The sequence below is a fragment of the Desulforhabdus amnigena genome, assembly GCF_027925305.1.
Lineage (GTDB): Bacteria > Desulfobacterota > Syntrophobacteria > Syntrophobacterales > Syntrophobacteraceae > Desulforhabdus > Desulforhabdus amnigena.
The window spans coordinates 3,725,514-3,783,184 of record NZ_BSDR01000001.1 but is presented as its reverse complement, the minus strand read 5'-3'; the positions used below and the strand labels follow the sequence as shown (position 1 = coordinate 3,783,184).

Annotated in this window: 53 protein-coding genes (1 of these 53 only partly in view); 26 read left to right on the top strand and 27 right to left on the bottom strand. The window is 53.1% G+C overall.

Translation table 11 applies throughout. The annotated features are described in order from the left end of the window. The 6 genes from rimM to QMG16_RS16040 form a co-directional block, all read right to left on the bottom strand. Positions 1 to 216 carry the 5' portion of a ribosome maturation factor RimM gene (gene rimM / locus QMG16_RS16065; protein WP_281795876.1) on the bottom strand. Its footprint begins 321 nt before the window's first position, so the window shows 216 of its 537 coding nt (coding positions 1-216); the start codon lies at positions 214 to 216; its stop codon lies off the left edge, out of view. Continuing rightward, positions 209 to 442 (bottom strand): KH domain-containing protein, encoded by a 234-nt coding sequence (locus QMG16_RS16060; protein ID WP_281795875.1) that lies wholly within the window; start codon positions 440 to 442, stop codon positions 209 to 211. Before QMG16_RS16060 ends, rimM begins: the two co-directional genes overlap by 8 nt. Positions 443 to 481: 39 nt before the next feature. After that, positions 482 to 742 carry a 30S ribosomal protein S16 gene (gene rpsP / locus QMG16_RS16055; RefSeq protein ID WP_281795872.1) on the bottom strand — a complete coding sequence of 87 codons (261 nt, stop codon included), beginning with the start codon at positions 740 to 742 and terminating at the stop codon, positions 482 to 484. A 240-nt stretch (positions 743 to 982) separates the two neighbouring features. Beyond that, entirely contained in the window at positions 983 to 2,338 is a 1,356-nt protein-coding gene (ffh, locus tag QMG16_RS16050) for a signal recognition particle protein (protein ID WP_281795871.1), read from the bottom strand. A gap of 552 nt (positions 2,339 to 2,890) precedes the next feature. Continuing rightward, positions 2,891 to 4,936 (bottom strand): sodium-translocating pyrophosphatase, encoded by a 2,046-nt coding sequence (locus tag QMG16_RS16045; RefSeq protein WP_281795869.1) that lies wholly within the window; start codon positions 4,934 to 4,936, stop codon positions 2,891 to 2,893. Between the two features lie 507 nt (positions 4,937 to 5,443). Next, entirely contained in the window at positions 5,444 to 7,288 is a 1,845-nt protein-coding gene (locus tag QMG16_RS16040; RefSeq protein WP_281795867.1) for a dynamin family protein, read from the bottom strand. Positions 7,289 to 7,330: 42 nt separating this feature from the next. Here QMG16_RS16040 and QMG16_RS16035 point away from each other — a divergent pair, with 42 nt between their 5' ends. Both QMG16_RS16035 and QMG16_RS16030 read left to right on the top strand, forming a co-directional pair. Continuing rightward, positions 7,331 to 7,528: a hypothetical protein gene (locus QMG16_RS16035; RefSeq protein ID WP_281795864.1), complete on the top strand. Its 198-nt coding sequence runs from the start codon at positions 7,331 to 7,333 to the stop codon at positions 7,526 to 7,528. A gap of 168 nt (positions 7,529 to 7,696) precedes the next feature. Continuing rightward, positions 7,697 to 8,587, top strand: a complete 891-nt coding sequence (locus tag QMG16_RS16030; protein ID WP_281795861.1) for a lytic murein transglycosylase — start codon at positions 7,697 to 7,699, stop codon at positions 8,585 to 8,587. A 166-nt stretch (positions 8,588 to 8,753) separates the two neighbouring features. Here the strand turns inward: QMG16_RS16030 and coaD are convergent, their stop codons facing one another. The 11 genes from coaD to ilvB (QMG16_RS15975) all read right to left on the bottom strand — a co-directional run bounded on the left by coaD (position 8,754) and on the right by ilvB (QMG16_RS15975) (position 19,308). After that, the gene (gene coaD, locus QMG16_RS16025; RefSeq protein WP_281795859.1) at positions 8,754 to 9,278 is read right to left on the bottom strand and encodes a pantetheine-phosphate adenylyltransferase; all 525 of its coding nucleotides are present in this window, start codon (positions 9,276 to 9,278) and stop codon (positions 8,754 to 8,756) included. A 42-nt stretch (positions 9,279 to 9,320) separates the two neighbouring features. Beyond that, on the bottom strand, positions 9,321 to 9,875 hold the full coding sequence (rsmD, locus tag QMG16_RS16020) for a 16S rRNA (guanine(966)-N(2))-methyltransferase RsmD (RefSeq protein WP_281795857.1): 555 nt from the start codon (positions 9,873 to 9,875) through the stop codon (positions 9,321 to 9,323). Positions 9,876 to 9,881: 6 nt separating this feature from the next. Continuing rightward, positions 9,882 to 10,901: an aspartate-semialdehyde dehydrogenase gene (locus tag QMG16_RS16015; RefSeq protein WP_281795855.1), complete on the bottom strand. Its 1,020-nt coding sequence runs from the start codon at positions 10,899 to 10,901 to the stop codon at positions 9,882 to 9,884. Positions 10,902 to 10,994: 93 nt separating this feature from the next. Next, positions 10,995 to 12,071 (bottom strand): 3-isopropylmalate dehydrogenase, encoded by a 1,077-nt coding sequence (locus tag QMG16_RS16010; protein WP_281795853.1) that lies wholly within the window; start codon positions 12,069 to 12,071, stop codon positions 10,995 to 10,997. A gap of 152 nt (positions 12,072 to 12,223) precedes the next feature. After that, positions 12,224 to 12,727: a 3-isopropylmalate dehydratase small subunit gene (locus QMG16_RS16005; RefSeq protein WP_281795851.1), complete on the bottom strand. Its 504-nt coding sequence runs from the start codon at positions 12,725 to 12,727 to the stop codon at positions 12,224 to 12,226. A gap of 95 nt (positions 12,728 to 12,822) precedes the next feature. Next, positions 12,823 to 14,082, bottom strand: coding sequence for a 3-isopropylmalate dehydratase large subunit (gene leuC, locus QMG16_RS16000; RefSeq protein ID WP_281795849.1), 1,260 nt, complete (start codon positions 14,080 to 14,082; stop codon positions 12,823 to 12,825). A gap of 206 nt (positions 14,083 to 14,288) precedes the next feature. Further along, positions 14,289 to 15,149, bottom strand: a complete 861-nt coding sequence (gene pssA, locus QMG16_RS15995; protein ID WP_281795847.1) for a CDP-diacylglycerol--serine O-phosphatidyltransferase — start codon at positions 15,147 to 15,149, stop codon at positions 14,289 to 14,291. Further along, positions 15,134 to 15,769, bottom strand: coding sequence for a phosphatidylserine decarboxylase family protein (locus QMG16_RS15990; RefSeq protein ID WP_281795845.1), 636 nt, complete (start codon positions 15,767 to 15,769; stop codon positions 15,134 to 15,136). The genes pssA and QMG16_RS15990 overlap by 16 nt, the downstream gene beginning before the upstream one ends. A 96-nt stretch (positions 15,770 to 15,865) precedes the next feature. After that, positions 15,866 to 16,867 (bottom strand): ketol-acid reductoisomerase, encoded by a 1,002-nt coding sequence (gene ilvC, locus QMG16_RS15985; protein ID WP_281795843.1) that lies wholly within the window; start codon positions 16,865 to 16,867, stop codon positions 15,866 to 15,868. 210 nt (positions 16,868 to 17,077) lie between these two features. Continuing rightward, the gene (gene ilvN / locus QMG16_RS15980) at positions 17,078 to 17,575 is read right to left on the bottom strand and encodes an acetolactate synthase small subunit (RefSeq protein ID WP_281795841.1); all 498 of its coding nucleotides are present in this window, start codon (positions 17,573 to 17,575) and stop codon (positions 17,078 to 17,080) included. Between the two features lie 14 nt (positions 17,576 to 17,589). Beyond that, positions 17,590 to 19,308, bottom strand: coding sequence for a biosynthetic-type acetolactate synthase large subunit (gene ilvB, locus QMG16_RS15975; protein WP_281795838.1), 1,719 nt, complete (start codon positions 19,306 to 19,308; stop codon positions 17,590 to 17,592). A 393-nt stretch (positions 19,309 to 19,701) separates the two neighbouring features. Between ilvB (QMG16_RS15975) and ilvN (QMG16_RS15970) the strand changes: the two genes are divergently transcribed. The 3 genes from ilvN (QMG16_RS15970) (at position 19,702) to QMG16_RS15960 (ending at position 22,995) form a co-directional block, all read left to right on the top strand. Then, the gene (gene ilvN, locus QMG16_RS15970) at positions 19,702 to 20,223 is read left to right on the top strand and encodes an acetolactate synthase small subunit (protein ID WP_281797098.1); all 522 of its coding nucleotides are present in this window, start codon (positions 19,702 to 19,704) and stop codon (positions 20,221 to 20,223) included. Positions 20,224 to 20,419: 196 nt separating this feature from the next. After that, positions 20,420 to 22,087: a biosynthetic-type acetolactate synthase large subunit gene (gene ilvB, locus QMG16_RS15965; protein ID WP_373878685.1), complete on the top strand. Its 1,668-nt coding sequence runs from the start codon at positions 20,420 to 20,422 to the stop codon at positions 22,085 to 22,087. Positions 22,088 to 22,404: 317 nt separating this feature from the next. After that, entirely contained in the window at positions 22,405 to 22,995 is a 591-nt protein-coding gene (locus tag QMG16_RS15960) for an HD domain-containing protein (protein WP_281795836.1), read from the top strand. Here QMG16_RS15960 and QMG16_RS15955 read toward each other — a convergent pair. The 3 genes from QMG16_RS15955 to hrpA are packed head-to-tail and all read right to left on the bottom strand — an operon-like array spanning position 22,983 to position 28,058. Beyond that, entirely contained in the window at positions 22,983 to 23,378 is a 396-nt protein-coding gene (locus tag QMG16_RS15955) for a PWWP domain-containing protein (RefSeq protein WP_281795834.1), read from the bottom strand. The two genes, QMG16_RS15960 and QMG16_RS15955, sit on opposite strands and share 13 nt — an antisense overlap. Continuing rightward, entirely contained in the window at positions 23,362 to 24,285 is a 924-nt protein-coding gene (locus QMG16_RS15950) for an NUDIX hydrolase (RefSeq protein ID WP_281795832.1), read from the bottom strand. Before QMG16_RS15950 ends, QMG16_RS15955 begins: the two co-directional genes overlap by 17 nt. After that, positions 24,246 to 28,058: an ATP-dependent RNA helicase HrpA gene (hrpA, locus tag QMG16_RS15945; RefSeq protein ID WP_281795831.1), complete on the bottom strand. Its 3,813-nt coding sequence runs from the start codon at positions 28,056 to 28,058 to the stop codon at positions 24,246 to 24,248. The genes QMG16_RS15950 and hrpA overlap by 40 nt, the downstream gene beginning before the upstream one ends. A gap of 335 nt (positions 28,059 to 28,393) precedes the next feature. Between hrpA and QMG16_RS15940 the strand changes: the two genes are divergently transcribed. The 12 genes from QMG16_RS15940 (at position 28,394) to QMG16_RS15885 (ending at position 41,520) form a co-directional block, all read left to right on the top strand. Continuing rightward, entirely contained in the window at positions 28,394 to 29,215 is an 822-nt protein-coding gene (locus QMG16_RS15940; protein ID WP_281795829.1) for a purine-nucleoside phosphorylase, read from the top strand. A 236-nt stretch (positions 29,216 to 29,451) separates the two neighbouring features. Then, entirely contained in the window at positions 29,452 to 30,777 is a 1,326-nt protein-coding gene (locus QMG16_RS15935) for an amidohydrolase (RefSeq protein ID WP_281795826.1), read from the top strand. An 85-nt stretch (positions 30,778 to 30,862) separates the two neighbouring features. Then, positions 30,863 to 32,146 carry an amidohydrolase family protein gene (locus tag QMG16_RS15930; protein ID WP_281795824.1) on the top strand — a complete coding sequence of 428 codons (1,284 nt, stop codon included), beginning with the start codon at positions 30,863 to 30,865 and terminating at the stop codon, positions 32,144 to 32,146. A 258-nt stretch (positions 32,147 to 32,404) separates the two neighbouring features. Further along, positions 32,405 to 33,787, top strand: a complete 1,383-nt coding sequence (locus QMG16_RS15925) for a sigma-54-dependent transcriptional regulator (protein ID WP_281795823.1) — start codon at positions 32,405 to 32,407, stop codon at positions 33,785 to 33,787. 251 nt (positions 33,788 to 34,038) lie between these two features. Further along, on the top strand, positions 34,039 to 34,479 hold the full coding sequence (locus tag QMG16_RS15920; RefSeq protein WP_281795822.1) for a response regulator: 441 nt from the start codon (positions 34,039 to 34,041) through the stop codon (positions 34,477 to 34,479). Positions 34,480 to 34,962: 483 nt separating this feature from the next. Continuing rightward, complete coding sequence (locus QMG16_RS15915) at positions 34,963 to 35,139, top strand: hypothetical protein (RefSeq protein ID WP_281795821.1); 177 nt, start codon at positions 34,963 to 34,965, stop codon at positions 35,137 to 35,139. A 502-nt stretch (positions 35,140 to 35,641) separates the two neighbouring features. Continuing rightward, positions 35,642 to 36,580 (top strand): hydrogenase small subunit, encoded by a 939-nt coding sequence (locus tag QMG16_RS15910; RefSeq protein WP_281795820.1) that lies wholly within the window; start codon positions 35,642 to 35,644, stop codon positions 36,578 to 36,580. A gap of 79 nt (positions 36,581 to 36,659) precedes the next feature. Next, on the top strand, positions 36,660 to 38,300 hold the full coding sequence (locus QMG16_RS15905; protein WP_281795818.1) for a nickel-dependent hydrogenase large subunit: 1,641 nt from the start codon (positions 36,660 to 36,662) through the stop codon (positions 38,298 to 38,300). A gap of 172 nt (positions 38,301 to 38,472) precedes the next feature. Then, the gene (locus QMG16_RS15900) at positions 38,473 to 39,018 is read left to right on the top strand and encodes a HyaD/HybD family hydrogenase maturation endopeptidase (RefSeq protein ID WP_281795817.1); all 546 of its coding nucleotides are present in this window, start codon (positions 38,473 to 38,475) and stop codon (positions 39,016 to 39,018) included. A gap of 16 nt (positions 39,019 to 39,034) precedes the next feature. After that, positions 39,035 to 39,262, top strand: coding sequence for a HypC/HybG/HupF family hydrogenase formation chaperone (locus tag QMG16_RS15895; protein ID WP_281795816.1), 228 nt, complete (start codon positions 39,035 to 39,037; stop codon positions 39,260 to 39,262). A gap of 199 nt (positions 39,263 to 39,461) precedes the next feature. Beyond that, positions 39,462 to 40,739: a double-cubane-cluster-containing anaerobic reductase gene (locus QMG16_RS15890; RefSeq protein ID WP_281795815.1), complete on the top strand. Its 1,278-nt coding sequence runs from the start codon at positions 39,462 to 39,464 to the stop codon at positions 40,737 to 40,739. Positions 40,740 to 40,749: 10 nt separating this feature from the next. Beyond that, complete coding sequence (locus QMG16_RS15885; protein ID WP_281795814.1) at positions 40,750 to 41,520, top strand: acyl-CoA dehydratase activase; 771 nt, start codon at positions 40,750 to 40,752, stop codon at positions 41,518 to 41,520. A gap of 65 nt (positions 41,521 to 41,585) precedes the next feature. Here the strand turns inward: QMG16_RS15885 and QMG16_RS15880 are convergent, their stop codons facing one another. From QMG16_RS15880 to asnS, 3 genes are all read right to left on the bottom strand, one after another. Continuing rightward, entirely contained in the window at positions 41,586 to 42,089 is a 504-nt protein-coding gene (locus tag QMG16_RS15880; RefSeq protein ID WP_281795813.1) for a hypothetical protein, read from the bottom strand. 24 nt (positions 42,090 to 42,113) lie between these two features. Then, positions 42,114 to 42,314 (bottom strand): hypothetical protein, encoded by a 201-nt coding sequence (locus tag QMG16_RS15875; RefSeq protein ID WP_281795810.1) that lies wholly within the window; start codon positions 42,312 to 42,314, stop codon positions 42,114 to 42,116. Positions 42,315 to 42,668: 354 nt separating this feature from the next. Then, a complete protein-coding gene (gene asnS / locus QMG16_RS15870) occupies positions 42,669 to 44,069 on the bottom strand; it encodes an asparagine--tRNA ligase (RefSeq protein WP_281795808.1) in 1,401 nt (466 codons plus the stop codon). Positions 44,070 to 44,398: 329 nt separating this feature from the next. Between asnS and QMG16_RS15865 the strand changes: the two genes are divergently transcribed. The 3 genes from QMG16_RS15865 to QMG16_RS15855 are packed head-to-tail and all read left to right on the top strand — an operon-like array spanning position 44,399 to position 46,981. Further along, positions 44,399 to 45,715: a 3-deoxy-D-manno-octulosonic acid transferase gene (locus QMG16_RS15865; RefSeq protein ID WP_281795806.1), complete on the top strand. Its 1,317-nt coding sequence runs from the start codon at positions 44,399 to 44,401 to the stop codon at positions 45,713 to 45,715. Continuing rightward, positions 45,712 to 46,503 (top strand): nickel pincer cofactor biosynthesis protein LarB, encoded by a 792-nt coding sequence (gene larB, locus QMG16_RS15860; RefSeq protein WP_281795805.1) that lies wholly within the window; start codon positions 45,712 to 45,714, stop codon positions 46,501 to 46,503. Before QMG16_RS15865 ends, larB begins: the two co-directional genes overlap by 4 nt. A gap of 55 nt (positions 46,504 to 46,558) precedes the next feature. Beyond that, the gene (locus QMG16_RS15855) at positions 46,559 to 46,981 is read left to right on the top strand and encodes a hypothetical protein (protein ID WP_281795803.1); all 423 of its coding nucleotides are present in this window, start codon (positions 46,559 to 46,561) and stop codon (positions 46,979 to 46,981) included. 153 nt (positions 46,982 to 47,134) lie between these two features. Here the strand turns inward: QMG16_RS15855 and QMG16_RS15850 are convergent, their stop codons facing one another. Both QMG16_RS15850 and QMG16_RS15845 read right to left on the bottom strand, forming a co-directional pair. Further along, entirely contained in the window at positions 47,135 to 47,437 is a 303-nt protein-coding gene (locus tag QMG16_RS15850) for a hypothetical protein (RefSeq protein WP_281795801.1), read from the bottom strand. 202 nt (positions 47,438 to 47,639) lie between these two features. Continuing rightward, positions 47,640 to 49,004: a B12-binding domain-containing radical SAM protein gene (locus QMG16_RS15845; RefSeq protein ID WP_281795798.1), complete on the bottom strand. Its 1,365-nt coding sequence runs from the start codon at positions 49,002 to 49,004 to the stop codon at positions 47,640 to 47,642. Positions 49,005 to 49,333: 329 nt separating this feature from the next. Between QMG16_RS15845 and dtd the strand changes: the two genes are divergently transcribed. Both dtd and QMG16_RS15835 read left to right on the top strand, forming a co-directional pair. Then, positions 49,334 to 49,783, top strand: coding sequence for a D-aminoacyl-tRNA deacylase (gene dtd, locus QMG16_RS15840; RefSeq protein ID WP_281795797.1), 450 nt, complete (start codon positions 49,334 to 49,336; stop codon positions 49,781 to 49,783). A 48-nt stretch (positions 49,784 to 49,831) separates the two neighbouring features. Next, entirely contained in the window at positions 49,832 to 50,347 is a 516-nt protein-coding gene (locus QMG16_RS15835) for a DUF1285 domain-containing protein (protein WP_281795796.1), read from the top strand. 308 nt (positions 50,348 to 50,655) lie between these two features. On the opposite strand, the gene QMG16_RS15830 is transcribed toward QMG16_RS15835, so the two are convergent. After that, on the bottom strand, positions 50,656 to 51,150 hold the full coding sequence (locus tag QMG16_RS15830; RefSeq protein WP_281795794.1) for a rubrerythrin family protein: 495 nt from the start codon (positions 51,148 to 51,150) through the stop codon (positions 50,656 to 50,658). Between the two features lie 371 nt (positions 51,151 to 51,521). Between QMG16_RS15830 and QMG16_RS15825 the strand changes: the two genes are divergently transcribed. Further along, positions 51,522 to 51,926, top strand: a complete 405-nt coding sequence (locus QMG16_RS15825; RefSeq protein ID WP_281795792.1) for a thioesterase family protein — start codon at positions 51,522 to 51,524, stop codon at positions 51,924 to 51,926. A gap of 157 nt (positions 51,927 to 52,083) precedes the next feature. Next, positions 52,084 to 54,093, top strand: a complete 2,010-nt coding sequence (locus QMG16_RS15820; protein ID WP_281795790.1) for an acetate--CoA ligase family protein — start codon at positions 52,084 to 52,086, stop codon at positions 54,091 to 54,093. 184 nt (positions 54,094 to 54,277) lie between these two features. On the opposite strand, the gene QMG16_RS15815 is transcribed toward QMG16_RS15820, so the two are convergent. Then, entirely contained in the window at positions 54,278 to 54,919 is a 642-nt protein-coding gene (locus tag QMG16_RS15815) for a class II aldolase/adducin family protein (RefSeq protein WP_281795789.1), read from the bottom strand. A 201-nt stretch (positions 54,920 to 55,120) separates the two neighbouring features. Between QMG16_RS15815 and ftsY the strand changes: the two genes are divergently transcribed. Both ftsY and QMG16_RS15805 read left to right on the top strand, forming a co-directional pair. Beyond that, positions 55,121 to 56,338, top strand: coding sequence for a signal recognition particle-docking protein FtsY (gene ftsY / locus QMG16_RS15810; RefSeq protein WP_281795788.1), 1,218 nt, complete (start codon positions 55,121 to 55,123; stop codon positions 56,336 to 56,338). Positions 56,339 to 56,488: 150 nt separating this feature from the next. After that, positions 56,489 to 57,670, top strand: coding sequence for a CaiB/BaiF CoA transferase family protein (locus QMG16_RS15805; RefSeq protein ID WP_281795787.1), 1,182 nt, complete (start codon positions 56,489 to 56,491; stop codon positions 57,668 to 57,670). Position 57,671 lies beyond the last annotated feature (1 nt).

Below are 57,671 nucleotides of genomic sequence, written 5' to 3'. Positions count from 1 at the left end.
CTGCACCACCCAGAATTTGCCCTGGGGTCTCAGAGCCGCCAGAGTCAGCTCCGGTCGCACTCCCTTCGCGTCAGGGTTCAAAAAAAGCTTCTCGCCGGCCGATTGTTCTCCCAAAGTCTCCCCATATGGAACAACCTTCAGGGCTCCCCGAACACCATGAGTGCGCGAGATCCTGCCAATGGAGACGAAGTCGAGGTCTCTTTCTATCTTATTCAATGATTTCCAGTACAGCCCGTTTACGTATCTTCGTTGATGCGGCGCTCAATATGGTACGCATGGCTCGCGCTGTGCGCCCTTGTTTGCCTATCACTTTGCCGAGGTCTTCCTTGGCTACCCGCAGTTCAATCACGGAAGTCTGCTCACCTTCTATTTCCGTGACCCTTACCTTTTCAGGATTATCCACCAAAGCACGCGCCATAAAATCGACCAATTCCTTCAACATGGTGACCTCCGGATCTTCCGCGCCGCTGAGCTCCCCTTCCTAGGAAGCCGTATTCACTGCCTGAACATCCATCTTCCGAATCAAACTTGCCACTGTATCTGTGGGCTTAGCACCCCGTTGGATCCAATGTTGCAGTCTCTCGACATTAATATTGACCTCGGCAGCATCAGGCAAAGGATTGTATGTGCCGATCTTCTCAATGAAGCGTCCATCACGTGGCGAATCGGAACAGCTCACCACAATGCGGTAAAAAGGTCTCTTTTTTCTTCCACCACGGGCCAATCGAATACGTACTGCCATGATTTGTGTCTTACCTCCCCATAGAAACAGGCTTCTATATGAAACCTCTTCTCAATTGCTTTCCAATACTGTGTCACATCACTCACCGAGAATTCCTCTACAGCCAAGGGCAGAATTCTCTCACGCGCATCCAGCATTCATCACCATTTTAGCACCAACGCGCTACATCTCCCTCTTCCGGCAGGCACTCAAAAAGAAGCCATGAGCGCGAATTGCCTTATATAGCGTATTCTCAGGAAATTAAAAAGGGAAAAATGCTCTCTTGCGCCGCACTTTACCTTTCTTCTTTTTGCCTGCGCTCCCTCCCCCCATCATCTGACGCATCATTTTTCGCGACTCATTGTAGCTTTTCAGAAGCCGATTGACCTCCTGCACGGATGTCCCACTGCCATCGGCAATCCGCCGCCTGCGGCTGGCGTTGATGATGTCGGCATTTTTGCGTTCGCCCTTGGTCATGGAATTGATGATGGCCTCCATGCGCACGAATTCTTTTTCGTCCACCTGCATCTTTTTCAGCTCCTTGAGCATCCCCATGCCCGGGAGCATGCCGAGAATCTGTTCCAAGGAGCCCAGCTTCTTGATTTGTTTGAGCTGGTTCCTAAAATCTTCCAGAGAGAACGTATCTTCTCGAAATTTCTGAGCCAACTCCTGAGCCTGTTTTTCATCGAAGGCCTCCTGCGCCTTCTCTATCATGGACAAAACATCTCCCATGCCCAGGATGCGAGAACTCATCCGATCCGGGTGAAACACTTCCAGCGCATCGAGCTTCTCGCCGGTGCCTATGAATTTGATGGGACAGTTTGTAACGGATCGAATAGAAAGCGCAGCACCCCCTCGTGCGTCGCCATCCAGTTTCGTAAGAATGACACCGGTCACTCCCAGCATATCGTGGAATTTGCCCGCCACCTGTACGGCATCCTGCCCCGTCATGGCGTCCGCGACCAAAAGGATTTCATTCGGTTCCAGAATCTCCTTCAACCGTCCCAGTTCCGCCATCAACTCGGTATCCACGTGAAGACGTCCTGCCGTATCCACGAGCAGCGTGTCACAATTCTGCTGTTTCGCATAGGCCAGCGCTTCCCGAGCGATCTCTTCCGGACGCTGCTGCACCGAGGAAGCGTAAACGGGCAACTTCAGCTGCCCCGCCAGAGTCACCAGCTGGTCGATAGCTGCAGGCCTGTATACGTCTGCAGGAACCAGGCACGGCCGTCGCTTTTCCTGAACCAGCTTGCGAGCCAGCTTCGCCGTCGTAGTGGTCTTACCGGACCCCTGAAGCCCCACCATCATCAGGCAGACAGGGGGTTTCCCTATGAGCCTCAGAGGTTCCGCCCTCCCTCCCATAAGTTCCGTCAAGGCTTCATTGACGATCTTGATGACCTGCTGCCCGGGAGTGAGGCTCTGCATCACTTCCTGCCCGATGGCTCGTTCGGCAATGCTGGCCACGAAGTCTTTGGCAACCTTGTAATGGACATCAGCTTCGAGGAGGGCCATGCGCACTTCCCGAAGGGCACTCTGGATGTTTTCCTCGGTCAACTTGCCCTGCCCGCGAAGATTCTTAAAAATTTTCTGGAGCCGGTCCGAAAGATTGTCGAACATAGTAATCACCACAATGAAGTGTTTTCAAATAATTGCCTTCGCTATCCACAGGCTTTGTATCGTATAGACAACGGCGATTCAAGTCAAGGAGCGGCACGAACCATAATCGGCAAAAATCGATTCAGACGTCGAATTTCGGACTTCCAGCCACGAAAAATCGTTCCGGAGGGAACATCCATACAAAGAGGAAAAACAAAATCTGCATTCCAGAAATCGGGATTTTGTTTCTTTTAACCCCCATGACCGGGGCGGTCTCAACGAAGCATGAAAAAAGGCAATGCGATGCAAGGCGACAGGGAAGGCGGGAAGCGCTCTTAAAATGCGATATTATCATGAGCTATGAGCTATGAACCATGAGCCTTTTTTCATATAAAGGTTAAAGGCGGAGACCTCGAATGAATTCATGCAGTGCTACTGCCAGGGGAACTCCAAATGATTCGCGTGTCGCAGAGGGCATTGGGAAAAAGATGCGCCGAAAGGGAAAGTGGGGAATCGGAGTATTTCTAAAGAACAGCCGGCAGACAAAAGTCCACCGGCTGTCATTGAATCAAATTACTTGATCAAGGGAACGATGAGCAGAGCCACGATATTGATAACCTTGATCATCGGGTTGATTGCGGGGCCGGCCGTATCTTTGTACGGGTCGCCTACGGTATCACCGGTTACTGCCGCCTTGTGAGCTTCAGAACCCTTGCCACCGTACATGCCGTCTTCGATGAACTTCTTGGCGTTGTCCCATGCACCACCACCGCTGGTCATCGCAATGGCCTGGAAAAGACCGGTCACGATACTACCGATGAGCACGCCACCGAGGGCTTCTTTACCAATTAGGAAACCAACGATTACAGGAGCGACAACGGGAATCAGGGCAGGAACCATCATTTGTTTGATAGCGCTCTTGGTAACGATATCAACGCATTTGCCGTATTCAGGCTTGGCGGTGCCTTCCATGATGCCGGGGATTTCTCTGAACTGGCGGCGAACTTCTTCCACAACGCCACCGGCAGCCTTACCTACAGCTTCCATCAGGAGGGAGCCGAAGAAGTAGGGCAGCAGACCACCGATGAAGAGACCTACGATGACCTTGGGATTGGAAAGGTCGAACAGAACGGTCGATTCGAAGGACCGTGAATACTCGGCAAAGAGAACCAGAGCTGCAAGGCCGGCGGAACCGATTGCATAACCCTTGGTTACAGCCTTTGTGGTGTTGCCCACCGCATCCAGGGGATCGGTGATGGCGCGAACGGACTCGGGCAGCTCAGCCATTTCGGCGATACCACCCGCGTTGTCGGTGATGGGACCGTAAGAGTCGATGGCCACAACGATACCGGTCATAGAGAGCATGGCCACTGCAGAAAGAGCGATAGCGAACAGACCGCCACCGGCGTTTCCTTCAAATCCACCACCCAGGGAGAAAGCCCACACGATGGCGCCGCAGATCACCAGGGCAGGAGCGGCCGTTGACTTCATGCTGACGGCGAGGCCGGCGATCACGTTGGTCCCGTGACCGGTCTGGCTGGCTTCAGCAATGTGCATAACAGGAGCAAAGCTCTTGGATGTGAAGTATTCGGTAATGACCACGATGGTACCGGTCAGAAGAAGACCTATCACGGCGGTCATGAAAACACCCATTGCGGTGAATGCGGGCTGAACGCCGGGAAGCGCCAGGAACCACTGGGAGGCGAAATAGAAAGCTACAGCGGCAAGGATACCGGCAACGGCCAACCCCTTGTACAGGGCGCCCATAATGTATTCGCTCTTGCCGAGGCGTACGAAGTAGGTACCGATGATGGAAGCAACGATGGAGATACCGCCGATCAGGAGGGGAAATTCCACCCAAAGGCTGTCTGCACCGAAGACGGTCTTGGCAAGCAGCATGGCTGCAACCAGGGTCACCGTGTAGGTTTCATAAAGGTCGGCAGCCATACCTGCACAGTCACCCACGTTGTCGCCCACATTGTCGGCGATAACAGCGGCATTGCGCGGGTCGTCTTCGGGGATACCCGCTTCGACCTTACCCACGAGGTCGGCACCAACGTCGGCGGCCTTGGTATAGATACCACCGGCGATACGAGCAAACACACTCATGAGGGAACAACCGAATCCCAAACCAACCAGCGCATGGAAAGCTTCTTCGACCGGCGCCGTGGATTTGGCAACCAGATAATATCCCGTGATACCGAGCAGACCGAGGCCCACAACCATGATTCCCGTTACGGAACCACCCTTGAAGGCTACGGTCAGGGCAGCCTGAATACCTTTTTTGGCGGCTTCAGTAGTTCTCACATTTGCCTTGACGGTAACGACCATTCCAATGTAACCGGCAAGAGCGGAACCAAAAGTACCAATAACGAAGCCGATGGCAGTCCACTTGCCAAGATAGGTCAACAAAGCGGCAAGAATAATGGCAACAACGGCAACGGTCTTGTATTCACGTGCCAGGAAAGCCTCTGCGCCTTCCTTGATCGCGTCCGAGATCTGCTGCATCTTCTCAGAGCCTGCACTCTGTTTCGATACCCATGCTGCGGTGATGAGTGCGTAAACCACTCCCAATGCACCACACCCAAGGGCGAAAAGCATGATTGTACTCGCGTTCATTCAATCCTCCTGTTAAAATTTTTCCATTTTACACCCAAAAAGCCAATCCCGGGGTCCGACCCCCCCTACCTCAAAACACAAAACAAATGCATCTCCGAATCTCTTCCCCTCTCCTCCTCCTTGTTCAACTGATTTTCAAAAATCAAAATCATTTTTTCTGGAAGCAAGACCAAGCAAAGACCCATGACAGCTCCCGGCAAACTCCCAAAGAGGCCTTCCCTATAAACAAAAGCGATCCCCTTCAAACCATCAAAGGCTGAACCCACTCCATTCTTCCTTACGATCGAGAGAGGGGAACTGAGATATAAAGCGGACGAAACGTTGCAAACAAAAACACGAGCGGACCGGACCCGGCACTTTTTATTCTGCTCCGCCGCATAGTTATGTCACAAGAAAGACTAACAATAGATATTTTTTTCACATGCGCGACAAAGCTACTTTAGCGCACCTATTTTGTCAAGAAGAAAAGCTTTGGAAAGAGTTCCATCAAAAGCGATCTGCATGACCTCATACACTCTGAACATTTTCTGCAATTTCGATGAGCTTTTTCTTTCCTTCTTCCACGGCCTGCAGTTTCTCCATCAGAACTTTTTTAATCTCTTCCGACTGCTTTTCCCCCCTTGTTTTTGCATCCATTCCCTTTTCGATGGCTCCAGATATTCCGTCCACCATGGCATCTATGCGTTGAAGCACTTCTTTTCGAAAACCATGCTTTCCCCTGTTCAATCTGGTGAGAAAATCGGATCGCATGCGTCCCGCCTGCATTTCAATCGTTTCCAGCATGTGGCGTTTGCGCTTGTTAAAGATCATCCGATTGGCCAATCGGAAGACGTAGGCCCTGAATTTTTCAAAACGCTTGCTGATATAACCGGGCAGAACCTGAGTCAGCGAGTCCGTCAGCAGATCCAGACCCACCGGTTCGTGCTGAAGCTTATAATAAAAATTGGACTCCGAGCTCCAGACGGATTTCACTTTGATCACTTCGAAGGGAATGGAGAAAAGTTCTGATGAAAACATGAGAAGATCATCCAGAATATCGTTTATTCTCTTGAGGAACCCTTCACAGATCTCATCGAAAGCCTTCGCGACCTTCTCCTCCTCCATACCGTGCCACGCATTATAGGCCCGCTGCACCTCCTGAACGACGTAACTTTCCAGAATATCGTTCAACTCTTTGAGGGAAAGGTCGCTATGGGCAGCATAAAAATCGTCCAAGCCCTGCTCCATTTTGGGGAGGATTTCTTTCTTCAGAGCAGTCAGATCCTCATCGAGCACCGTCTTTACAAACCGATTCACCTCTCCGTCCAGCATGATGTCGAAGTTCTTTTTTTCATTCAGGATCTCTCCCTTCTTTTCCTCAAACGCCCGCAGTTTTTCCTCCAGTTCGTGGAGAGGTGTTTCAAGGGATTTCTGTTCCAGCTCCAGCTGCAACCGTGACTGGGAAAGAATCCTCAGCAGATTATGAATCACCGAAGAAAGCAGCACTTTCCCCTTGTCCAGAAGGAGGAACCGGGTCAGCACTTCAGAAAACGCAGGCAGATTGCTCTTCAGGAGCAGTTCATTGGACGACTCCAATTTTCCTTTCAAAGCCAGTTTTGCAGAAACAGGAAATATCCTTACATCCTCTCCCATGACTTCCCGAATGGCCTTCCGGGAAAAATCGATGGACTCGGAGACTTCCTCTTCGGAGAGGTAATCGATTTTATTGAGGAGGAAGAAAATCTTGTTGGAATACTGCCGCACATCGCTCAGAAAATCCATTTCCGCCTTACCCACCGGCTGATCCACCGACAACAAAAAGAGAGCGGCATCGGACTTCGGCAAATATTGGTAGGCGACATCTGTATTGTGCAGATAGATCGAGCCCACTCCCGGAGTATCGATCAGTCGGACCCCGTCTTTCAAGTAAGACGAGGGATAAGTGATAAGGACTTCCCGCACCCCTTTTACATTCTTTGGATTTCCCGTTTCAGTGGCAAAATTTTGGATCTGATCCACCTGGATCTCCGAAGTATTCCCGTCGTTGAACACCACCTGAACATTTACGGATTCGCCATACTTGAGGACAGTCACGATCGAGGTCAGAGGCACCACCGCTACCGGCAAGATTTCTTCCCCCATCAGGGCATTGATGAGGTAGGTCTTCCCCCTTTTGAACTGCCCCACCACCACCAGATTGAAGACGTTTGCATCCAATTTTTCACGCAATTCAGAACAAATAGCCGTATTTTCTGGAATTATGGCTATGAAGTCGTCGATGCAGTCCAGCAAACGCGTTTTCAGCTGAACATAGCTTTTCATGGATGATGCTTTGCTCGCCGCCGCCTCTGCCTGAAAATATTCTTGATCCATGTCTTCTCCTTTATATGAAAAAAGGCTCATGGTTCATAGCTCATGGCTCATGATAACATCACTTTTCAAGAGCGTTTCCCGCTTTCCATATTGGCTTGCATTTCTTTGCCTTTTTCATTTTTCGTTGTGACCGTTCCGGTCAAGGGAGTTAAAAAAAAACTCCCGCCAAAAGAGTCTTTAGCAGGAGTGGACCTTCGCCTGTGTCATCAATCCCAAAAAGGTTTGTCCATCATTTATTGAATTCAATCTGAATTGTTGTATACTTTGCGCGGATAAAATTAAGACTTTTGATCATCATGGGAGCGCAATCATCAACCATTGCGAGCATATAATAAAATCCTTATCGGGACTGCAAGCAAAAACGAACAAACTCGTTGTGGGAAACCTGTGAGATAGAGAGGAGATAGGTTGAATAAGCCATCCTGTAACTTTCGAGCCGGCTTTGATTTCCCAAGCAGATGCCTTCCCCTTTTGATCGTCGGCTTCCTGCTTGTCACCTGCTGCAATGTCTTCGCACAGGCGGACCCTTTTGAATCATTATTCAGCCAACTGCGTCAAGATGGGTTCAGTGAGGACCAAATCGCCATTATCCGCAGATCCGCCGGGGCCCCCCTCTTTCAGACGGTTTCAAACACACTCCACATACGAGAAAGCAAATTGAATTACGAACAATTTCTGGATCCCTCCCGTTTGAACAAAGCGGAGCAGTTTCTTCAAACCCACTGGTCTACACTCGTCAGAGCGGAAAAGGGACTTGGAGTCGACCGAACGGTCATTGTGGCCATTTTGCTGGTCGAGACACAGTTGGGCCAGTACACGGGTAAAACCCCGACCCTCGCGATCCTTTCGACTTTTGCCCTCATGGACCGGGAAAGTTCCCGAGATGCCGTGTGGGCACTGCTCACCGAGCAGGATCGCACACATTGGGGGCGGGATGCATTTGACCGAAAAATGCTTCAAAGATCGAAGTGGGCTTATGCAGAACTTTGCGCTTTGCTTCAATGGTCTGAAGCCCAGGGATTCAGTGCCGAGTCCTGCCGGGGGTCCGTTATGGGCGCCGTAGGCTGGCCTCAGTTCCTGCCCTCCAGCATGGTTCACTATGCCATGGATGGCAATCATGACGGACGTATCGATCTTTACACCCCTCAGGACGCCATCTTCAGCGTTGCCAATTACCTGCGGGGCCACGGCTGGCCCCAGGCCAAAGACCAGGCCGCAAAGGAAGCGGTCATCTACGGCTACAACAAGAGCCAACCCTATGTTCAGACGGTTCTGGAAATCGCATCCCGCATTCAATAGATGAAGGCCCGACAGCTTTATATGAAAAAAGGCTCATGGCTCATGATAACACCGCTTTTCAAGAGCGTTTCCCGCTTTCCCTATTGCCTTGCATATCTTTGCTTTTTTTCATTTTTCGTTGTGGCCGTTCCGGTCACGGGAGTTAATGGATGCGCCGTCATTCGGTTCAGCTGACCACCACCTGGGATTCTTTAGCTGCCGTTCTTCCCAACCGTTCTATAAGAGCTTTTTCCACGGGTTCAGGAACCAGGCCGTTGACACACCCCCCCGACATGACCACCTCTTTGATAAGCCTGGAACTGATATAAATCCACCGCATCCCCGTCATGAGAAAGAGCGTTTCGATTTCGGTGCTGAGCTTCCTGTTCATGAGGGCCATCTGAAATTCATACTCGAAATCACTCACCGCCCTCAATCCCCTCACGATAGCATCCGCCCGGACATCTTTGACATAATCGACAAGAAGGCCTTGAAAAAAATCTACGCGAATACGGTGTTCCAGCGGATGTCCCGACAGGGAATCCTTGATCAACTGCAACCGCTCTTCCAGGCTGAAAAGCGCTTTTTTTCCAGGATGAACCGCAATGGCGATGACGATACGGTCAAAAATTTTGAGGGCACGCTCGAGCAGATCCAAATGACCATTCGTGATGGGATCAAACGACCCTGGATAGACCGCCAACTTGTCCATAACCTTCTCCTTTTCCGCTCTCCGGCGCATTTTTTCACAGTTTCAACAAGGAAGCTCTCTCTCGTAAAAAGAAATCATCGTATCGCCATACCTGCGTTCCCCGGTCCTCACCCATCCTGCCCAGTGCCGGGGCAGATCATCCTTGACCGAATGTTCCGCAATCACCAAAGCTCCACAACGGGCGATTTCTCCCAATCGTCCGAGGGTCTTTTCCACATAACCCTTCCCATAGGGAGGATCCAAAAAAATGACGTCAAACAATTCCCCTTCCCCGGCAAGCCGTCGAATGACCTGATCGATGGACCCATGGAGGACTTTCACCTTTTCTTGAACACCGCACAATGCAACGTTGGCCCGAATGAGCCGAATGGCTTCCGGACTCTGATCCACGAAAACAGCCCGGCAAGCACCGCGGCTGAGGGCCTCCAGACCCAACGCTCCCGTTCCCGCGAAAAGATCCAGCACACCGGCTTCGGGAAGGTAGGCCGCAATGATGCTGAAGACAGCCTCGCGCACCCGATCGGTGGTGGGACGAATCTTATCGCTCCTGGGGGAATGCAAACGCCTTCCGCGGAAGGCGCCAGCTACAATCCTCATGGTCTCCTAAAGTAAGTTGCGAGCCATCATGGTTTCGGCTATCTGCACAGCATTGCTGGCTGCGCCTTTTCGAATATTGTCCGCTACAACCCACATGGCCAGGCCGTTTTCGACAGAGGGATCCAGGCGGATGCGCCCGACCAGGGTCTCATCTTTCCCCGCTGCATCAAGGGGCACAGGATAGCACAAGTTGGCGGGATCATCCACAACACGCACTCCCGGAGCCTGGGAGAGCAACTCGCGCACCCTTTCCACCGAAATGGGAGCCTTTGTTTCAATATTCACCGCTTCAGAATGGCCATAATACACCGGAACCCGCACGGTGGTCGCACAGACTCCGATATTCGGGTCGTTGAAAATCTTGCGGGTTTCGTTGACCATCTTCATCTCTTCTTCGGTATATCCGTTCTCCAGGAACGCTCCAATGTGCGGAAAGCAGTTGAAGGCGATCTGGCGGGGATAGATTTCCATTTTCGGCTCTTTCCCCTGCACCAGGGCTTCCACCTGGTTTCGTAATTCTTCTATGGCCCGCTTCCCGGTTCCGGAAACCGCCTGAAAAGTTGTCACCACGATCCGTTTGATCCCCACCGCATCGTAAATGGGCTTGAGCGCTACGACCATCTGAATGGTCGAGCAGTTTGGATTGGCGATGATTCCAGGCCCCTTCACCAGAGCATCGGGATTCACTTCGGGAACCACCAGGGGGACATTGGGGTCCATGCGGAACGCACTGGAATTATCGATGACCACGCATCCGGCTGCAGCCGCAATGGGAGCAAACTTCTTGCTGACGCTTCCCCCCGCAGAAAAAAGCGCGATCTCGACCCCCTTGAAGGAATCCTCCTTGAGTTCTTCGACGGGAATGCACCCCCCCTTGTAAGAGAGGGTCTTTCCGACCGACCTGAAGGACGCCAGGAGCCTCAGATCCTTGACCGGGAATCCCCGTTCTTCCAAAACCCGGACCATCAGATTCCCAACCGCCCCGGTTGCCCCCACTACTGCAACTTGATAAGATTTTTCTCCCATTTTCTCTTTTGCCTCTTGTTTCCCTATCTTAAACGAGCATCAAGGACCACGTTCCCATTTTGGGCGCGCGGCCCTTTCAACACTCAAAACCCATCAGGCGCTTTTGCTGATATAGTCAGCCACAAGATCTCCGACTTCGCTCGTCGAATAGCCCATGTGCCCCGCAGAAAGACTCTTCAGATCCTCTACCACGACCTTGCGGATCGCGGCCTCCATTCTCCCGGCCGCCGAACCTTCGCCCAGATGCTCCAGCATCATCTGCGCCGCACCAATGGCAGCCATGGGGTTGATGATATTCTTGCCGGTATACTTGGGAGCGGAACCACCAATGGGTTCAAACATGGAGACCCCTTCGGGATTGATATTTCCTCCCGCCGCGATACCCATTCCGCCCTGAATCATGGCGCCCAGATCCGTTATGATATCACCGAACATATTGTCCGTTACAATCACGTCAAACCATTCCGGATTCTTTACCATCCACATGCACGTGGCATCGACGTGAGCGTAGTCCGTCGTGATATCGGTATATTCCTCAGCGATCAGATTGAAAACCCGTTGCCAGAGATCGAACGCATAGGTCAAAACGTTCGTCTTACCGCACAAGGTAAGCTTTTTGCGCTGGTTTCGACGGCGACAGTAATCGAAAGCAAATCTCAGGCAGCGCTCCACTCCCATTCGGGTATTGATGGATTCCTGGACCGCCACTTCGTGAAGGGTCCCCTTCCTCAAAATGCCTCCCGAACCGGCGTAGAGCCCCTCGGTATTCTCGCGGACCACTACGAAGTTGATATCTTCCGGGCCTTTGTCTTTCAAGGGAGTATCCACACCGGGATAGAGGATCACGGGGCGCAGGTTGATGTATTGATCCAGCTGAAAGCGAAGCTCCAGAAGGAGTCCCTTTTCCAGAATCCCGGGCTTTACATCGGGATGCCCAATAGCGCCCAAAAGAATGGCGTCGAAAGTCCTCAGTTCCTCCAGCACGCTTTCGGGAAGGATTTCTCCAGTGCGCAGGTAACGCTCCCCACCCAGATCGTAATGAACCTCTTCCACCTTGAAAGCTTCTTTTTCAGCCACCGCGTTCAGGGCCTTGAGGGCTTCCCGGATCACCTCGGGACCGGTTCCGTCTCCAGGAAGTACAGCAATGCGGTAATTCTTATTCTGGGCCATATTCGTCTCTCTCGTCTTTCCATCTCGATTCCCCCAGCACCGGGGGGCATAATAAAAAATGAAATTCTTATCTTGCAGGATCGTGCCTCAGCCCGATTGTTGCAGCCCAAGGTGCGTTCCTGCAGATGCCTTCACATAAAAAGCCGCCGAAGTTAATCTTCTTCCTGGAGCATCTGTTCACGAACGTATGCCATGAGTCCTCCGGCCTGCAGAAGTTTCTGCATGAAGGGGGGCACAGCCTGAGCCCGGTACGTCTGCTTTCGAGTATGGTTGACAATACGTCCATCCTCCAGATTCACTTCCACTTCATCGCCCGTGGCAATGGCTGAGGCAGCCTCGGGGCATTCCAGGATGGGGAGCCCCATATTGAATGCGTTCCGGTAGAATATGCGTGCGAAGCTGTGGGCAATCACACAGCTCACCCCGGCACCCTTGATGGCGATAGGGGCGTGTTCACGGGACGACCCGCAGCCAAAATTCTTTCCTGCCACAATGATATCCCCCGCTCGGACTTTGCCGGAGAATTCGGGATCGGCATCTTCCATACAATGGGCAGCCAGAACTTTTGTATCCGAAGTATTGAGATAACGCGCAGGAATGATGGCATCCGTGTCGACATCATCCCCAAATTTCCACGCCTTTCCTCTGATTTGCATGTCTCGACCTCATTGTTTCTAGGGTGAAGGCATCAGGCGTGAGAGCCCAACCCTTATCGATTTGAATCCGTTGGACCCGCAAGCCTGAAATCCCGTCAAACATCCTTGGGGTGAATGATTTTCCCGGCGATGGCGGAAGCTGCAGCCACTGCAGGATTGCTCAAATAGACTTCGCTTTCGGGATGCCCCATGCGGCCGACAAAATTTCTGTTGGTCGTTGCCACGGCCCTTTCTCCCGCCGCGAGAATCCCCATGTGTCCCCCCAGACAAGGGCCGCAGGTGGGAGTACTGACGGCCGCTTCGGCATCGAGGAAGATTTCGATGAGCCCTTCCTCCATGGCCTTCCGATAAATATTCTGGGTCGCGGGAATGACCAGGCATCGGACATTGGGAGCGACCTTCTTTCCTTTGAGGACTTTGGCCGCTTCCCTCAGGTCCTCGAGACGCCCGTTCGTGCAGGAACCGATGACGACCTGATCGATTGCAATCTCCGGCAGATCCGTCACGGGGCGCACATTCCCGGGAGAATGAGGCAAAGCTACCATGGGTTCAAATCCGGATACATCCCAATCGTAGACCGTCTCATAAGCTGCGTCCGCATCACTTCGATAAAATTCATAAGAACGCTGAGCCCTGCCCTTTACATATTCTTCGGTCGTTTTATCAGGAGCTATGATGCCCACCTTCGCGCCGGCTTCGATGGCCATATTGGACATGGTCAACCGATCCGCCATGGGAAGATTGTCAATCACCTCACCCGTGAACTCCATCGCCCGGTAGCGCGCGCCATCGACGCCAATCCGCCCGATGGTGTAGAGGATCAGGTCTTTGCCCCCCACCCAGGGTCTTCGTTTGCCTCGATAGATGAACTTTATGGAATGGGGGACTCTGAACCATATTTTGCCCGTCATCATGGCTGCAGCCAGGTCCGTGCTGCCGACACCCGTCGCAAAGGCACCCAAAGCCCCGTAGGTACAGGTGTGGCTGTCGGCCCCGATGACCACATCCCCGGGCAGCACCAATCCCAACTCGGGAAGAAGAGCGTGCTCCACCCCCATACGACCGACTTCAAAAAAGTGCTTGAGGTTCTGTTCTTTTGCAAACTCTCTCAGAATCTGAACCTGCATTGCCGATGCAATGTCTTTGTTCGGCGTGAAATGATCGGGAACCAGAGCTATGCGTTCCCGGTCAAAAACCTTCTTCGCTCCAGCACGGCGAAATGCATCGATCGCCAGAGGAGCGGTAATATCATTGCCCAGAGCGAAATCTACCTTGACCTCCACAAGTTCGTCAGGCTGCACTTGAGATTTGTCAGCGTGTTTCGCCAGGATTTTTTCACTGATGGTCATTGCCATGCTTTCACCTTCCCTTAAAGGCTGTCAACGATGAATCATGAAGTGTCAAAAACACCGTCCTTCTATATGCGGTAAACGGCTATAAACCGGACCTTCTGTCATTTCAGCCGAAAGGAAAAAATCTTAACGGGATGACAAAGCTCCAAATTCAAACCGTGCGCAGTATATATAATGGTCAATATGAGGGTATCCCTCCAGGCCCATTCCTATTGGTGTTGCTCCGGTTGGGATTGATCCGGACTTTCCTGCCCCTGCGGCGCCTTATCTGCCAGATCGGGAGCTTGAGCCGTTCGAGTGATTCTGCGGTGCAAAAAAAGATAACCAACGGGTCCGGAGCAGACATAAATCACGGCGAGCACAAACAGCATGGAAGAGGGATTCACCGCTATGATGGTCAGGAGCATCACAGCTCCAAAGAGGACCGGCAAAGGTTTTGCCTTGATCATTTCTACCTCTTTGAAACTGTTGAAGGGAACATTACTGACCATCAGGAATCCGAGCAGATAGGTCATCAGCAGGAAGGAGAGATTTACCGCATAGAAATCGGAGGATACGGCCCATTCGTGGCAAAAGAGTACCGTAGTGGCCACCATGCTTGCAGCGCCCGGTATGGGAAGGCCGGTAAAGTACTTCTTGCTTGCAGTCTCCGCCTGGACATTGAAACGAGCGAGACGCAAGGCGCCGCACGCCATAAAAAGAAAAGCGGCCAGCCAGCCCAGACGACCGAAGGGCTTCAAAGCCCACAGATACATGAGAAGCCCCGGTCCCACACCGAAGGCCACCAGGTCTGCCAAGGAATCGTATTCCACGCCGAACCGGCTGGTCGCACGCGTCAGGCGCGCCACCTTTCCATCCAGGATGTCAAAAATACACGAAACGATGATTGCCACAGCGGCAACTTCGAATCTTCCGTTGATGGAATTGATGATGCCGAAAAAACCACTGAAGAGATTCGCCGTGGTGAACAGATTGGGAATGATGTACGCCCCAAGATGGATTTCACTCTCTTCGTTGAACTGCCGCCATCTCTTCTTCCTCGGGCGTCGTTTTTTTATTTCAGCCGACATAATGCGGTTTCACCCCCGTAGACATGCTCACCCTTTCGCACTAAAACTTCGCTGTTCTCAGGCACATAGACATCCAATCGGGAACCGAAACGAATCATACCGAAACGCTCTCCGCGGATGACTCGATCTCCCACGGTCGGCCAACAGACAATGCGTCGCGCAATCAGCCCGGCCACCTGGGTCACGATCACATCCGCACCTGTCTCCGTGCGAATCCACAGCCAGTTCTGCTCATTTTCAATGCTCGCACGTTCCAAACTTGCCGACAAAAAACGCCCTTTCTGGTAGAACATTCCCTGAAGGGTCCCGGAACAGGGAATCCGGTTCACGTGCACATCGAAAACGGTCATGAAAATACCGATCTTCAAGCAGGGCTTATCGATGAAACGAGTCGATTCCACTCGTTCGATGCAGACGATCCTGCCTTCGGCAGGGGAAATGACATCCTGAGGCTCTGCAATGAGAATCCTTTCGGGATCGCGGAAAAAATGCCCCATCAACAGAGTCAGGACGAGGAGGGGCCAGGTCAACAGGGCACAGCCCAAAACGGCGGTGACGAGCGTGGTGAACACCGCCGCGAGCAAATAAGGCACCCCTTCCCTGGCAATCGGGATGTGCATTGCCTTTCTTCTAAAATCATCGGACCTTTCAGACTTCGAATCCAACAGAGTACCTCGCTTTTTGCTTCGGTGAATCTTTGAACTGCGCCGCGCCGATTAAATCATTTTTACCGCATCCAGGAAAGGCATCATGGCCCGAAGGCGGCTCCCCACTTCTTCGAGAAGAAGTCTCTTTTCACTTTCCCGTGTAGCCCGGAACATGGGACGACCTGCCTGATTCTCGAGAATCCAATCTCTTGCGAATGCACCCGACTGAATTTCTCCCAATATTTTCTTCATCTCTTTGCGCGTCTCTTCCGTGATGACTCTCTTCCCGCGAGTCAGGTCGCCATATTCAGCGGTATCACTGATGGAGTAGCGCATATAGGCCAGCCCCCCCCGATAGATGAGGTCCACGATCAGTTTCAGTTCGTGCATGCATTCAAAAAATGCGATCTCAGGCTGATAGCCCGCCTCAACCAGAGTGTCGAAGCCCGCTTTGATCAGTTCGGACACTCCACCGCAAAGTACGCTCTGCTCGCCGAAAAGATCCGTTTCGGTTTCCTCTTTGAAGGTCGTTTCCAGCACGCCGGCTCGAGTGGCCCCGATTCCCTTGGCATAGGCCAGAGCCGTCTGAACCGCATGCCCGGTGGCATCCTGATGCACGGCGTAGAGAGCCGGCACACCCGCGCCACGTACATATTCGCTGCGCACGAGATGTCCGGGCCCCTTGGGCGCCACCATGACTACATCCACATTTGCAGGCGGAAGGATCTGGCCGTAATGGATATTGAAGCCGTGGGAAAAAAGAAGCGTCTTACCCGCTTTCATACAGGGGGCCACATCCTGATGATAAAGAGCAGCCTGGGCATGATCGGGAGTGAGGATTTGAATGACATCGCCCTCTTCGGCAGCCTCGCGGGCGGAAACGGGCTCAAAACCGTCCTCCACCGCCTTGTCGTAGTTGGCTGAACCGGGACGCTGCCCCACGATCACTTCCACACCGCTGTCGCGAAGGTTCTGCGCCTGGGCGTGCCCCTGGCTCCCATAGCCGATCACCGCCACTTTCTTCCCACGAAGTACATTCAAATCTGCATCTGCCTCATAAAAAATCTGCATGAAAATTCTCCTTCTCTGTCTCATCCTCTCATGGCTTATAGCTCACATCTCTTGAAGAGTTCGATCCTGAGCGATTGCCATTGGTTCATAAGAGTATAGCTCATAACCGGCAGGCCCGCGTTTTTAACCCTTCAAATCCTTGCAGGATAACACCAAACGCGGACTCCGAGTCATGAGCCATCAGCCATGAGTCACCCCGTTCGAGCGGGATCAGTGTTTTTTGCTTCGAGCCAGCGCGGCCTTCCCGGTCCGCGCTATTTCCACAATGCCAATCTGGCTCAGAAGTTCAATGATCGCGGAAATCTTGCTATCGTTTCCCGTGACTTCAAGCGTATAAAATTGAGGGCTGACATCCACGACCTTGGCTCGAAAGATGTCCACGATGCGCAGGACTTCAGCCCGCGTCTGTTCTTCGGCGCGCACCTTGATGAGGGCCATTTCACGGTCAACGAACTCGGTTTCAGAGAAATCAAAGACCTTGAGAGTATCTACCAGCTTATTGATCTGTTTTACGATTTGCGACAAAACGCGCCGGTCTCCGCTGGTCACCAAAGTGATGCGTGTTATACCGGGTTCATTGGTTTCAGCCGCAGTGATATTTTCTATATTGAACCCTCTGCCGCTCAAGAGTCCGACCACCCGTGCAAGAACTCCGGGGCGGTTTTGCACCAATATACCTATCGTATGCCTTTGCTTGTTGTTTTCCATTTGTTCTCCAGGGCTCATACCAGCAACATTTCCGAGATGCTCTTTCCTGCAGGCACCATGGGATAAACCCCTTCTTCGGGCGCCACGATGAAATCCATGAGAACCGGCTTGTTGATGGAAAAGGCTTCCCGAAGGACCGGCTCCACCTCTTCGGGCTTCGTGGCCCTGATCCCTACGGCTCCATAGGCTTCGGCGAGTTTTACAAAATCCGGGGAAGCATCCAGGCAGGTACCGCAATACCTCTTGTCGTAAAAAAGTTCCTGCCACTGGCGCACCATACCCAGGAACCGGTTGTTCAAGATGGCGACTTTCACGGGCAACCCGTTGCAGACAGCCGTGATGACTTCTTGGATATTCATCTGAATGCTTCCGTCTCCAGCAATGTCAACGACCAGCCGGTCCGGAAATCCCACCTGCGCCCCGATAGCTGCCGGAAGTCCATAGCCCATGGTGCCCAGGCCACCCGATGTCAAAAAGCAACGGGGATGTTCGAAATGATAATATTGGGCGGTCCACATCTGGTTCTGGCCCACCTCCGTCGTGATGATCGCCTCGCCGTTGGAGACCTTGTAAATGGATTCCACAACGTATTGAGGCTTGATCACATCCCCTTCCTGCTGATAGGTCAGCGGGTAAGTCTTCTGCCATTCCCGTATCTGATTCAACCAGCCGGCGCGCAGTTCCGTCAACCCTTCGATGGGTTCGGCTTCAGCCATCTGGATCAGCTTCTGAAGGGCATTCCTGCAATCCCCCACGATGGGAATGTCCACTTCGACATTCTTGCTGATGCTCGTGGGATCGATATCGATATGGATGATCTTTGCCTTGGGAGCAAACCCGCTGATTTTTCCCGTCACACGGTCATCGAACCGGGCTCCCACGGCAATCAAGACGTCCGAGTGGGAAACGGCCATATTGGCCCTGTAAGTTCCATGCATCCCCAACATGCCCAGCCAGAGAGGGTGAAGCTCCTTGTGACCGGAAGAGTCCGTGATCGTCGCGGGGAAACTGCCAAGGCCCATGAGTGTGCCCGTCACGGGGATCTGCGTCATTTCTGCAAAACGAAGAAGCTCCTCGTAGGCGCCCGAATGCACTACACCTCCACCCATATAAAGCACGGGATGCCTGGCCTTCTTCATGACCTGGTAAGCCCGCTTGATCTGCCCCATGTGAGCTTCCATCGTCGGGTGATAGCCGGGCAGGTCGATGCGTTTGGGATAACGAAAATCCGTCTGCGCCTGCTGAACGTCTTTGGGCAAGTCCACGACCACCGGACCGGGACGCCCCGTTCGAGCCAGATAAAAAGCCTCTTTGATCACCCGCGCAAGATCGTTGACATCCCTTACGAGATAGCTGTGCTTGGTACAGGGTCTCGTGATCCCGATGATATCCACCTCCTGAAAGGCGTCATCACCGATCATGGCAGTAGGCACCTGTCCCGTGATGACCACCATCGGGACGGAGTCCATATACGCTGTCGCCACTCCTGTCACCGTGTTGGTCGCACCCGGACCGGAGGTAACCAGACACACGCCTACCCGCCCCGTGGCCCGGGCGTATCCATCGGCCATATGAGCCGCCCCCTGTTCGTGGCGGACCAGGATATGGCGAATACCGGAATTTGGCATCTCATGGTAAAGGTCCAGAACCGATCCCCCCGGAAAACCGAAGATAACGTCCACGCCTTCCCGTTTGAGGCATTCAAATAAGATCTGTGCTCCTGTCAGCTTCATAACGGCCCTTAGTGACCGGCTCATTTCTTCGCCGGCATTTCATAGATTCTATTTTCCTTTCAACCACCAATCCACACTCCATCTACCGGAGACCGGCACTATGTAATGCCAGGAATTTTCATTAGATAGTGGAGCAAAAAAATAATTTTAGAAAATTAAAGGAAAACTGTCAACGCATTGAACCCAAGTCGCACCTTATAACGGCGTTTCTCATATCTCATTTTGATTCATTTCGATACCCTAATCTTTTACAATGCTCAAATTTACCCATTTTTTCTGCAATTCAGGCTATAATTGAAAATTTAAACGGCATGCTGTATATTATTCGTTCTTATAAAAATAATCTTATCAGTCTATCTAGCGTAAATGCTGGGTGAGGAGGTTGTGAAAGAAATGAAACACACCCTTGCGGTATTGGTGGAAAACAGCCCAGGTGTTCTCGCCCGTGTAGCAGGGCTCTTCAGCCGGCGAGGCTTCAACATCGAAAGCCTGACAGTCGGTAGAACCGAATCCGACGACGTCTCACGCATGACCATCGTCGTAGAGGGCGATGACAGGCTCCTCGAACAGGTCAGCAAGCAGTTGCATAAACTGATCGATGTCATCAAGATCAGTGACATCACCGAAGAAGAATATGTAGATCGGGACCTGGTCATGATCAAAGTGGCGGCGGACCCGGGTCAGAGAGTCGAAATCATGCAGATGGCCAACGTCTTCAGAGCGCGCGTTGTCGATCTGGGACGTAAGACGATGACGCTCGAATGCACGGGAAACGAGGGGAAAATCAATGCCTTTGAGGAATCCCTGCGTCCCTACGGCATCAAAGAATTGGTGCGTACGGGTAAGGTAGCCATGCTGCGCGGTTCCAAGTTCGGCAGCACCAACGGCACGCACGCCGACTCAAAAGACGACTGATATCACAAAAGCTGCTTCCTTACGCCATAAGGAATCGGTGAATGTCACCCTTGGAGTGGGACACTCACCCACATCGATAGAATGACTGTAAAGGGGCTGCAGACCGGATTGCGAGTGAAGGAGATAGGGGTCCATATTTCCTGCATTCAGGAATCCTCTCATCGGTCCCTAACTCCAGAAATCGGAGGGAATTGCCTTGGAAATGACAGTGGCGGAAGCTTTAGTCCGTTGTCTCGAGAAAGAAAATGTGGAAGTGATCTTCGGCTATCCCGGCGGAGCCATGCTTCCCATTTACGACTCACTTTACCGTTTCTCGTCCATCAAACATGTGCTGGTGCGCCATGAGCAGGGGGCGGTGCATGCCGCTGACGGGTATGCGCGGGTCACCCGAAAGGTGGGGGTATGCATGGCCACATCGGGTCCCGGAGCCACCAACCTGGTTACCGGGATTGCCAATGCTTATATGGATTCGATTCCACTGGTGATTTTCACCGGCCAGGTTCCCACGGTACAGATCGGAACGGACGCTTTTCAGGAAGTGGACATTACCGGCATTACCATGCCCATCACCAAGCACAATTATCTGCTCAAGGATCCGACAAAGCTCGCCACTGTGGTGAAAAACGCCTTTCACATCGCCGCCACAGGAAGGCCGGGGCCCGTATTGATCGATATCCCCAAGGATGTGGCCCAAGCCAAGATCGATTTCAAATACCCGAAAACGGTTCATCTGCGCGGATACAAACCGACTTACCGGGGCCACCCTTACAAGATTCAGACCATCGCAAAGCTCATCAAGGAAAGCAGGAGGCCCCTGATTTATGCCGGCGGCGGAGTCATCAGTTCGAACGCAGAGCAGGAATTGCTGCAACTTGCCGAAACCATCTCGGCGCCCGTGACCAACACGTTCATGGGACTGGCCAGTTTTCCGGGGGATCACCCTCTTTTTCTTGGAATGCTGGGGCTGCACGGCACGCGATACGCCAACCTCGCCGTCACGGAATGTGACCTTTTGATCGGCATAGGAGCACGATTCGACGACCGCGTCACCATGAACATCAAAGCCTTCGCGCCCAATGCCACGGTGATCCACATCGATATCGATCCTGCTGAAATCGGAAAGATCGTTGAGACTCATGTCCCCCTCGTCGGGGATGTCAAAAACATTCTGACCGCTCTCCTTCCCCTTCTTGAAAAAATCGACCGGTCCGAATGGGATGCGCGCATCAGGGAACTCAAAGAGCAGTACCCACTCACTTACAGCAGAACCAACGGCCTCAAACCCCAGTTCATCATTGAACAGCTTTGCGCTCTCACCAGAGGTGAAGCTCTGGTCGTCACGGACGTAGGGCAGCATCAGATGTGGGTGGCTCAATACTACCATTTCCGCAGTCCGGGAACACTGGTATCCTCCGGAGGCCTCGGATGCATGGGATTTGGCCTGCCCGCATCCGTCGGCGCTCAGATAGGCCGCCCCAACCAGCAGACCATCCTGGTGACCGGCGATGGGAGCATTCAGATGACCATCCAGGAGCTGGGAACCATGGTCGAGCAGGGCTTGCCCATAAAAATCATCATCCTGAACAACTTTGCCCTCGGGATGGTGAGGCAGCTCCAGGAATTTTATTGCGAAGGGCGTTACATGGCGACGAACTTCAAGTTTCATCCGGATTTTGCCCAGCTGGCCAAGGCATACAGCATTCCCGGATATACATTCAAAACGGACGAAGACGTTTTGAAGACCCTGCCCGAAGTCCTGTCCGCTCCGGGACCGGCCATCATCAACTGTTTGATTCCACCGGAAGAGAATGTGACCCCGATGGTGCTGGCGGGTAAAGGAATTCATGAAGCCATTGAATGCTAGCACAAATACGTGACGACAGGTAAGGGAGTTGGCCGATTCCAATATTCCGTTATTCACTACGGAGACACGGAGGGCACGGAGAGGATTTTGGAATTCTTAGGGAATCTCTCTGTGATCTCTGTGCCTCCGTGGTGAATGGGGATTTAGAGCCTATCCGAAAACCTTCCTCGGCAGCGGACACCCCCCTTGGTCCCCCCTCGAGGGGGGACCAAGGGGGGTGTCAAAGAATCCAGAAGGTATTTCCGGATAGGTACTTTAGGTACTTAAAGAACGATTCACTCCCTAAGGCAAAACTGAAAAATGGAGGCGGCACAAGGTTGAATTCATCGGTCGGCAGGAATATCGTCAACTTCTTTTTCGAACTGGGAATGCTCAAAAAAACGCCCCGGTCCGGGTTCCAATTCCTCGGATCGGGGCGCGAATCCGTTGCGGACCATTCCTTCCGCGTCGCTCTTATCGGCTATACTCTGGCACGAATGTCAGAAAATGTGGATCCCTTCAAGATCGTATCCCTCTGTCTCTTCCACGACGTTCCTGAGGCGCGCACGGGAGATATGAACTACGTCAATAAACGTTATGTGGACGTGGATGAAAAAAAGGCCATCCACCACCTGGCGGAAACGCTCCCTTTCGGCGACGATTTCAAAGCTTTGATGGAAGAATACAGAGAAAACGAGACACAAGAGGCCAAACTCGTGCACGACGCCGATCAGCTGGACCTCATCCTGGAACTCAAGGAGCAAAGCGACCTGGGAAACGCTTATGCCCCCAAGTGGATCCATTTCGCACTGAAGCGCCTGAGAACGAACATCGCCAAGGAACTGGCCGACCAGATCCTTCAAACGGATTCAACCTCCTGGTGGTTTGAAGGCCACGACCATTGGTGGCATCCCCATCAGGAAGGTTGATCCTTTTTCTTTCGATCCATCAAAGATACCACCTTGCCTTTCCCGGGCGGGCGTTGATGTGCAGGTCCGGAATCCTTTTGCGCATCTTCAGCCGGAGACGGCTCTTCGGGACCGGGAGAAATCCCGGCGGGAGCTTCCTCCCCCGCCCTTTCAGGGGAAACCACCTTCTCCAACCTCACGGGCCGGCCTCCCATGGTGAATTCCTGCCCATTGATATATTCCTCCCGCAAAATCCAGGTAATGACCAGAAGAGGAACCTGAAGGACCAGCAATTTCAACTGAAACCATTCAGGTTTCACATCGGGCGCAATACCTTCGATTCGAGCGAAAAAAGCGGGGGAGCCTTCCATATAGGCCAGCACCAGATCACCTACCTGAGCCATTGCCGTCATTCCTTTCCCTGGCGGAAAAAATGGAGGCCGACTGCCTTCCATTCATATAGTTCTCGTCCAACACCCCCGGCACGAGGGGCAGGCGGTCCATTGAAGGCGGTTTGAAACCGAAGAGCAGATCCATAAAGTAGGTCACGATCTTGTAGGTTACGCCCCAGAGAATTTCCGTCTCCCCTTGATGGGGGTAGAGAAAACAGGCGAAATCCTTTGTGCCGCCGTGAAACTCCTTTTCGAGGGACTTGGGAACATAAAGCCGGTAGCGGGCGTATTGAAACCGGTTGAACAAGGATCGCAGAGGGATGGAGACCACCTTTTCCACTTCCCAGCTGGGAACGAACTTTTTCTGCCATGAAACCCAGCCCACCATGGGGTGGATGATCCGATGAAACAAAAGCAGGCATTGCGCGGGAAGGGGCCCCATGAATCGGGTGAATAAAGGGTTGAGGCGCATTTCCTCCCAGCTCTCTCTCAGGCCGGCCGCGAGCAGCAGGGACATGAGGCGCGCACGCTGCGGCTGTTCCGATCGAAATTGTTCCCAGTAGGGCCAGCGAAAAAGAGGTGACCCCGGAAGCCACAAAAGCTTCGCCAGATAAGGGTCCAGGCTTTTTTCCACAGTTCCTCCCGGACAGCACAGATCTCCAGGCTGCGGCACCATGGAAGAACGTTTGTTGAGTATGACGCAAACCTCGGGGGGGTCTCCCTCCCGCACGACCTGCTCTCCGAGCAACAGCATCACACTCGAAGACGCAACCCCTTTACACCCCTCGACCTGAAACAGGGATTTGCCGTTGCAGTTTTTTTGGAGCACACTGAGTATGTGTGATTGAAGAAGCGACGGATTTTCAATCACAGAGGGAATTACCCGATCCTTCCCTTCCAGGTCAGCCATTCCTGCCATTTTTCTTCCAGACGTTTTTGGGATACACGATATCGAGTCTTTATCTCCGGAGCAAAAAGACTGATTTTGAATTCCTCCAGCATCCAGCGGAAATCATCCACCAGTCGAAACCCTTCCTCGGCCGGTTGACGCAAGATCTCCCGCACCATCTCTTCATAGCGCTTCTGATGGAGGGCAAGCGGTTCCCCTTTCAGAAGATCTTTGCCGGGAGAGACATACACACGTTCTCCGCGCACCTGAAGCGCTTTGAGATAACGGGGCAATTCCCGAATATGCTTCCGGCAATAATGATCCAGAAAATCTTTCGGCACAAGTTTATTCAGCTCCTCGAAAAGAAGATCGATGCGACGCAGCACCATGGGATTGTTTCCAGCCATTTTGCGAAAACGATCCAGGGAAGAACGCGCCATGTGGCGTTCCAGAACAGCCTGAAGGACTTCTTCCAGCATTTCCCGGCCGGCGTCGGCCAACCTTCCCTTCAGATTTTCCAATGTTTCAATAAACTTATCCCGGCTCGGCCACTGCGGGGCGCCCAGATCGAGTAGTTCCCGCAGCATGTAGTTTTGAAGGCTGCGCGTGGCTTCGGAACGGCTCCCCATAAAAAACGTCATGGGAGCCATGTTCTCGGGAAAAATCCAGGACCTCTTCAGATGCTTGAGTTCAGGAGCAAAAGCCAACTGATAGAGAAGCATCAGACCTTTGAGGCTTTCTTTCTGAGCCTCTCCGGGATCTTCGAAAAGTCGGAGGGCAACCGTCTCGCCTTCCGCTACCAGGGCCGGATAAGCATACCGCATCAACCCCAGGGAGTCTTTCCCCAATTCCACCTTAGAAGGCAACTCCCCGAAATTCCATGAGACCAATCCGGTTCGCTCCCACTTTTTCTTTGACGTTTCCAATAAATCGTCTTCACGGCGCTCCACCGCCAGGGACTTCAGATCTTCCAGATCTTCCCCGGCTCCCAGAAGATCGCCCCCGGGTCCCACCACTTCAAACTTCATTTTCAGGTGAGGGGGCAACTGTTCAAAATCCCACATTTCAGGAGGAACACGAACGCCCATCATCTCCTTGATACACCGGCTCATCTGAAAACTCAAAGATCCCTCGCGAAAAGGAAGCCCCACCACAAGGCGCTGCGCCGTTTCTCCCGCAGGGACCAGTTGCCGGCGTATTCCTTTGGGAAGAGATTTTATCAATAGCGTCACCTTTTCCAGGAGCATTCCCGGAACGAGCCACTGAAACGGCTCTTCGCTCAATCGCGCAAGCAGGTGAACCGGTATGCTTGCAGTCACTCCATCATCCTTTTCTCCGGGATGGAACGCATAGCGAAGAGGCAGTTCCATGTCCCCCACCGACAAGGTGTCGGGAAACTGCTCCAGCGCTTCAAAATCCGGCTCCGCGCGTAGAAGATCCGCTTCCCTCATGCGCAAACAATCGTCTCCCCCTTGATCTTTCAGGAACTTATTGAAGGAACGTATGTCCGAGAGCTGGGGCAGGCGCTGATCGTAAAACTGAAAGAGCGTTTCTTCGTCCACCAAAAGATCCCTGCGGCGCGTCTTGCTTTCCAGCTCTTCGACCTGACGGATCAGATTTCGATTGTGTTCCATGAAGGCGTAGCCGTTCGGAAGATCGCCCTCGACCAGGGCCGAACGGATAAATATTTCCCGGGCTTCAGCCGGACGCACACGGCTGTAATCGACCTTACGGCGATCCACAACCGTGAGGCCATAGAGAGTCACTCGCTCGAAGGCGACGACCTGGCCCCTTTTCTTTTCCCAGTGGGGTTCAAAAAAGGTGGAACGGCAGAGATGCCCGCCCAGATCCTCCAGCCATTCAGGCTCGATGACGGCAACGGTTCTGGCATACAGGCGGGAAGTCTGTATCAATTCTGAGGCGGTGATCCAGGCTCCTCCTTTGTTGAAGAGTCCCGAGCCCGGGAAAAGCATCACCTGGCGGTTTTTGGTCGCAAGATAGATGTTTTTATCCTTACGCACGCCGATATGGCTCAAGTACCCGCTCAGAATGGACCTGTGAATGGCTTCGTAGCTCGCCGGATCCGGGTTGAATTCAAATCCCCCCAGCTCTTGAAGAATATCCCGGATTTCCTCAAAAATGTCCCTCCACTCACGCATCCTTCGATAAGAGAGAAAATGATCGCGGCAGAATTTGCGCATCTGACTCCGGCTGATCAGTGCGGCCCCGCGATCTTCGGAACCCATCTGCCAGAAGGTTCCCCAGATTTTGAGAAGAGTCACAAAATCCGAACGCGGATCGCGAAAACGGGCATGAGCCTGGTCCGCCTGGGTTTCCTTGTCGAGGGGACGCTCTCTTGGGTCTTGAATGCTCAGGGCCGCCGTCAGAATCGTCAATTCTTGAAGGGCGCCTTCCTTTTGAGCTTCCATGAGCATGCGGGAGAGGCGCGGGTCCAGAGGGAGCCTCGCCATCATGCGCCCGAGGGGGGTGAGCCTTCGATGATCGTCAACGGCGCCGAGTTCTTTGAGCAGGGCAAATCCATCCTTGACGGCCGCAGGAGACGGCGGGTCCAGGAAGGGAAATTCCTGGATGTTCCCGAGGCGCAGAAACAGCATTCTCAGGATGACTTCCGCAAGATTCGACCGCTGTATCTCGGGGGGAGTATAAAGCGGTCGATTGAGATAATCCTCCCTGGAATAAAGGCGAATGCAAATGCCCTCGGCCACGCGGCCGCACCGTCCCTGCCTCTGATCGGCACTCGCCTGTGAAATGGGGGACACGGGAAGGCTCTGCGTTCTCGACCGCGCATTGTATTGGGAAATACGGGCAAGGCCCGTATCGATCACGTACCGAATCCCCGGGATGGTGAGAGACGTTTCAGCCACGTTGGTGGCCACCACGATTTTTTCTTCCGAAGCGGGTCTGAAAACACTCTGCTGATCTCCCGCCGCCATTCTGCCGAAAAGCGGAAAGACCCGTGTGTTGAAATAGCGTTTTTCCTCGAGCCTCTGGACCGTCTCCCGGATATCGCTCTCCGTGGGCATGAAGATGAGAATGTCCCCCCTGCGCCCTCCCTCCCGGCGGGACTTGAGTTCGTCCACAGCCGCAACGGCCTGATCGATATACGAGATCTCTTCCTCTTCGTCATCGCGCACTTCCAGAGGACGGTAGCGCACCTCAACGGGGTAGGTCCTGCCTGAGACTTCAATGATGGGGGCATTTCCAAAGGATCGAGAGAACCTTTCGGGGTCGATCGTTGCGGAGGTGATGATCACCTTGAGATCGGGACGCCGGGGCAGAATCTTCTTGATGAGCCCCAGGAGAAAATCGATGTTTAGAGTCCGCTCATGAGCTTCATCGACAATGATCGTATCGTAGGCCCGAAAAAGGCGGTCCCGCTGCGCTTCCGCCAGGAGAATCCCGTCGGTCATAAACTTGATGCGGGTGGTTCGGGCCGTCCGATCCTGGAAACGGATCTTGTGCCCCACCCACAGGGGACCCATCTCTTTGAGCTCTTCAGCGACCCGATTGGCAAGAGTGATGGCCGCAATACGGCGGGGCTGCGTGCAGCCGATCATTCCGCGGCGGCCGAAACCGGCCTCGAGGCAAAATTTGGGAATTTGAGTGCTCTTTCCCGAACCCGTCTCCCCGGTAATGACCAGTACCTGGTGTTCCGCTATGGCGCGGAGAATAGCCTCCTTTTTGTCAAGAATGGGGAGTCCCGGTGGATAGTCCGGAATGAACGGGGCTTCAGCAGGGGAAGGGGCAGCCCTGCGCAATTTCTGAGATTCCAAAGAGTGCATAAATCCTTATTTAGTGATCAGGCCGGGGCCTGCCACTGATCTCCACGTAATGAGACTTTAGAAAAGTTGTAACCATTCACCGCAGAGAACACGGAGAGCACAGAGAATAAGGAAAATCCGAAAACCGGTTATTTTTTCCATTTCTGCAGCATCTGCGGATATGCAAACGGGGGTGAACGGTTAAAAAAATTCATGAAAAATATAAATATTATAACCGACCGGCATCACTTTGCGAGCGGAATCCTTTCCAACAGAAGGATCTTTACAAATCTGGCACCTTATGTCAATTGTCTGAGGCGATTAACATTTATTCGGACCGGAGATCAGGAGAGAAAATGGAACTTTTTTGCAAGCAGGTGGAGGAAGCTGCCGCTTTCATCGGTGCTCATCTCGATATTCGGCCCAAAATCGGGCTTATATTGGGCACCGGCCTGGGCGGTATCGTTGACGCCATGGACAAGTCCGCCGTTTTTCCTTACGGAGAAATTCCCCATTATCCCGTGAGCACGGTCACCAGCCATGAAGGGAGGCTCATCTGCGGTTCCTGGGCGGGAAAACCGATCCTTGTCATGCAAGGAAGATTCCACCTCTATGAAGGCTACACCGCAAGACAAATCTCTTTCCCCATTCGAGTCATGCAAACCCTGGGCATGGATACCCTGATTCTCTCCAATGCCGCCGGAGGGCTCAACCCTCAGTTCAGCGCCGGCGACCTCATGCTCATCACGGATCACATCAACCTGACGGGGCACAATCCCCTGGCAGGCCCCAATGTGGACCGATGGGGCGACCGGTTCCCAGACATGACGGAACCCTACTGCCGAAGACTCCAGGCATTGGCCCTCAGAACGGCTCTTGCGGAAAGGATCCTCTTACACCGTGGCGTTTACGTGGGGGTTCTGGGCCCCAGCCTCGAAACGGCCGCGGAAACGCGATTTCTGCGGGCCATGGGAGCCGATGCCGTAGGAATGTCCACCATCATGGAGGTGATCACCGCCGTTCATGCAGGGCTTAAAGTCCTGGGGATTTCCGTCATCACCAACGTCAATCTTCCCGATGCCTACCAACCCGCTCCCCTCGACAAAATCATCGCCACGGCGGAACGGGCGGGATCGAAGCTCGTGCAGCTGCTGGCAAAGGTCTTGGAACAATTATAGGCGGCACTTTCCGACAATATCGATTTAAGTACCTGGACAGAAATTTCTTAACATTTTCAAACCGTCATACCGGTGAAAGCCGGTATCCAGAGGATGTGCCATGTGGCTAGATTCCGGCTAAAAGCATGCCGGAATGACGTAATCTGTAACCATCAAGAATGTTGAGAAACTTTTGTTCGCGCATCTGATAAAATAAATAACATGACTTCAGCAATCCCACGGGAGGACCGGAACCCTTGCAGGAATCACATCATCAGAACGCAGACCTTCTCCTCATCAACGGATTGGTCCTCACTCTCGACGATGCGGATCAACGCTTCAATCCCGGAGCCGTCGCCATTGGAGGCGGAGAAATTATTGAAGTCGGCCCCTCCTCCGACCTGGCCGCCAAATATCGAGCCGCCAAGTCCCTGAATGTGGAGGGATGCGTCGTCCTTCCAGGACTCATCAACGGCCACACCCATGCAGCCATGACTCTCTTTCGAGGCCTCGCCGATGACCTCCCCCTCATGGAATGGCTGCAGGACCATATTTTCCCCGCCGAGCAGAAACTCACGGCCGACTGGGTCTACTGGGGCACCCTCCTTGCCTGCGCCGAGATGATCCAATCTGGAACCACGACCTTCTGCGACATGTACCTGTTCGAACACAAGGTGGCCGAAGCGGCCAAGGCAGCCGGAATGCGCGCACTCGTAGGCGAAGTCCTCTATGATTTCCCGTCCCCCCACTACGGCCTCATCGAAAACGGACTGAGCTTTACCGAGTCCCTCATCCAGGAGTGGAAAGACGACCCCCTCATCCGCATTGCCGTGGAACCCCACGCCATCTACACCTGTTCGCCGGACTTGCTGAAACGATGTTCAAACCTGGCAGAAAGGCATGGGGTTCCCCTCATCATGCATCTTTCGGAGACGGAAACCGAAGTCCGGCAGTCTCTCGACCAATACGGTCTGAGTCCCGTCGCCCATCTGGAACATCTGGGACTGTTGAATTCCCGACTCATAGCAGACCATTGTGTGGCTCTGAGTCCCGAAGACATGGAATGGCTGGCAAAGCGGCAGGTACAAGTGATCCACAACCCGGAAAGCAACATGAAGCTGGCTTCGGGCATCGCTCCCGTCCCCCGCCTCGTGGAGATGGGAATCAACGTCGCCCTCGGCACCGACGGCTGCGCCAGCAACAACGATCTGGATCTTTTCGGAGAGATGGATTCCTGCGCCAAACTCCATAAAGTGGCCAACCTGGACCCAACGGCTCTTCCGGCTCGCCTGGCCCTCAAAATGGCGACGCGCAACGGAGCCAAAGCCATCGGACTGGAAGAAAAACTCGGGACACTCACCCCTGGAAGCTGGGCGGATGTGATTGTCGTGGATTTCAGAAAACCGCACCTGACCCCACTCTATGAACCCGTGAGCCATCTGGTCTATGCGGCGCGGGGAGCCGATGTGAGACACAGTATCATTCACGGCCGCCTGGTGATGGAAGACCGCAACCTCCTCACCATAGACATCAACGAGGTCATGGACCATGTGCGCATCTTCGCCAAAACACTCCGCTCCTGAGGGAAGCACATCCGGACCTCGTGGCCGCCGGGAGGTCGACTGCGTCCTGCTCCATGCGGATTGGGTCGTGACCTGTAATGAGGAAATGCTATGTATTCCATCGGGCGCTGTAGCCATCGACGGCGATACGTTGGCAGCCGTCGGCCCGACGACGGAGATTCAGGCAAATTTCAGGGGACGCCGGGAGATGGACCTGCGAGGTCATCTCCTGATGCCCGGCCTCGTGAATGCCCACACCCATGCAGCCATGAGCTGTTTTCGAGGATTGGGAAGCGATCTGCCCCTCATGCAGTGGCTGCATGAAGTCATCTTCCCTGTGGAGGCGACTCACATAAACCCGGAGACGGTCTACTGGGGGAGCCTCCTCTCCGCCGTGGAAATGCTGAAAAACGGCATCACCACCTTTTGCGACGGGTATTTTTATGAGGAATCGGTCGCCCGGGCTGCCATGGAGAGCGGAATTCGAGCGGTTTTGGGGCAGGGCATCGTGGACTTTCCCTCGCCGGACCTGCCCGATCCGGGCCGGGCTAGGGAACGGGCGGAAGCTTTTCTCGCAGCGTTTCCGGGTGACACAGACCGCCTGAGGCCTTCCCTCTTTTGCCATGCACCCTACACCTGCGGCGCCGGGACCTTGCAATGGGTCAAGTCTCTTTGCCGCGAAAGAAATATTCTTTTCCAGATCCACCTTTCGGAAACCGCGGGTGAAGTTTTGGAACTGACTGAAAAAAAAGGCATGAGGCCGGTCTTTTACCTGGACACGCTGGGCATTTTAGATGACCTGACCCTTTGCGCACACGCCGTTTGGTTGACTCCCGCGGAAATGGAACTCCTTGCGCTACGCCGGGTGGGAATTTCCCACAATGTTGAAAGCAACATGAAATTGGCCTCCGGGGTCGCCCAGGTTCCACAACTTCTCACATCCGGAGTCGCCGTTGGCTTGGGTACGGACGGATGCGCCAGCAACAACGATCTGGACCTCTTTTCTGAAATGGACAAGGCCTCGAAGCTTCAAAAGGTTTTTGCGAAAGATCCGACAGTCTTTCCGGCCTGGAAAGTTTTGCGGCTTGCCACTTGCGAGGGGGCTTCGGTCCTGGGATGGGAGCGGAAAATCGGAAGCCTTGAACCAGAGAAGAAAGCGGACTTCATCGCCATCGATCTGAACCAACCCCATCTCACACCGCTATACAACCCCGTTTCCCAGTTGGTCTATACCGTGAGGGGCAGCGACGTTCGACATGTATGGGTCGGTGGACGACATGTCGTCTCCGACGGACGGGTAAAAGACGTGAACGAGGCCCAAGTCATGAAAGAAGTGGGCAGGATTGCGTTCAGGGTGAAAAAAGAAACGTGCCTTCCAATCCATGGATAATGGAGGGCAACGCGGGGTGACGCAGGCAAGGTATGCCCCCCCTTGAACGGCTGCATCGGTTGAATGTTGCCTTCCGCAGCTCGAGAATCCGGCTTCATTTGCCTTTTGCTTTATGTTAGAGATATTATTTTATTTGTGGGTCTTTAAAAGACCCATTCTGAGCACTTGATCGGGTCCGTGCAACATCCCTTCTCTATCATCTCATGTTCCCGCATCGAACCCTGTGATTTTCCGAAATACGGGTATTGGAAACACCACATGCGCGAAAAACACAAGATTCTCCTTGTGGACGACGAAGTGCCTTTTCGCTCGGCCCTGCGTCGTTTGCTGGAAAAAAACCATATGGTCATCGAAGCCGACACGGGGGCAAAGGCCTTGGAACTCGCCCAGAAGGAGGAACCGGACCTCATACTTCTGGATATCGGACTCCCCGACACCAGCGGACTGGAACTCCTCCTCCGCTTCAAAGAACTGCGGCCATCTCCCACCGTGGTCATGATAACGGCTTATGAGCAAGTAAGAGACGTTGTCATGTCCATCAAGCGGGGGGCATTCGACTACCTGGTCAAGCCTGTCGATCTGGATGAATTTGAACTCACCATCCAGAAAGCCCTGGAACATTCCGGCTTGCGAAACGAGGTGGACCGGCTTCGACAGGAAGTGCAGAGATTGCGGGGCGTGGACCGGCTCATCGGTAAAGACTCCCTCTTTCTCGAAGCGCAAATGCTGGCCATCAAGAGTGCACAGAGCCGGGATGCCGGTGTTCTCATTCAGGGAGAAAGCGGCGTGGGCAAAGAACTTTTTGCACGGCTCATTCACAACAAGAGTCCCAGGGCCACTTATCCTTTCGTGGCACTGAATTGCGCCGCATTCAGCAGGGAAATCATCGAAAGCGAACTCTTCGGCTACGAAAAAGGGGCTTTTACAGGAGCAAAAACCGAGGGCAAGGAAGGGCTCCTGCAAGTGGCGGACGGCGGGACCCTTTTCCTGGATGAAGTGGTGGATCTCCACCCTGAAATCCAGGCAAAGCTCTTGAGAGTCCTGGAAGACGGAGAATTCTATCCGGTAGGGGGAACACGCAAACGGCAGGTGGATATCCGCATCGTTTCCGCCTGCAATCAGGACCTTTGGGAAGCGTCGGATCAGGGAAGATTCCGCAAGGATCTCTTTTTCCGCCTGGCCACCATCCTCATTGAACTGCCCTCCCTGCGCCAACGCCAGGAAGACATCATTCCTCTCTCGCTTTTCTTCATGGAAGAGTTCAATGACAAGTACGGCAAGCATTTCAGGGGACTGAGCCCCAATGCGGAACGGATTCTTCTGCAACATCCATGGCCCGGGAACGTCCGGGAACTCAGAAATACCATCGAGCGGGTGATTCTGCTGGAAAACGAAGAGACCATTCTCGGCAGGCATCTCCATTTTCTCGTAGAGCCCGAAAAAGACCAGGTTCCCTCCTCTTCCGAACAGTTCCATATCGAGCTGCCCGAGGAGGGAATCGGCCTTGAAGAAATAGAAAAACAAATCATCCTTAACGCTTATGAAAAATGCCAACGCAACAAATCGAAAGCGGCGCGTTTTTTGAAAATCCCCAGGCATATTCTCATTTATCGCATGAAAAAACACGGCATAGAAATTTGAATAAAATTCTCCAACCGATCTCATTTTAAACAATATTCTCCATAAAAGATTCAACATCTTGTATTTAATGCATTTTCAATTTGGACGTCTTCCAATGAATCAGGTTTTCACTAAGATTCCGGTCAATATTCTCCAATCATTTTTCCACGATCAAATCGTATTTCCATGGAAAACGGGCCGAAGCAAAGGCCTTCATGCCCTTCACTCACTTGGCACACACAATGCATTTATACTAGGTCAGGAGGCTGAATGTGGATTGTGCGCATCGTGTGCTACTTGTTGAAGCTGATGCTCCGTTAAAACGCTCTTTGGAAAATTTTTTGGAACGGGCTGGGTATGCTTATGATTGTTGTTCGAATGCTCGTGAAGCGTTGATGCTGATTGCTGATTTTCACCATGACATAGTGATCGTTGAATATCTTCTTCCTGATGCTAATGGCGTCGCCTTGCTGAAAAAGTTGATGCAGATCGTGCCCGGTGCGGCCACGATAATGATTTCTGAATATGACTTTCAAGTGATTGCTGCTGAGCTGGCTCAAGTTGAAATTGTATCGTTCCTGAAGAAGCCCTTTGACCTCGTTGATTTTGAAACTGCTTTGTCTTCTGCGTGTTCTAAAGCGAGTGCATCAAACTGTGATGCAGATCTGAAGTTGGAGTTGAATTTAAGTATGCCTGCCCCCATTTTGAAGTAGGGAACTCTCAGTGGTTCGAATTCGAGTTGTTGTTGCGTTCAAGTGATTGTGGATACTGTTCGGTTCGGGTGGAAGCGAATTCTGAGGTGCTGATCGATGTGACTGCTGTCCTGCTCCTCTAGTTGAAGCGAATGTTCGATCTGGTGTTGCGTTGAATTCATGCGAACGAGAAAAGTTGAGTGGAAATTCCAAGCGAATTCTGATGATTTTGGTACTCTTCCGTTTACACAAACAGGATGCTAAATTTCACGCTGGTGGTTGAATCTGATCCAAGTTCTGAGTTTACAGAAAACTGAGAGACCCTTGTCCATATCAAAAGGCCGTAAGGATTTTCCTTGCGGCCTTTTGAATTTTGCAGCCAACAGCAATCTCGCTCAGGTTTTCTCAAAATGGTTCAAAAAGCCTTGCACAACTCCTCGCAAATGAGTTAGATGCATTTGTAACGATGGAGCCAAACCATAGAGCCGCTACAGGAGAAAAAACATGGAATCACAAAAGCTTGAGCTGATTCAAAAGTTGGAAGAGAAGGGAATGAGCATAACCCAGGCGGCGGAAGCCATGGAATTCGACGCAGAACTGCTGAACCTCTATTTTGCCCGGGATGCCTATCCTGTCCCCAAGCGAATACTGGAAAAACTCGCCGAAATTGTTAAAAACTGAGTCCCAGGAAACTTCAAAACGCCCAATCTATTTCAGGTTTTCCCTTTGGCTGATGTCGAAAAGATGCAACGACATCAGCTTTTTTTTATCCTCCCGCATTTCCGAAAATGCACAATCCAAATACGAATTCAGTAATAATTTTCACAACTTGACACTCAAGAAACTTAGTGATAACGATAACATCCCAAAGGCAGAAACTTGTTCCTCCGCGGTGAACGGATACGTTTTTCTTGGTACAGAGCGGGCTGTACAGTCCTTTTTGGAGATTCTTGGAGCCCCATGTTGCATCTCAGGGAGTGGTCGCTCTTGAAATCCCCATTTACCACGGAGGCACAGAGATCAAAAAGGAATTCCATAAGAATTCCAAAATCTTCTCCGTGCCCTCCGTGTCTCCGTGGTGAATAAGGGGATATTGGAATCCGCCAACTCCCCAGGGCGTTCGGCGCGTTCCGAGATCATGGGGGCGCAAACGGCGTTTTTCAAACGGCTTGAGGAGGTTTTTATGAAACGGGAAAAAGGCTTTGAGGAACGGTTGGAAAAGAGAGGGGTATCCCGAAGGGATTTTATGAAGTATTGTACCCTCTTGTCGGCTACAATGGGTTTATCTTCTTCCTTCGTCCCCAGGATTGCCGAGGCGTTCACTTCAGCCAAACGCCCCCCCGTGGTCTGGCTCTCGTTCGCCGAATGCACCGGTTGCGCCGAAGCCACTCTCAGGACGACATATCCCTGGATCGATGAACTGCTGCTGGATATCATTTCCCTGGACTACCAGGAAACCCTCATGGCTCCATCCGGTGAAGCTGCAGAAAAGTCCCTTCACGATACCATCGCCAAAAATGAGGGCAAATTCATTTGCGTTGTGGACGGCTCCATCCCCACAGCGGAAAATGGTGTATATGGAATGATCGGGGGAAAGACTTTTCTTGAAATTGCCAAAGAGGTCTGTCCCAAGGCGTTGGCAACCATTTGTATCGGGACCTGCGCCTCTTACGGCGGAATCCCTGCGGCCGCACCCAATCCCACCGGCGCCAAATCCGTCAAGGACGCCATAGGAGTCAGTACCCTCAATATTCCCGGCTGCCCCCCCAATCCCATCAATTTTGTAGGGACCATCGTGAACTATCTTCTCTTCGGGAAACTCCCCGACCTGGACGATAAGGGGCGCCCCCTTTTCGCCTACGGCAAGACCATTCACGATCAATGCCCCCGCCGATCCCATTTCGAAAACGGTGAATTCGTGACCTCATTCGATTCCGAAGAAGCCAGGCTGGGCTATTGCCTCTATCAGGTTGGATGCAAAGGACCGGAAACCTATAACAACTGTCCTGCGGTCAAATTCAATGAAGGCACCAGCTGGCCGGTACAGGCGGGACATCCCTGCATCGGCTGCAGTGAACCCGATTTCTGGGACAAGTTGTCTCCTTTCTATAAGTCACTGTAGATGAAAAGATTTTCATAGAAGAGTCCTTCAACCGCCAGGATCAAACCGCACCGTCTATCGACCCGAGGAGAAAACGACCATGGGACAAAGAGTTGTTATAGACCCCATCACCCGTATCGAGGGGCATTTGCGTATAGAAGTGGAAGTCACCAATGGAAAGGTCAGCAATGCATGGAGCAGCGCCACACTTTTCCGTGGCTTGGAGCTCATCTTGAAGGGACGTGATCCCAGGGACGCATACCTTTTCACCCAGAGGGCCTGCGGCGTTTGCACATATGTTCATGGGCTGGCCTCCGTTCGCGCCGTAGACAATGCCGCCGGCATCAACATTCCGGAGAATGCCCGGCTGCTCAGAAACCTTCTTCTGGGCGTACAATTCCTGCACGATCATATGGTTCATTTTTATCACCTCCATGCACTGGACTGGGTGGATGTTTTGAGCGCCCTCAAGGCCGATCCCAAGAAAGCCTCGGATGTCGCCAACCATGTTTCCACGGCGGGCAACAGCGGCATCAACGATTTCAAAGAGGTTCAGGCGCGCCTGAAAAAGCTGGTCGACAGTGGACAACTCGGCATCTTCGCCAACGGCTACTGGGGGCATCCCGCCTATAAGCTGCCCCCCGAGGTGAACCTCATCGCAACATCCCACTATCTGGAAGCTCTCCGTCAGCAGGCGCGCACCGCACGCATGCACGCCGTCTTCGGCGCTAAGAATCCCCACTTGCAGAGCCTCGTCGTGGGCGGCGTCACCTGCGCTACGGACCTCAACGCCGATCGCATTTCCGAATTCAAGTATCTTTGGAAAGAGACGATGGATTTCGTAACCAACGTCTACCTGCCCGACGTGGTCGCTGTGGCGGGCTTTTACAAGGATTGGGCAAAGATCGGCGGCACCACCAACTTCCTCGTCTACGGGGATTTCCCTCAAAACGAGAAAGAACCCGACAGCTTCATGCTCCCGAGGGGAGCCATTTTCAAACGGAACCTGAGCAAGATCGAGCCCGTCGATATGGCCCAGGTTGAAGAACATGTCAAGCACAGCTGGTACGAGGGAGACCAGGCGCTCCATCCTTCCAAGGGAGAAACAAAACCCAAGTATGAAAAACTCGATGTGGAAAACCGTTACAGCTGGATAAAGGCCCCGCGCTACAAGGGAGAACCCATGGAAGTAGGCCCCCTAGCGCGCGTTCTGGTCGCCTACGGGAAGGGTCATGAACCTACCAAAAAGGCGGTGGACGGCCTTCTCAAAAAATTGGGAGTTCCCCCTGAAGCACTCTTCTCCACCCTGGGGAGAACGGCCGCGAGGGCGATTGAAACCAAGATCATCGGCGATGCCATGGAAGGATGGATCGACCAGTTGGCGGAAAATATCAAGAAGGGGGATACCAAGATCTATCAGGATTACCAGATGCCCGCAGAAGCCATGGGGGCCGGGCTCAACGATGTTCCCCGCGGAGCCCTAGGGCATTGGGTGGACATCAAAGAACAAAAAATCAACAACTTCCAACTGGTGGTCCCCTCCACCTGGAACCTGGGTCCCCGTTGCGCTCAAGGCAAAATGGGCCCTGTGGAAGAAGCTCTCGTCGGCACCCCCGTGGCCGACCCCAAACGCCCGGTGGAGGTCCTCCGTACGGTGCATTCCTTCGATCCATGCATTGCCTGTGCTGTGCACATGATCGACCCACGCAGCAATGAAGTATATAAATTCAGGGTTGTCTAGGCGGTTTTTTGGATGGTCCTCATGATGTTGTCACTTCCGACATCCCCCCTCGATCCCCCTTCAAAGGGGGACTTTATCCCTGCCCCTCCCCTTGAGGGGGGCATGGGGGGTATTCACTTTTAGAAATGAGAATTGCTGCGTTCACAGTATACTTCGGGGAGAGAAGGAAACGATGCAACGGCATATGGCGCCAAACGAGAGGGAAAACCAGGATCAGCAAAAGAGGATACTGGTTTTGGGCGTGGGCAATATCCTGCTCCGCGATGAAGGCATTGGAGTCAAGATCGTCGAAAAGCTCAAAGCCGAATACGAATTTTCTTCCAATGTCGAACTGATGGATGGGGGCACCCTGGGGTTGAGGCTCCTGGATCCCATTTCTCAGAGCGACTATCTCATCGTCGTCGACGCCGTGCAAAATGGGCAGCCCCCCGGAACACACTATCGCCTTCCCCCTGAAGAACTGGAAAAGAGAGTGACCTTCAAGAACTCCCTGCACCAGTTGGACCTGGTAGAGAGCCTGGCATATTCCGAAATCCTTGGTAACCGCCCCTATGTCGTCATCATAGGAATCGAACCCGCGGACATCTCTCCCTGGGGGATGGAATTGACGGAAACGATCCAGGCACAGGTGCCGGAGATCTCCTCCCGGGTCTTGAACGAAATAGAAGCGGCGGGTGGAAAATACGCCGCTAAAAATAGAGTGGAAGCAGCTCAATAAAGAAAGGTATGCCTCGATGTGTCTGGCCATTCCTGCCGAAGTGATCCATATTGAAGACGAAATGGCAACGGTGCGTGTGGGAGAAGCACTGCGGAAAGCATCCCTCATGCTGTTGCCGGAACAGGTCCGGCTCGGGGACTATGTCATCGTGCATGCCGGCTTTGCCCTCCATAAGATCGACCCCGAAGAAGCGAAAGAGTCCCTGCGCCTCCTGAGAGAACTCGCATCCACGGCGGATGAATAGGATACCGACTGATCTTTGGAAATTCTCCCGTTCCCTTCCTCGTTCCATTAAGAAAATCGATGCTTCTGTATTTTTGCATGGAAACTAACTATTTGATAAATCTAAATATCAAAGTTAATTTGCATTGTCATGCGGTTGAAAAGTGACCGAAATTCATTCGATTTTTTTATCTTATCCACTTTCCAGGGGGATTCATCCTATGCCAACGCCTTACGATGCCATGTGGGAAAAACTCAATCTGGACCTGGACGCCCATGCCGGGCTCCTCTCCGTTCTGGGCAAGTTCTACGGAGATATCTATCTTACACAGCAGGGACGCCTCAAAGGGATGGAATATCTCGACTTCGTCCTGTCTGAAGTCCATGGTCTGCGCATCCAGGAACTCCAGGAAGCGAAGGCGCAAGGAAAGAAAGTTATTGGAACCTTTTGTGTGTTCGTTCCCGAAGAACTGGTGCTGGCCGCGGATGGCATCCAGGTAGGACTCTGCGCGGGAGCTGAAGCAGGAAAAGGTGAGGCGGAGAAGATTCTGCCCAGAAACACCTGCGCACTCATCAAGTCCTTTGTGGGATTCAAACTTTCCAGGCTTTGCCCCTACATTGAATCTTCCGATCTCATCGTGGGAGAAACCACTTGCGACGGCAAGAAGAAGGCGTATGAAATCTTTTCTGATTACGCTCCCGTTTATGTCATGGAAATTCCGCAAATGAAAAATGCATGCGACCGTGATCTATGGAAGGCAGAATTGCTTCGTTTCAAGGAAAAGATAGAAGAGATCACGGGAAACGCAATCACGGCCCCCAAGCTACGTGAAGCCATACGCAAAGTGAACGACCGGCGAAGAGTACTCCAGCGGCTCAACCGCCTGCGGGCGAATGTTCCGACTCCCATCTCCGGTCGGGACGTCTTGCTGATCAATCAGATCAGTTTTTATGACGATCCTGACAGATTCACGGCAAAAATCGGAGAACTTTGCGACGAATTGGAATCCCGCATCAAAGCGGGCGAAGGGATTGTTCCCAAACAGACGCCACGCCTGATGCTGTCCGGGTGCCCCATGGCGGTTCCCAACTGGAAGCTGCCATACGTCATCGAATCTTCGGGAGCGGTCATCGTGGGAGAGGAATCCTGCATCGGAACGAGAAATATTCGCGACCTCGTGAGTGAAAGGGCCGAGACTCTCGAAGAGATGCTGGATGCCATAGCAGACCGCTATCTTCGCATTGACTGTGCCTGCTTTACCCCCAACACGGAACGGTTGGATCATATCTCTGAAATGGCAAAGGAACTGAACGTCGATGGAGTCATCCATTTTGCCCTTTCTTTCTGTCAGCCTTACACCATGGAAGCATTCAAGGTGGAAAAGATCCTGAAGGAAGCAGGAGTCCCCATGCTCAGCATCGAAACCGACTACAGCATGGAGGATGTGGAACAGTTGAAAACGCGGGTCGAAGCCTTTGTGGAAATGGTCAGGAAGTGAGAGATTCCGTATGCGCGGTTCTGAGACGGTAGCGGGAATCGACATTGGTTCCCGCTCCATAGAATTGGTTGTATTGCTGGACCAGAAAATCGTTCATCAGGCCAAAGTTCCCACCACTTTCGATCCTCTGGGCCAGTGTAAGAAACTCATGGAGAATGCAAAGCCCTCCAGGATGGTCGCCACGGGATATGGACGCAAACTTTTCGCTGATTCCTCCGGGGAGGTCCAGGTGGAAACCATCACTGAAATTCAGGCCTATGCCCTGGGTGCACGGCATCTCTTTCCAGAAGCCCAAACCATCCTGGATATCGGTGGGCAGGACACCAAGGTCATCCTTCTCACCCCTGCCGGCAGGGTTGCCAAGTTTGAAATGAATGACCGATGTGCCGCCGGCACCGGAAAATTCCTGGAATTCATGGCCACAGCATTACAGATTCCCCTGGAATCCTTTGGAGAATTTGCTCTGGCTTCGGACCGGCGCATTCAAATCAACAGCATGTGCACGGTGTTTGCCGAGAGCGAGGCGACTTCTCTCATGGCGCGCGGGGAGGGTCCGGAAAACATTGCCATGGGGCTGCATCTTGCCATTGTACAGCGCACCATGGCCATGCTGCGGCGTATCGGCATGGAATCTCCCCTCCTCTTCGCAGGAGGAGTCGCCCATAACCCATGCATTCGAATGCTTCTGGAAGAACTGCTCGGTGAACCGCTCATCGTTCCGGAAAATCCGGACATGGTGGGAGCGCTGGGGGCAGCGCTCTACGGAACTCGATCTCGTTAGCCCCGATGCAAGGCTCCCCAAAGGGGATTTGCATTTTGTGGTTCGCTGACTCAATACCATTGCCCCTACCGGCTCACTTCTATCTCTGTCTGTATGGGCCTGAAAAAGTACGATATCCTTCCGGAACCGGCCGCATCGTTATAATCGAGGAGCACGTTCAGCAGGTCCACATTCCAAAAATACTTCTTCACCCCCTGCTCCGGTTCGACGGGATTTCCATACCACCGGGATAAAATTTCCTTGAGCCTTTGGAAGTTCTCTGGAGAAGCGTAATAGACCATGACATTGTAAAACCGGTTCTTGTAAAAACCGTAGACAATATTTTCCACCTTTACATCTTCCACCTTCAGGTCTTCGCCTTTTTTCCTGTAAAATTTCAGGTCTCCCTCTTCCGCCAGGGGTTCAAATTGTGACGGGTCTTTCAAAGCGCTTCCCCATTTCATCCCCCTGAATCCTTCGGTCCTGCTTTCGCTCGAAGAGGTGCAGGCGAAAAGCATCATGATCAATACGATCGCTGCCAGCACCAGGGCAACGCGAGATGCAATCCACTCTTTCTGAAAAGCCGGCATGTATTTTCCTTCCTCAAGCAATCCTTATTCTTCGGATTCATCTTCTCCGACTTCGATTGCAAGATGTCTGTGGAGAAACTCGAGCAATTGCTTGCCGTCTTCCGTGGGAATCCATCCGATACCGCCACATTCGGGACATTCAACCATGTCACCATGATCCCCCAGAGAAATCACTCCCTCTCCCCAACACCTCCAGCACTTGAAGTCAAGTTCCGGTAAGGCCATGATTTACCTTCTTTCCCCTCAAAATCTGCAGTTTCTATTCATTTTCCATTCCCTCTGCTCGGTACCAATCATCGCAATTACACACCCGTTTCACCCATTTAGAACCTATCCAGAAACCACCTGTGGACTTTGCGACACCCCCCTTGGTCCCCCCTTGAGGGGGGAATTAAAGGGGGGTGTCCGCTGCCGAGGTAGGTTTTTGGATAGGCTCTTAGCCGTACGTTTTTATAGCGGCATCCTGCCGCGACAAAGCGTGCGTTTGCCGGTTCCTGTCACGGCTGGAAGCCGTTCCCACAAAAAATGGCTGCGTATTTACAATTTTCGGTACTTACCCTGTGGGTCCAGGCTCACGAATCAAAAATCCGCATGCCCCGGGGTCCTTGGGAAAGGAATGACCTCACGTATGTTCGGAAGCCCCGTAGTAAACTGGAGGAGGCGTTCCAATCCCAACCCAAAGCCTGCATGGGGAACAGAGCCATATTCCCTCAGTTCCACGTACCAGCGGTAGTCATCGGGCGAAACCCCCTTGAGCTTCATCTGTTCCAAAAGTACGTCCAAACGCTCTTCCCTCTGGGAACCGCCGACGATTTCTCCAATGCCGGGAACCAGAATATCCATTGCGGCCACGGTTTTCTCGTCGTCGTTCACCCTCATATAAAACGGCTTCAATGACCGCGGGAAATGGACGACAGCCACCGGTTTCTTGAAGACTTTTTCCGTGAGGTAGCGTTCATGTTCCGCCTGCAGGTCGCTTCCCCAATCCACAGGAAAAGAAAAAGACTCCCTGGATTTTTTCAAGAGTTCCAGGGCGTCCGTGTAGGAAACCGTTTCAAAGGGGCTCTCCACGACCTTTTCAAGGGTATCACGCAAAGTGGGTTCGATGAACCGTACAAAAAAGTCCAGGTCCTCCCTGCAATCCGTCAGAACCACCTCCACGAGCCTTTGGATCAGAGCCTGAGCTATCTCGAGATCCTCTTCCAGATCGCAAAAGGCCATTTCCGGCTCCACCATCCAGAATTCCGCCAAGTGCCGGCTCGTATTGGAATTTTCAGCCCGGAAAGTCGGCCCGAAGGTGTAAACGTTCCCAAGAGCCAGAGCGTATATTTCTGCCTGCAACTGTCCGCTCACCGTGAGGTAAGCCGGCTTTCCGAAAAAATCTCCCGCAGCAGCTTCACCGGCTTCGTTTCCCACCATGTTTTCGGGCTTCAGCGTGGTGACTCGAAAAACCTCGCCGGCGCCTTCACAGTCGCTGGAAGTGATGATGGGAGTGTGGACATAATAAAATCCCCGATCCTGAAAAAACTGATGGATCGCATAACTCAATCGATTGCGTACCCTCGCCACGGCCCCAATAGTGTTGGTGCGAGGCCGCAGGTGAGCGATCTGGCGCAGGAACTCGAAGGAATGCCTCTTTTTTTGCAGGGGATAGGTGGCGGGATCCGCCCCCCCGTAGAGCTCAATCCCCGAGGCGTGCAGCTCGATGGACTGCCCCTTTCCGGGGGAAGCATTCACGACACCCTCCACCTGCATGCTGGAACCGGTGCTCACTTTCTGAACGGTTTCAGTCAATTGAGGCAGGTTGAGGTCTACAATGATCTGGAGGTTTTTGAGACAGGATCCGTCATTGAGTTCAATGAAACTGATTCCCGCCTTGGAATCCCTGCGGGTGCGCACCCAGCCCCGAACCCTTGCGGTCCGGCCCAGCAGCTCCTGTTCGCGCCTGAAAAGGTCGGCGATGCGTATGGCCTTTTTCATGAGTCCATGCCCTTTCTTCGTGGCTGCATACAAACATCATTACAATCCAATCCGTTGGATGACAAGCAGCGATATCTCGATAATCCTCCCTTCTCCCTTTTGGAACAAGAGTTTTATCAGCTTCACGGTCATACCACAAGGATGCAAAATGGTCTCAAAGGAACCTCCTTCCCCCGCCAAAAAATAACTCAAAATGGAGTGAATTTGATTGCCAATTTGAAGATATGCTTTATAAACCTTGCACTGAAGAGAATCCGATGTTCTTGTATTCGATCACGAGAACGGTTCCTGGAAGCTCATTTTTTTTCAAATTCACGAAAGACCTGCTATTGCAAACAGTCGAGTACATTTACAATATCGTCTTGAACACGGTGGGATATGGGATCATCCCATTTGTATGGAAAAAGTCCGAGCTCGATCCCACCTTCTTCAAGGGCAGACTGGGGCGGTATGAAATCCACGCGGACCAGCAACAGGGAAGGCCACGAATCTGGTTCCATACCGTATCCGTGGGCGAAGTAACCGGTGCCGTTCCCACCCTTTGCGCTCTTCACGAACGCCTCCCAGAATCTTCCATCTTCCTCTCCACCGGAACGCCCCAGGGATACCATTTCGCCCAGGCTCAACTTCCTCGATGGGTCCGGGTCGTCCCCTTTCCCCTGGACTTTCCCTGGATTCTGAAGAGAACCTTCCAGTCCCTGCAGCCGGATCTCTATGTGGCTATGGAAAGTGAATTCTGGCCCAACCTCTTCAGGTATCTCAGGGAAAGGGAAATCCCTTCCATTCTTTTGAACGGCAGGCTTTCCAGCCGCTCAGCCAAACGGTACGCTCTTCTGAAGTCTTTGTTTTTCCCCATCTTCCGGCAGTTCAAATGTCTGGGCATGCATTCCGAAGAAGATCGTCAAAACATTCTCGGGCTGGGTGTTTCCAAGGAACGGACCCTGGTGCTCGGGAGCTCCAAATACGATGGGCTTCTGCAGCGTGTCGATCCCTCGAAAACATCCACGTGGCGAGAGAAATTGAACCTTCCTCTCCATCTTCCCGTCGTCGTGGGCGGAAGCCTTCGCCGTTCCGAGTGCATTCAAATCCTCGAGGTTTTTCAATCACTCCTTCAAGTTGAGCCGCAGGCGGTAGGGATTTTTGCGCCGAGGCATTTGGAACGGATTCCCAATATGGTTCTCTGGCTGCAGGAGAGAGGAATCGATTTTCAAATGCTCTCCCACCTGGAAAAGACCAGAGAGAAAAGGCGGGCATCCATTGTGCTCGTGGACCGCATAGGAATCCTGTTTGAGCTTTACTCCCTGGGTGACCTCATCTTTTGCGGCGGAACACTCGAACCCATCGGTGGCCACAATATACTGGAACCCGCAGCGTGGAGAAAGCCCGTTTTTTACGGTCCCTGCTTGCAAAAAGTCCTCGATGAACATAGTATCCTGCATTCTTTGCAGGGAAGCTTTCCTGTACGGGACAAGCATGAGCTCCTGCAGCAATGGACATACTGGATTCAGCATTTGCCGGCCCTCAAAGTCCATGGGGAGAAGGCAAAGGAAGCGCTCTTGAAGATGGCCGGGGTGGCAGACAGGCAGGTTGAAATCATCATGGCCGTCCTTGCGGAACGAAAAAGGAGCGGCGCGAGCCGATCATGACAAAACTTGAAAGCATTCTGCAAGAATACAAAGACGGGAAGAGAGACATGGAAAACGTCCTCAATTTCCTGCGGAAGCTCCCCTATGAAAACCTCTCTTTTGCACGGGTGGATCATCACCGTGGCCTTCGCCGCGGATATCCCGAGGTAATCTACGGAGAAGGAAAAACAGCCGGGCAGGTTGCAGATATCATCCGCGCCATGGAAGCATACGGGAGCAACATTCTCGCTACCCGCATCGATGCAGAAAAAGCGGAAATGATTATGGCCTCCGTTCCCGGGATGGTTTATCATTCTGAAGCAAGAATGCTCACTTTGGGAAAAGAACCGGTCAACCGGCAATCCCGCGGCGTCATTCAGGTTCTCTGCGCCGGTTCATCCGATGTTCCCGTGGCGGAGGAAGCGGCTGTCACGGCCGAGTTCATGGGAAACAGGGTCAAACGCTTTTTCGATGTCGGAGTGGCGGGGCTGCATCGATTGCTGAGTCTTTGGGAGGAATTACAGGAGGCTTCGGTCTACATTGTGGTAGCCGGAATGGAGGGCGCCCTCCCCAGCGTGGTTGGAGGGCTGGTAGAACGTCCCGTCATCGCCGTACCCACCAGTGTAGGCTATGGCGCGAACTTCAACGGATTGGCCGCATTGCTGGGAATGCTCAACACCTGTGCACCCGGAGTCTCGGTGGTAAACATCGACAATGGTTTTGGAGCAGGCTACCTGGCTGCAATCATCAATCAGAACTCGGTGGTTGAAACCGTCTCTGTATCGCAGAATACCACGTCAGACCAGTGAGCTGCTTCCGATATATCTTATGGACAGTTTTATGAGGAACGAAAGGAACACCGCGGTGGCTAGAGAATATAGACCGAATGCAAGAGAATCTGCCGTCATTTCAAAGTTGGATCACGCAAAAGAGTCACAGCGGATCACCGCCTTGAATCTTCTTCGCGATAAGATCGACGATCTGAGTTCACGGATTGTCATGAAACTTTTGGAAGACAGGCTGGTAGAAACAACGAGCAACGCGGAAATGGAAAACCAGATCCACTTCGCCCTGGAAACGCTGCTCAATGCCGAAGAGTTCGAAGTCCAGCTACAGACCGCCGACTTGAGAACCCTGGTGGCGCGCCCCAATTTCATCAGCCTCTATGTGACCTCTTTCATTATCGATAAATTGATCCATCACAAGTGCATCGTTGAAATTTACGGGACCGATGAGGATATTTACCACTGTGTAAACAAGCAGGTTTCCAGGCTCATCGCCGTCTAGGCTTCTATGCCGGAGGGCTCGATATTCCGTGCGGAATTCCGTGCAGATCGCTCGCGCCGAGGTATCGAAGTACGAAAGCCTTTCGCTCACTCTTCGATACCTCAGGGCGATCACTTTCTGCCAGGGGATTTTTGCACAGGCCTTTAGCGCAAGCTAAAAGCCCAGGAATTCAACGAATTCATCTTCGGTCATCTCATCCAGCAGGGGAAAAGGCTCGCTCTCATCTTCTTCGAGCTGCTGCTGGTATTCTTCGATACTGTATGGATCGCTGATCTCTTCAATCCAGAATCTTTGATCCAGATCCAGATTATCCAGGTATTCCATCACCTTTTCCTCAGCTTCCTCCAGGTCGTCCGCCTGAATGAGGCACGAGGCGCTGCTTTGTTTCTCTCCATTGGCCTTAAAGCCTATAGACACTTCAAAAATATACAAACCATTTTCCGGATCAAAAAGCATCGAGCTGAACACCTCTTTTGGCAATGAAAGCATCTTATGATCATTTATTTAATAATTACAATAGGTTAAGATTAGGGAAGCATAATACCAAAATAATCAAGCGCGTCAAGGGAAAAAGGGGGACAATCGAATGAAATCTCTGCATTCTCCCTGCCTCCATGATGAACACTTGCCGGATATGCGAAGGGTGGTGAACGACGGATTACGGAAGGCGTCGAACCCTTCGGACCAATTCCTTGAGTCGGAGAAGGTCGTCGTAGGAAAAATCCGAGCGCCGGCAGGCAAAAAAGGAATTGTTTTGAAAGAGAGGTTCCTTCGCGATGTCATAACGCGATAAGGCGCAGACTTCCGACCACATGGCGGTTCCCGGGACAGGAGAATACTCGCAGAGGTGAGGCTGCGCACCGCTTTCAGCCACCACTTCGATGGCTTCCGCCACATCTTCGGGGCTTTGCCCCGGAAGCCCGCAGAGCAGGTAAACGCCGATCTGGTCTCTGGAAAACCCCGCCATCCGAAGTCTTTCGACCGACTCCCGATACATCCGGGTTTCCACTTTCCCTCCCCACTCCCGCTGTTTGTCCGCCCGCGTCGTTTCAAGGCCCAGCCGCAGGGTGGTAAAACCGCTTTCAAAAAGCAGCCTGCACCAGTCTGAAGTGAGAGCCCGCACATGCAGGGCGTTCGGTGTGTGAAAGCGAAGCCGCAACCCTTCCCTGCAGAGCCTTTCCAACGCCGGTTTCAAAGAGGTTTCGGCCTGCAAGAGAAGGGCATCGTCATAGAAGGCAAAATCGACCACTCCGAGGGTTTCATGCCAGTGGAGGATTTCCTCGTAAACGGCATCGGCGCTCCTGCGCTCCCACCGGGGCTGCAAAATTCCCGACGCACAGTAGGGGCAGCGAAAAGGGCATCCCCTGCCGGTCATGATGGGAGCGTAAGTGGGATGCGAAATGAATTCCAGCGCCGGCAAGGGCGCTTGTCTAAAATTCCCCCAGGAAGGAATATTCTTCACGGCAAACCCCGTGGCGGCTTCGATCCTCCCTGGAAGTTTTTCCAGGGGGAGTGTGATGACCTGGTCCGCTCCGCTGTTTTTCTCTGCATGCCCGGTGCATAAGCTTGCGTAGATGCCCCCCAGCCAGACGGGCACTTTCGGAAAAACCTCGTGCAGAACCTCTATGGTCTCTTGAACCCCCGGGTACCAATAGGTCATGACGGATGTCACCCAGATGAGATCCGGCTCCTGGATGACCTGCAACTGTTTGCGAAAGCTTTCGGGATGAATTCCATAGCGATAGTAGCGGCGGGGAATGTCCCCGTAAGCCTGCGGCTTTTCAATGAGGGTCCTCGAATACTTGCCGGTTCCGAACTTTCGTTCTTCCCCCCGAAGCATCTCCCCGCATGTGCGGCTCAGAGGATCGTACCGGTCCAGGCAATCGATAAAGGCGACTCCACATCCTCCCTCTTTCAACAACCCACCGAGTAAAAGCAATCCCAAAGGCTTGGCCCAGAGATCATACGCGGCAAAGTCTGTCGTCCAGGGATTGACCAAAAGGATAAAAGGGGCTTTTGACATGGTACCTATCAATAAGATATGAATTGTCACGAGTCTTTGTGCCGATTTCATGCGCCGCAATGGAACGGACCACAGTCTTATATCGCTTTCCCATTCAGGGGTCAAATCGAAGAAATGCAGCGGGTGCAATCCAAAGTGATTGGAAGAAGCGGCCTACGTGCTGGGATGCATATTGGGACTCCCAATTCCAACATGCAGCTTGAATCCAATCACTAAAGAGAGGTTTTATCCTAAAAATTCCTCCCTTGAGGGGGCATGGGGGGAGTTCACTTTTCAAAACGAAAATTGCTGGTAGAAAACGTCATCGAAAAAGAGGAGGTGTTTGGACGGTGCGAGCTGTGGTGCAGAGGGTTCTGGAGGCGAGTGTTTCGGTCCGTGGGGAAGAAACGGGGAGAATCGGCAGGGGAATTCTGATCTTCTTGGGAGTCGGACCGCAGGACAATGAAAAAGATTGTCAATACCTGGCTGAAAAGGTGGTCCATCTTCGTATTTTTTCCGATGAAAACGACAAAATGAACCTCTCCGTCCTGGATATGGAGGGTGGGATCCTGGTGGTTTCGCAATTTACTCTTTGGGGAGACTGCCGCAAAGGGAGGAGACCGTCCTATGCAGGGGCGGCTCCGCCGGACCTGGCCAGGACTCTTTACGAAAGCTTCGTAGCGGAGGTGAAGCGCTATTCGCCTCACGTGGCAACGGGAAAATTCCAGGAGATGATGCAGGTGCACCTGATCAATGACGGACCCGTTACACTTCTTCTGGACAGCCGGAAGCTTTTTTGAAACGGTTTGAATTTACATGAATTTTCACTTACTGCAGGGAGAAGAAAAATGGATCTGCCCGATTTCACGGCTCCTTCCAAGAATGCAGAAGGCTTTTACCCGTCAGACATCTCTGTGGATGTGGAAGGCGACTGGTTCTACAAAGGAAACAAAATCATTCGGGATGACATTCTCGAATTGTTTTTGAATTGTATTCGTCTCTCTTCAGACAATAGATTTCTCATTGAATGGAACAGAAATCTCTGCAGCCTCGAAGTCGCAGACACCCCCTTTGTCATTGCGAGAGTGGATCGAATAAAGTCGGATAAGAAAGAGGGAAACATCGAGGAAGAAATCGTTTTGTCTTTGCGACATCTCTCTACAAAGGAAACACTGGACCCATCGACTCTTTATGTCGGCAAGGAAAATGTCCTTTACTGCCGCATCCGTGGGGGGCAATTTCCGGCACGGTTTTCGCGGCCCGCCTATTACCAGCTGGCGGAATGGATTCAGGAAGACCCTGAATCCGGAGATTTCTGCCTGGAACTCAATGGGATTAGAAATCCCATAAAGATGAGGGAATAAGGGGATATCTCGGAATGGAAAATTCAATGGTTAGGGAATTGGCGGGTTCCAATATCCCGTTATTCACCACGGAGACACGGAGGACACAGAGTGAGGAGATGATCCTGTCTGCCGCGGAGGCGGCAGACAGGATTCTCCATGCCGACTCCCGGCATGGAGAATAGTGGTTTTTCTCCGTGCCCTCCGTGGTGAATATTTGGTTGCGGCTTTGGCCGCGCTGTGATCTCTGTGCCTCCGTGGTAAATGAGGATTTCAAGAGCGACTCACTCCCTTACGGAACGAACCGCTCGATGGGGATCATGCACGTCCTAATCGACTTTGAAGAATGCTTTCGGATTGGCACCGCAAACCGGGCATTTTTCCGGAGGGGCATCGGCTATGGTGTAGCCGCAGATTTTGCAGACGTAGTAATCCTTGACGGGAAATTTCTCCGGATCTTCCAGGGCCTTGGTATAAAGCTCCGCGTGGATCTGTTCCACTGCATTGGCATAGGTGAAGCTGATCTCGGCGGACTTGTTCCCCTCTTCTTTGGCATCGGCAATCATCTGAGGATACATGTTCTTGAACTCGTGGATTTCGCCTGAGAGTGCATCCTGAATGTTTTCCTTGGTGCTCTTGACGCCGCCGAGGGTGCGCAGATGTTTATGGGCGTGAATGGTTTCTGCGGCGGCCACGGCGCGGAAGAGTTTGGCAACCCCATGAAAAAATTCATCTTCAGCCTTTTCAGCATAGGCAAGGTATCTGCGATTGGCTTGCGATTCTCCTGCAAACGCTTCTCTCAAGTTCTTTTCCGTCTTCGACATGCTTTTCTCCTTTCAATGGTTCCCAGATCAAGCGCCCGTCACCTCACGGCACGAACGCTCCACGTTTTTTCGCCACAATAGCTTTTCTCACCCCATCCATCTTCTCAAGAAGATGGAACGTAAATGACAATGCCCATCCCTTTGCAGTAGAAGGAAGTTAAGAAACGCATGAATCAAAGTCAATTGATGGTTGTTTTTGATTCTTTTCGAACGATGCATTAATTTAAAGAATACAACCGGGCAGAAACCTCTGTCCGGTGGGATCGACGGCAGATAGAGATCTTTTCAGACCGACCGTCTCGAAGCCGATGTGGCGGCTTTGAGGAATCTTCCCATCAAACGCATCCAATGAGAATCAATGAGGAGGTAGTATGAGTACACCGTTTAAGGTAGGCATGTCCCGCGAACTGAAGATCAAATCCCAACCGTCGGATTCAGCGCAGAAATTTTATGCCAATCTCCCTAACGTATTCGCCACGCCTGCCCTGGGAGGACTGATGGAAAGGGTTTCGGCCGAATTGATCGATGAACATCTGCAGCCGGGGGAACAATCCGTAGGAATTTCCATGGATCTTAAGCACATGGCGGCGACTCCCCTGGGAATGGAAGTCCGGGTCAAGACAGAAATCACCGCAGTGGAAGGACGAAAATTGACTTTCCATCTGGAAGCTTACGACGAAGTGGAAAAAATCGGGGAGGCATCCCACGAGCGTTTCATCATCCAAGCCGACAAATTCAATGCGCGTGTAGCGGAAAAAGCCAAAAAGATGGCCTGATCCGGGTTCCTTCTCCGACTTTTTCTTTTCCGGACTTTCCGGCCCGGTCTTCTCACGACTCGTGCCCGGGCATCGAGCGAAGTTTTTTCCAAAACCACACATCACTGTGGCCGGACTGCGTCCGGGACACCCGCAACCCCAGGAAGGAGATCATTCCATGCCCGCCAGAAAATTATGGTCCTTTTTTCACCCGTCCAGCGTTGCCGTCATAGGCGCATCAGAAAGTCCCGACAAGCTGGGGCACGAAATCCTCAAGAACCTGGTCCAGGGAGGATTTCCCGGCGCCCTTTATCCCATCAATCCCAAGAGTGAACGCATTCTCGGCCTGACGTGCTTCAAGAATGTGAAGGAAATCCCCGACAACGTCGAGATGGCGGTCATAATCATTCCCGCCCGCTTCGTACCCGGTGCCATCAGGGATTGCGGGGAAAAGGGCGTGAAGGGAGTCGTCATCGTCACGGGAGGATTCAGTGAAGCGGGCCCCGAGGGTGAAGCCCTTCAGAAAGAGGCGGCGGCCGTTGCCGCGGAATACGGCGTGCGCATCATCGGGCCAAACTGTCAGGGCATCAACAACCCCTATCATCCGTTGTGCGCTTCCTGGCCCCTCCTCACCAGGAAAGGGCGCGTGGCCATCATCAGCCAGAGCGGCACGGTGGGAGCGGCCATGATGGACTGGTTTTCCGAGGAGCAACTGGGGGTTTCCAGCTTCGTGAGCCTCGGGAACCGGGCGGATGTGGATGAAATCGATCTCATCGAATATTTTGAAGAAGACCCCAATACCCGGGTCATCGCCGTCTATCTTGAAGGCGTGAAGGATCCGGTGCGTTTCCAGAACGTTCTGAAGACGCTCACCAAGCCCCTGGTGGTGCTCAAATCGGGCCGGACCCCCGGCGGACGCGTGGCCGCGGAATCCCACACCAAGTCCCTTGCAGGGGCGGATGCGATCTATTCTTCCCTCTTTCGCCGGCATGGCGTATACCGGGCGGACACCATCGAGGAATTCTACGATCTTGCCAAGGGGCTGGCCTATCTGAAACCGCCTGCCGGAAACAGGATTCTTTTCATCACGACCTCGGGGGGATCGGCCATTCTCGCCACCGACGCCGCCGAGCAGGAGGGTTTGAATGTCTCGCCCCTTCCGCCGGAACTGGCCGAGCAGTTGAAAGGGGTCATTCCAGCCCACGCCATACACGCCAACCCACTGGACCTCACAGGGGACGCCAACGCAAAGATGTTCCACGAAGTCATCCAGCGGGCACATCCTCATTACGACACCCTGGGGATCATCTTCGGAGACCCCATCGTCGATGCCTCCCAGGTGGTGACGGCCAACGCCAATGAACTCATCATCTATCTCGGCGGCGCCGACGTCGAACGGGCGGAAAAATTGAAAATGCATCAGATGGATATCCCCGTCTTCCCTACCCCGGAGCGGGCCGTCAGAACGCTCGCACAATTGATTCCCCCGGAGATGAAGGCGGAACGGGCGAAACACACCTTCCCCGTGGCCAAAGGGCGTTCCCAGATGGGATTGTACGACAGCTTCAAGTTCCTGGAATCCAGGGGATTCGACTGCATTTTCAGCAGATCCGCCGACAGTCCGGGCAAGGCGGTCCACCTGGCGCACCAGTTGGGTTTTCCCGTATGCCTCAAGATCGATTCTCCAGACATCCTGCATAAATCCGACTGCGGCGGCGTCCGTCTCAATCTCCAGTCCGCCAGGGATGTCCGTTCGGCTTACAGCGAAATGACGGCACAGGCCCATGCCTGCTACCCCGATGCAAAGATCAACGGGGTGATCGTGAGTGCCATGGCTTCTCCCGGATTGGAGCTCATTCTGGGCATGAACCGGGACCCGCAATTCGGCCCCGTGGTGATTTTCGGGCTGGGAGGCATTACCGTGGAGCTTTTCAGGGATATCTCCATGCGGCTGCTTCCGCTGGACCGGAAGGAGGCCCTGGCCATGATCGGTGAAATCAAGGCGGCTCCCCTGCTCAAGGGTTACAGGGGCCGGCAGAAGGTCGACGAAGAAGCCATCGTGGACGGCCTGCTTAAGCTGGCCCAAATCGCCGAAGAACATGAAGACATCGTGGAAATCGACCTCAACCCCATCTTCGCCTACGCCGAAGGGATCGTGGTCGTGGACGCCCGCATTCTCAAGGCGTAGCGGGAAGAGATTCCACGATTGAAGCGATATTGCCGGATTTCATCTGAACCACGGAGACACGGAGAACATAGAGATGCCCCCGTAGGAGCGGCTTCCAGCCGCGACAAGAAAAGGCCTGCTCCCAAGGGAGTCGCGGCTTTCAGTCGCTCCTAAAGTCAAGGCTTCAACCGGTAGGTCGGCCCTGTCACCCGTGCTTTATTTTGTTCAGCTTTATGAGCGCTTCCGGCGCAAGGGGTTCGGGAGCGCTCCGGTTCATGAGATGGGCATAGTAGAGAGTGTGAGCCGCATGTTCCAGTTTTTCCAGGCGCTGGCAGGCTTCGTTCAAGTCCCGCCCCAGAGTCAGGGAACCGTGGCGCTCCAGCAGGATGGCATGGCTTCCCTCTAAATGAGGAGCGAGGGAATCGGGCACTTCCCGGGTGGACGGTGTCGCGTAGGGTGCCGTGGGCACCGGACCGAAGTGCATCCACACTTCTGGAAGCGCATCGGAGCGGAAGGGAATGCCCGCAAGAGTGAAGGCGGTCAGCATGGGGGGATGAGCATGCACGACAGCCATGACATCCGGCCGCTTTTCATAGACCAGGAGGTGCATGCGGATTTCACTGGAGGGACGCCCCTGCCCCGCGAGCACCTCCCCTTCGAGATTCACCAGGAGAAGATCCAACGGCGAAAGCTCCCCCTTGGCCCGCCCACTTGGGGTAATGAGAAGACTGTTTTTTCCCGCCCGACAACTCACATTGCCATCCGCGGCGGCCACCAGCCCCTTTTCTTCCAGCCTCTTGCAGACGGCAATCAAATCATAACGCAATCTGTTTTCTTCTTTCATCATAAAGCGGTGCTCTCCCCTTGCTGAAAACTGCAGACACAACAGCCGAACAGATAGGAAAATCGTTTCATTTTGCCTTGTATTTCTGAGAGATGAACCTCTATACTTGTAGCACATAGCCAGGAAGAATCCCATCTTTCAAAGACGAGGATATTTCCGAAAATTACGAAACGCTTCTGCCGTTAGCAAGGAAAGTCAGATTTCATGATCAAATGGTTCAAACGTAAGAACAAAAAAGGCAAACCGGCGCTGGAATCGGACACGGGAATCCGGGAGGACCTTGTACAGGATCAGGAAGGCCCCACCCAGGAAGAGATCATCCCGGATCTTACTTCGATTCCTCCTGCAGAATCTTTTCATGCCGAAGAGATGGACGAAAGGATCGATGAAACAGAGGAAGAACCCTCTCCCCCTTCTGCGGACGAGTCCGCACCCGGTGAGGGGACCGACATCCCATCCCTTGAGCCCGCAGTTCAGGAAATGGAACCCGAAGGAGAAACGGAGCGGGAGGAAAAGCGCTATTTCAAGCGGCTTCGCGAACGCCTCCACAAGACCCGCGAACAATTTTCCGACCGCATGGACCGCCTGGTTCTCGGCAGGAAAACCATCGACCTGGATCTTTTGGATGAACTGGAAGAGGTCCTCATCACCTCGGACCTCGGCGTGCATACGACACAACTGCTCCTCCAGAAAGTCACGGAAAAGATCAAGCGCAAGGAATTGAAAGATCCTCAGAAACTGCGGGATCAATTGCGGGAGGAAATCAGCGGGATACTCTCCCGGACGATCACTCCTCTGGATTTCAGGGCGGATCATCCCTTCGTGGTCATGGTGATCGGCGTGAACGGAGTGGGCAAGACCACCACCATCGGAAAGCTGGCGCATCAACTGAAGGAACAGGGATTGAAAGTCATGCTCGTCGCCGGGGACACATTCCGCGCCGCCGCTGTGGAACAGCTCAGCCTCTGGGGAGAACGCGCGGGCGTTCCCGTCGTGAAGCAAAAGAGCGGCTCCGACCCCTCCGCCGTGGCCTTCGATGCCATGGACGCCGCAGTTTCCAGGGATGCGGACGTCGTCCTCATGGATACGGCCGGCCGCATGCACACCAAGGTGAACCTCATGGAAGAACTCAAGAAGGTTCAACGCACCATCAACAAAAAAATGCCCGCGGCCCCCCATGAAATTTTCCTGGTCCTGGACGCCTCCACCGGCCAGAACGCTCTCTCCCAGGCCAGGCTGTTCAAGGAATCCATAGGGCTCACGGGTCTCATTCTGACCAAGCTCGACGGCACGGCCAAGGGCGGCATCGTGGTCGCCATCTGCGACGAACTCCAGGTCCCCGTGCGCTACATCGGCATTGGCGAAGGCATGGAAGATTTGAGGCCCTTCGATGCGGAAGAGTTCGCGCGGGCGCTCTTTTGAGAAGCGCCGGAACCAGGGCCCGCCCCCGCACGGAGCAAACATTCACCCCAGAGAACGCAATGAGCAAAGGGTATGGAGGAAACTCAAGAAGCGGTCCAACTTCCCCTTTCTGCGCAATCTGCGGATAAAAAACACACGAAAGGATCCAAAATGACGACAGGAGCGCTTTCCGGTTTCAAGGTCCTCGACTTGTCCCGCCTCCTTCCCGGCCCTTTCTGTTCCATGCTGCTGGCCGATATGGGAGCCGATGTCATCAAGGTGGAAGATCCGAAGCTGGGAGACTACATCCGCTGGTGGCCCCCGAAAATCGGAAAAAACAGCGGATTCCACGTGGTGCTCAACCGGAACAAGCGCTCCCTGACCCTGAATCTCAAGGCCCCCGAAGGCAAGGAAATCTTTAGAAAACTGGTCAAGGATGCCGATGTGGTGCTGGAAGGCTTCCGGCCGGGAGTCATGCGGAAGCTGGGGCTCGATTACGAAACGCTCAAAGAACTCAACCCACGCCTGGTCTATTGCGCCATCACCGGCTACGGCTGCGAAGGCCCTCTCGCCCTCAAGGCCGGCCACGACATCAACTACCTGGCACTGAACGGAGTCCTCTCCTACAGCGGCAAAGATGGGCAACCCACTCTCACGGGCGTTCAGATCGCAGACCTGGGTGGAGGCGGCCTTCTCGCCGCCTTCAGCATCGTGACCGCCCTCCTCGCCCGGGAACGGCTGGGAACAGGCCAGTTCATCGATATCTCCATGACCGACGGAGCTCTCACCTGGAACTGCCTGCGGTGGGGAAAATTCCTGGCCGATGGAAAAGTCCCCTCCCCCGGGGACGATTTTCTCAACCACGGCTTTGCCTGCTACAACATCTATGAAACCCGGGACGGGCGGCACATGTCCCTCGGCGCTCTCGAACCCCAGTTCTGGAAAGCCTTCTGTCAAACCGCCGGCCGCCCAGAATGGGAGCAGCCCCATTACTTCGAACCCGGCCCGCATCAAAAAACTCTCCAGGAAGAGATCGCCGCATTCTTCAAGCAAAAAACCCAGGCCGAGTGGATCGAACAGTTCAAAGAGAGCGACTGCTGCTGCGAACCCATCCTGAATCTTGCCGAAGTGATGGACAACCCTCAAACACAGGCGCGCCGGATGGTGGTGGAACTCGTCCACGAAAGCTGGGGGGCCTACAAACAGCTCGGCATCGCCCCCAAGTTTTCCCTCACCCCGGGGAGCATCCGCACCCACGCACCCGAGCTCGGGGAACATACGGACCAGATCCTGGAGAGCCTGCAATATTCCCGGGAACAACTGAAAACGCTGCGATCCAAGGGTGCGATTTAGA

Excerpts from the sequence above, each read along its gene's own strand:
- QMG16_RS15815 (WP_281795789.1), bottom strand. The coding sequence starts at position 54,919 with ATGATGAAAGAAGAAAACAGATTGCGTTATGATTTGATTGCCGTCTGC.
- QMG16_RS16040 (WP_281795867.1), bottom strand. The coding sequence starts at position 7,288 with ATGGATCAAGAATATTTTCAGGCAGAGGCGGCGGCGAGCAAAGCATCA.
- QMG16_RS15915 (WP_281795821.1), top strand. The coding sequence starts at position 34,963 with ATGGAATCACAAAAGCTTGAGCTGATTCAAAAGTTGGAAGAGAAGGGA.
- QMG16_RS15930 (WP_281795824.1), top strand. The coding sequence starts at position 30,863 with ATGCTATGTATTCCATCGGGCGCTGTAGCCATCGACGGCGATACGTTG.
- QMG16_RS15990 (WP_281795845.1), bottom strand. The coding sequence starts at position 15,769 with ATGCACATCCCGATTGCCAGGGAAGGGGTGCCTTATTTGCTCGCGGCG.
- QMG16_RS15955 (WP_281795834.1), bottom strand. The coding sequence starts at position 23,378 with ATGGCTCAGGTAGGTGATCTGGTGCTGGCCTATATGGAAGGCTCCCCC.
- larB (WP_281795805.1), top strand. The coding sequence starts at position 45,712 with ATGACAAAACTTGAAAGCATTCTGCAAGAATACAAAGACGGGAAGAGA.
- QMG16_RS15825 (WP_281795792.1), top strand. The coding sequence starts at position 51,522 with ATGAGTACACCGTTTAAGGTAGGCATGTCCCGCGAACTGAAGATCAAA.
- QMG16_RS15885 (WP_281795814.1), top strand. The coding sequence starts at position 40,750 with ATGCGCGGTTCTGAGACGGTAGCGGGAATCGACATTGGTTCCCGCTCC.
- QMG16_RS15910 (WP_281795820.1), top strand. The coding sequence starts at position 35,642 with ATGAAACGGGAAAAAGGCTTTGAGGAACGGTTGGAAAAGAGAGGGGTA.
- QMG16_RS15875 (WP_281795810.1), bottom strand. The coding sequence starts at position 42,314 with ATGGCCTTACCGGAACTTGACTTCAAGTGCTGGAGGTGTTGGGGAGAG.
- QMG16_RS16035 (WP_281795864.1), top strand. The coding sequence starts at position 7,331 with ATGGCTCATGATAACATCACTTTTCAAGAGCGTTTCCCGCTTTCCATA.
- asnS (WP_281795808.1), bottom strand. The coding sequence starts at position 44,069 with ATGAAAAAGGCCATACGCATCGCCGACCTTTTCAGGCGCGAACAGGAG.
- QMG16_RS16015 (WP_281795855.1), bottom strand. The coding sequence starts at position 10,901 with ATGGGAGAAAAATCTTATCAAGTTGCAGTAGTGGGGGCAACCGGGGCG.
- QMG16_RS15805 (WP_281795787.1), top strand. The coding sequence starts at position 56,489 with ATGACGACAGGAGCGCTTTCCGGTTTCAAGGTCCTCGACTTGTCCCGC.
- ftsY (WP_281795788.1), top strand. The coding sequence starts at position 55,121 with ATGATCAAATGGTTCAAACGTAAGAACAAAAAAGGCAAACCGGCGCTG.
- QMG16_RS15820 (WP_281795790.1), top strand. The coding sequence starts at position 52,084 with ATGCCCGCCAGAAAATTATGGTCCTTTTTTCACCCGTCCAGCGTTGCC.
- QMG16_RS16010 (WP_281795853.1), bottom strand. The coding sequence starts at position 12,071 with ATGGCCCAGAATAAGAATTACCGCATTGCTGTACTTCCTGGAGACGGA.
- QMG16_RS15850 (WP_281795801.1), bottom strand. The coding sequence starts at position 47,437 with ATGCTTTTTGATCCGGAAAATGGTTTGTATATTTTTGAAGTGTCTATA.
- QMG16_RS15925 (WP_281795823.1), top strand. The coding sequence starts at position 32,405 with ATGCGCGAAAAACACAAGATTCTCCTTGTGGACGACGAAGTGCCTTTT.
- rpsP (WP_281795872.1), bottom strand. The coding sequence starts at position 742 with ATGGCAGTACGTATTCGATTGGCCCGTGGTGGAAGAAAAAAGAGACCT.
- coaD (WP_281795859.1), bottom strand. The coding sequence starts at position 9,278 with ATGGACAAGTTGGCGGTCTATCCAGGGTCGTTTGATCCCATCACGAAT.
- QMG16_RS16005 (WP_281795851.1), bottom strand. The coding sequence starts at position 12,727 with ATGCAAATCAGAGGAAAGGCGTGGAAATTTGGGGATGATGTCGACACG.
- QMG16_RS15835 (WP_281795796.1), top strand. The coding sequence starts at position 49,832 with ATGGATCTGCCCGATTTCACGGCTCCTTCCAAGAATGCAGAAGGCTTT.
- QMG16_RS15845 (WP_281795798.1), bottom strand. The coding sequence starts at position 49,004 with ATGTCAAAAGCCCCTTTTATCCTTTTGGTCAATCCCTGGACGACAGAC.
- QMG16_RS15900 (WP_281795817.1), top strand. The coding sequence starts at position 38,473 with ATGCAACGGCATATGGCGCCAAACGAGAGGGAAAACCAGGATCAGCAA.
- QMG16_RS15950 (WP_281795832.1), bottom strand. The coding sequence starts at position 24,285 with ATGGCAGGAATGGCTGACCTGGAAGGGAAGGATCGGGTAATTCCCTCT.
- QMG16_RS15890 (WP_281795815.1), top strand. The coding sequence starts at position 39,462 with ATGCCAACGCCTTACGATGCCATGTGGGAAAAACTCAATCTGGACCTG.
- leuC (WP_281795849.1), bottom strand. The coding sequence starts at position 14,082 with ATGGCAATGACCATCAGTGAAAAAATCCTGGCGAAACACGCTGACAAA.
- QMG16_RS16045 (WP_281795869.1), bottom strand. The coding sequence starts at position 4,936 with ATGAACGCGAGTACAATCATGCTTTTCGCCCTTGGGTGTGGTGCATTG.
- QMG16_RS15940 (WP_281795829.1), top strand. The coding sequence starts at position 28,394 with ATGGAACTTTTTTGCAAGCAGGTGGAGGAAGCTGCCGCTTTCATCGGT.
- ilvN (WP_281797098.1), top strand. The coding sequence starts at position 19,702 with ATGAAACACACCCTTGCGGTATTGGTGGAAAACAGCCCAGGTGTTCTC.
- QMG16_RS15905 (WP_281795818.1), top strand. The coding sequence starts at position 36,660 with ATGGGACAAAGAGTTGTTATAGACCCCATCACCCGTATCGAGGGGCAT.
- ilvB (WP_281795838.1), bottom strand. The coding sequence starts at position 19,308 with ATGAAGCTGACAGGAGCACAGATCTTATTTGAATGCCTCAAACGGGAA.
- pssA (WP_281795847.1), bottom strand. The coding sequence starts at position 15,149 with ATGTCGGCTGAAATAAAAAAACGACGCCCGAGGAAGAAGAGATGGCGG.
- ffh (WP_281795871.1), bottom strand. The coding sequence starts at position 2,338 with ATGTTCGACAATCTTTCGGACCGGCTCCAGAAAATTTTTAAGAATCTT.
- ilvC (WP_281795843.1), bottom strand. The coding sequence starts at position 16,867 with ATGCAGATTTTTTATGAGGCAGATGCAGATTTGAATGTACTTCGTGGG.
- rsmD (WP_281795857.1), bottom strand. The coding sequence starts at position 9,875 with ATGAGGATTGTAGCTGGCGCCTTCCGCGGAAGGCGTTTGCATTCCCCC.
- QMG16_RS16060 (WP_281795875.1), bottom strand. The coding sequence starts at position 442 with ATGTTGAAGGAATTGGTCGATTTTATGGCGCGTGCTTTGGTGGATAAT.
- QMG16_RS15830 (WP_281795794.1), bottom strand. The coding sequence starts at position 51,150 with ATGTCGAAGACGGAAAAGAACTTGAGAGAAGCGTTTGCAGGAGAATCG.
- QMG16_RS15895 (WP_281795816.1), top strand. The coding sequence starts at position 39,035 with ATGTGTCTGGCCATTCCTGCCGAAGTGATCCATATTGAAGACGAAATG.
- ilvN (WP_281795841.1), bottom strand. The coding sequence starts at position 17,575 with ATGGAAAACAACAAGCAAAGGCATACGATAGGTATATTGGTGCAAAAC.
- hrpA (WP_281795831.1), bottom strand. The coding sequence starts at position 28,058 with ATGCACTCTTTGGAATCTCAGAAATTGCGCAGGGCTGCCCCTTCCCCT.
- QMG16_RS15880 (WP_281795813.1), bottom strand. The coding sequence starts at position 42,089 with ATGCCGGCTTTTCAGAAAGAGTGGATTGCATCTCGCGTTGCCCTGGTG.